Origin of the sequence: Paenibacillus sp. FSL R7-277 (assembly GCF_000517965.1) — a bacterium.
Lineage (GTDB): Bacteria > Bacillota > Bacilli > Paenibacillales > Paenibacillaceae > Paenibacillus_AQ > Paenibacillus_AQ silagei.
Map to the genome: position 1 here is coordinate 1 of NZ_ASPX01000091.1, position 57,671 is coordinate 57,671.

The following is a 57,671-nucleotide window of genomic DNA, read 5'->3' on the forward strand; positions in this document are numbered from 1 at the left end:
GCTGCTATCTATAGCCAGCTTGCCGTTAATGTCTGCCGTTACAGGCTGACTGTTCACTGTATATGCACCGCCTGGCGTCAGGCCAGTCAGTTGCTCGGCAGTATAGTCAATGACAGCTGCCGGGGTTGCTTCCGGCGTTGCCCCCACTCCACTGTCCAGTACAACTCTTGTATTGTCGTTACCTACAATATAGAATTTATCATTCTGGAACCTAACCTGGTTTAATCCGCTTCCGCTGACTCCCAGCGCCTGCTCGTCATATTGGGTCCAGGTAACCAGATCTTTAGAAGAATAAGCCACATGGGATTCCCGATCGTTGTACACTACACCTGCAGCAACATAATAACCGTTACCATAATCTATGGAACGCAGCTCCGTCCAGGCTGAGTTTGCATCAATCCCATGCTCCGTCCAGACAGAGCTGCTGCTTAACACACCGCTTGTCTCCAGCAGCTGCGGAGTTCCATCATTACCATTCGTAGCCATAACGGCATATTTTCCATTTGCATAAGTGATATCATAGAAAGCGAAGTAGCTGGAGGGCTCGTAATTCTTCAATGAGTCAAGTGAGCTCCAGCTTGTTCCATTCGTAGAGGCCCAGATTCCTCCATCACCAAAAGCCACATAAACCCCGTTCACAGCCTTCACATGATTGAATGAAGCTCCGCTTAAGGTTGCTACAACAGCCCATGAGACTCCATCAGCAGATTGTAGAACATTATTGGCAGTCACAGCAACAAAACCGTTAGTGCCATAAGCTAATCCTTTTACAAGACCGGCAGCTCCGGCTGGAAGATCTGTAACCGTCCAATTCTCTCCATCTCCAGAGACACCCAGCTTCTTCCCCGCTGCAACGAAAACATTGTTGCCATAGGCAATTTCAGCGAATCCCAGATTAGGCGGCAGGTGGTTAGATACACTCAACTGATTCCAGCCGCTTGAAGAGGACATGAATATATTATCCTGAACCTCCGTACCAAAGTCTGACAGAACGTTTCCAGCTACCACCCACTTGCTTCCATTAAACGTGCTTCCTTGCAGGTTCCCGCTGAACCTGACCCAGCGGGTCTGATCTGGCGTCACGACAAGACTATGTGCTGACTTCGTTAACAGAACTATTCCTGTGCCGTTTGAAGCGGCCGATATAATGGTATGATTCGTTACGGGCTCCGCCGCTGTCCACGCCCCTCCACTATTGGCCGAAGTATACATTTTACCTTCCCTGCCAAATCGATAGAGTAAGGATCCCGCCTGCACAATGCCAAGCATATTATCATAAGAAGAGTCTGCGGCAAAGGTCATTCCATTGCTGCTTACATAACCGTTCTCCCAGTTTTTCGATACATAGAGCTTACCGTTATACACAGCTAATGCATCCAGTCCAAACGTTCCGCCCAAGAATGCAGACGTCCAGCTTGACCCGTCATCCGAGTGGGCATAGGAGGCGAATACATTGCCCGTAATCACATATTTTCCATTGAAATTAATAATGTCTGTTAGAAAAAAAGGACTGCTGGTGGTCGATTGGGCTGGCCAGAGCGCAGGAACCGTACTCCACTGGCTCCAATTCTGTCCGTCTGCAGAAGAATAGATAACCCCCAGGTCTTGCGCCCGATTAGTGGCACTCCACCTTCCGCCGGCAGCATAAAATGTCCCGTTAATGTAACGCACCTTTTGCAGGATGTCAGCATTTACAGATGAGGATTTATCACTCCAGGTTCCGCCTCCGTCCGTAGAGACAATGACCTTAGCCTTTGCAGTGGAGTTTGAATAATCTACACCTACCGCTACATAAGTGCTTGAAGTAAATGCAATACTCCTCCAAGAAATCTTGGCATTAGATGACGGGGTGCTAATCTTGCTCCAGCTCATCCCATCTGCCGATTGTACAATTCTCCCGCCCTCTCCTACTGCGGTATAAGTTCCACCCGCATAGATTACACTGTTCAGATTCGTATCCAGGTTCTCTGCCACCGCCGATGCAACAGTCAAAGTATCCGCCGAAGCCTGTGCTCCGGCAATGCTCATATTCGGGAATATCAGCAATAATATAAGAATGAAAATCGAGCTTTTTTTCCATAACAACGGTCTTTTCATACACATGTCCCCTTATGTCCATTAAATGTGCCGTCCAATTTATCCGTTAGTCAGCCCTCAACCCGTTAGTAAAAGTGCCCTCCTATGAGCAGAATGTAATTCTCCACATTGGATTCGACAAAAATCGCCATAAACCTTCAAAAATACTATACTAAAATTTAAAATACATCATTATATTTTTTAGCTGGATTTGGAAGGCGCTCTTGCAAAAGAACTCCAGCTTCGCAACATGATGCGTTACCATAAGCGCAAAAAAAGCCCGCTCTGTCGACTGAACAGAACGGGCTGATAAATCTCCTCTACATTTCTTCCACATACCGCTTGGCTTCTCCAAGGGGAAGATCGGTATGCTGGCGGACCAGCTTGATGGCCAAAATGAGCTGTCCATCCTTTTTTAACTGCCGGACATGCTCCTGGACCTCTTCGGGAACGACCTTCAGTGTAGTGCCTGCTGCCTCCCGGCGCTTCAGTTCAGCCGCTACCCGCTGCTCCATCTCCGGCGTCAACACCTCGTCTACCTTCGCGGCAGGCACCGGCCAGCGTTCTGGCTTATTCCCCCGGATTGCTGCAAGCAAAGTACCTACAATCGTGTAGAGCACCAAATACTGGGCGCACCGGTACAGGTATAACCATACTGTACTTAGCGTAACCATCTCCCCGCCTGGCTTCAGAATGGAGAGGTTATCCGAAATGACGTACTGGCCTGGCGCATAATTATTGATATCCTGGTCCAGCTGCAACTGACCTATAGGTGAGACAATCCATTCCAGCGGCTTGTTGGTTACGGGGTTCCCTGCTGTATCGATCATCATGCCCAAGAACGAGAATATGGCGACAGCAAAAACTAGATAATTAGACCAATTCAACCTTTTGACTAACACCACCATACTGAACACAACCAGCAAAGTCAGACTTCTTATGTAATCGTTATGTAGGGATAATTGAAAAACTACCGGCAGCCCCCACCCGAACAGCAGCACCATAACAGCCGCAAACCCAAAGAAAAACAATAAAATCTTAACATTCTTCATCACTACCTTCATTCCTCCTCTCCTGCCTCCTATCCTATATTTACCCAGAATGAAGTCATTTGAGGCGATCCTGTTTATAGTACAATTATAGCTGTCAGCCGACACGTTATAATATGCAGCCTATAATTAACCCAGGTGAAGGAGGATTTACTTACTATGAATGAATTGTTAGATATGAAGGAATTGTTCAAGCAGATCATCAAGCAGGACGTCAAACCTTTGTTCTCCGCACAGGGCTATCGTACAAAAGATCTGAATTTCTACAAAACAGAAGGCCAACTCAGCTATAAAATCAATATCCAGAAATTCAAGTACAATACACACAAGCAACTCAGCTTCTATGTGAATTACAATCTTCATTCCGAAGAGCTTGCGCAATATAGGCCTGCTTCGTCTCTGGGCTTGCCTCACTTCTATGCCCGGATCAACCAAATCGTCCCCGCCGCCCCGGAACGCTACTTCCTGACGCCGGAGGTAGATGTGGACAGGTTCACGGCAGACCTGCTACTCCACTTGGATCAGGGTCTCCAATTCATGTACACCCTAACCGATGCCAGGGCCATTATTGAATACTATATGCCGCGGATAGCATTGCATTTAAGTGAGGAGACCTTCGGGTACCTGCTGGATACAGGGGATACAGAGACTGCGGAGCAATACCTGCAGCAGCTCCAAGCGAAATACGGCGCCGAGAAGCGCTGGGCGATTTGGGAGAAGAAGTTTGCGGCGGTCTGGGAGAAATACGGAAGCTCTTCCTAGCGCAGCCATCCTCCACAAATAAAAGGGCCTCCCGGTCTCGTTAGGAGAGATCGGGATAGCCCTTTTTCAATATATATCAGTCCAGATTAGGATAAGTTCTCCGTCAGCAGCGTGAAGCCTTCGATCACCGCATCCTCATCAATCTCAATCATGATGCAGCGTTTGCCCTGGTAATTCACCTGCCGTACATATCTCAGGTCTTGCGGGCTGATTGTGATGGAAGCGACCTTCGTATCTATCTTGATCGACTTGGAGGTGAACTTCGGGATGACGCTGCTGGCCTTCAGCTCATAATGCTTATTGTCCACGATGGTCTCGAACGCGCGCTCCACCTTCTCCGCCGTCACATCCTCCACACCGCTGGCCTTCAGCACACGCTCCACATCGCGGTAATCAAGTCTCGGCGGTTCTTCCTCCTCCGCGTTGTCCTCAATGACCTGGTGAATCTCCTCGTACACCTGAGCAATGGTCGCCACATCGATCTGCTCGCCCGCCACTTCCTTTACAATGTCCTCAAAAATAGACCGTTCCTCCAGCGCCGTCACCGACCGCTCCGCATTCAGCACCTGCTCGATGAACTGCGGGTTTGGATTATTCGCGCTTCCCGTGCAGTACAGCACCCGGTTGATATCCGAATAGTTGTCGGTCACACTCGGGTAGAAGAAGCCCTGCTCCGGCGTGCTGAGCTTGATGATGGGATCCACCATGATATTGTATTTGAACTCCCGCTCCACATAATCGAACAAAAGCGTCTTACGCTGCTGCTCCGTGGAATTCACGCTGCACAGAATGAACGGATGCGCGAATACCTCGTCCTTCCCGGTCTCCTCGGCCTCATCATTACGCGCCTTGGTCGGCCGGAAGTATTGTCCCCGCACGAAGGTGATGACCGCATCCTTCTCATACTTGGCATCCACCAGCATTTTGTCCACCAGCATAAGCATCAGGTCCTGCCACTCCTCCGGGTCACCGGTTATCAGCCCCTGGTGCAGCATCACCTGCGACGGCTCCTCTGCTTCCTCCAGGAACTTCAGCTCGAACAGCTTCTGGTCCAGCTCGCCCGTCAGCAGCTTCCGGAAGTTACTCATATACAGCTCCTGCTTCTCGCGTTCCAGCATGGCGAACGGCTGGCGTTCGAAGTGGTAGATTTCATTCGTTTCTTTCATAATATAGACATTCAGAATATCGTACAGATTCAGCTGATCATGGTCCATCTTGAACTGCTTGCGTATATGTGCGGCTTCTTTCTTGATCATGGCTTGGAACACAGCTCCTATGAAATGAATTGGTTGTATCAGTATAAACGATAGTACAACCCTTCGCTAGAAGGGTTGTCGTTGCTCGTGATATTCACTAGTGTTCACTCTCTAGCCCCACCGCTCAATCATCCCAAGATAGCGGTCCAACTGCTGCTCCTCCAGTAAGGCTATCATATCCGCAAAGGGCTTCAAATCCCGGCGTACAGCGTAGGCCTCGAGGGCATTGAAATATTCCAGCCGCGTTTCTTTGGCAATAGAGATAGGAAGATATCCATTTGCCAGCAACTGATAATTCATAATCAGACGCGAGGTTCTGCCGTTCCCATCGGCGAACGGATGGATGCGGACGAATTCGGCATGAGTCCAGGCCGCAAGCTCTATGATATCGGCGTTATCTTTCTGTGCTAAATCAGCATAAAAATTTTTCACTTGCAGATACATTTCATTGGGTACTGGCGGTGTATGCGCTGCTCCGGATATATACACCTCTACATTCCGGTATACCCCACCTATCATAATATTCTCAGTTAACAGAGCATGAATATCCTTAATGATCCCTTCATCCAATGGTTTTTCATCGTTAATGCAGGACTTAATATACTGGTATGCTTTATTATGATTAATAACCTCATATATTTCCCGAAGCATTTTCCCGCCTACGGATATCCCTTCCTCCAGTACCACTTTGGTTTCCAGAAGGGTTAACGTATTGCCCTCTATAGCCGTTGAGTTATGCGTATACTCAAGTTCAAAAGCCTTCACATAGCTTTGGACAGTAAGGTCCGGGATTTGATCTTTAGCCTGATCATATAAGGCCTTTTTGCGCAGAATTTCAGGGTAGCTCAAGCAGATCACTCCTTTCTTTTCCTATCACTAAGTATAGCCTAGGTATTCACTGAATCGACTTCTGAACTTGGAGAAATAATATTATTACACAACAACCATATCCAAATACCGCCGCAGCCCCGCCTCAGTACCAGGGTCCCTTAGCCAGGCCCCCAAGCTCCAAGTCATATAACGCAGGCCGAGATACCATGAAGCAGCTCTATAGCTCTGCCCGAACGTATCCGCAGGAAGCTCCCATCCCAGCGAAGCCAGCACTTCACGGTATTCTCCAGCTTGAGACCGGTCAAACCGCATAGGGATGTCGAGGAACAGGGAACCGTACCGCGCTTCTTCCCAGTCAATGAACATAACGTCATCATTATTGTGTACCAGTACATTTCCGGGATTCAGATCATTATGTATAAGCGTGTGAGTGGTCTCATCCTTCCAGACGGCTTCGAGCTCGTCCACGATTTTCCCCGATACGGCATCGATCTCAGAAATATACGTCCCGAAGGTCTCCACGAACCGTTCATTGTGCTTGGCCTCTTCCCATGCGGGTCGCCATACTCCATGAATTATAGTCTCTATGTATGTACGGCTAACCCTAGGGAGCCAGGATAACTCCTCCTGCAATCCGCGATTACGGTTATGAATATAAGCCAGCGCCTGCATTTCCTTGTGCTGAAGCATCCCAATATCCAGATTCTGATAATTCGTCTTATAATCTACGTCCTGAATACATAGGAGCACCCGATGGTCCGAATCCAGATTACCCGCTCTATTAAAAGGGACATTAGCCCCCTGATCCAATAACCGTTTCATTACCCGCCGTTCAATTCCATTCGCCATTTTGGTAATCACAGAGCTGTACTCTTGTCTGCCTTCACTCTCCAAGAGAATCCTGTGCCGGAATAAATCCACCGCCTGATAGCCCGAATGCAATCGGGTGCTCTCGACATCAAGGACCTTTGCCTTATCAGACAGGAATTGCCGCACAGTCTCCTCAATTAAATCCATCCCCCCGCCAATCTCAAATCTCATGATTTCCCTCCGCCTCTCCCCGCTTGATCGCATACATCCGCTTGTCGGCTTGGCGCAGTAGCGCATCCGGAGCCGTTCCGTCCTGCGGATACAAGCTGATGCCGATGCTCATATCGATCTTTAGCTCTTCGCCTTCATAATTCAGCGTGGCCTGTGCAGCCGCCGCCAGCAGCCGGTGCTCCAGCTCTGCGGCGCTCAGCCCGTCCCCGCCCACGGGGCAGAACAGCACGAATTCGTCTCCGCCGAAGCGGGCCGCCAGCCCGTCCGGCTGAACCAGCTGATGGATCATGCCCGCTACCTTGCATAACATCTGGTCCCCGGCCTCATGACCCCAGCGGTCGTTCACCTGCTTGAACCGGTCGAGATCAAGCAGCAGGATGGCTACTTCCCCGCCGCTGCGCTCTGCTTCTGCAAGAGTCTCCTCCAGCTTATCATAGAATTGCCTGCGGTTCGGCAGCCCTGTGAGCGGATCATGGTAGGCCATGAAGGCAATCTGCCGCACATGCTCATTGCGCAGCCGGATGTCCCGGATGAGCAGCACCGCATGGATCTCATGATCCACGGTCACGTAATCTCCGTTAATCATCACCTCGACCGGACTCTCCCCGTTATGCAGAACCATTTCCAGCTCACCGATATCGTCCTGTACCTTAAGCTTCGCCACGATCTCTGCACCGCCCAGATCGGTAAGATTAGCCTTCCCCAAGGTCAGACGGCCAAACATCTTACCGGCACTCGGATTCGCTTCCTTAATGCTGCCTGACAACGAGACGAGAAGCGCAGCCTGTGAATTAATCTGGAACATCTTCTTGTAGCGCTGTCCCGCATGATTAAGGAACTCATACCGCTGCATGGACAGCCGCAGCACGAAGCACCAGATCAGTCCTCCGTAGATATACGTATAAGGCGGCAGCACTTCATTGAAGCGGAAATAGCCGAACACCGCTACCCAGAGGAATGTCACCCAGGAGCCATACTCCAGCAGCTTGAAGATACCGCCATGCTCCTGATAATCAGGATCGGCGGCACTCCACTTGCGCCTACTTCGCAGCATGACGATGGGGATGAAGCTAAGCAGCAGACTTGCCGTTAAGGTCCCGTAGTAGGCTGCATTGGCTATCGGCCATTTCCAGACCCCGGATACCATGAACAGCTGAACGGAGGTATAGGAACGTTGACCAATGAGTCCCGCCGGGATCGCCAGCGTTAGGATATGGAACAGATAGGGGTACCACGGCCGGGACATCCGCTTATGTAAGCCGATTAACCGGGCAATCAGATGGAAGCCCAGCCCTGGAATAAGGATACCGACATTGGCGAACCAGACCGCAGCCAGCAGCGGACTATATTCCATGGGCAGCATATACCGGAAGTACTCCTCCAGGAACATCAGGAAATAGCACAGAATTGTAGCGCTTACCAGACGATGTTCGATCTGCCGCGGGTTGCGCAGCAGCACATCCATTCCCATGTAGAAAAAGAAGAGCATCGGCAGCCAATAAAATACGACAGGTATCCATACATGGGTCGGGCTCATTTCTCTTCTCCTCTACAGTCTGTCACGGACATAGTTAATCTTAATTTTAATATATTACCGGGCGGAGACGCCGTCAATGAACAAGTTCTGTGGTATGGCTTAAGGCGGCGTATTGGCTGTGGAACAGCAGATCATAGGCTTCATTCCGGCCACGCAGGTTAGCATGGGTATCGCAGGCTGCCACCTTCCCGGCTTGCAGAACCAGCACCTTGTCACAGTCTTGAATTGTAGAAAGACGGTGCGCAATCGAGATCATGGTAGTTCCGGCAGACAGACGCTTCAGCTCATTCCTAATGCCGCTCTCATTCTCAGGGTCCAGGGCGCTTGTACTTTCATCGAAAATAATAATGTCCCGCTTCTGCAGCAGCGCCCGCGCAATCGACAGCCGCTGCTTCTGGCCCCCGGAGAGCTTCCCCCCCTTCTCCCCGATAACCGTATCCAGCCCCTCCTCCAAGGATGCAATATAGTCATAGATATTGGCGCTGCGGCAGCAGGCAATCAGCTCTGCTTCCGTTGCCCCGTCCCCCGCCAGCAGCAGGTTCTCCCGGATCGTCATATTGAACAGAACAGGCTCCTGCACCACAATGCTTACCTTGGCCGCCACACTCCCGCTGTTCACCGCATGCAGATCCGTGCCGCCGATGCGGATGCTCCCGCCCTGAGGCTTCATCTGTCCGGTCAACAGTCTGGCAAGAGTAGACTTGCCGCTGCCGCTCTGCCCTACGATGGCTAGATGTTCCCCCTTCCCCACCGAGAACGAAATCCCGTCCAGTGCGAAGGCATCCTTCCCCTCATAGCGGAACCGCAAATTCTGAACCTCAATCTTTTGTCCGCTAATGCGTTTGTAAGGCCGCTGGTCCGCCTCTGCCTGTAACAGTCCGATCACTTTACTGATATTCACCGAATCATTCTTGTAATTCATCAGGCCATTGCTGATCGTCTCGATGAACCCGAAGAACTGCCCGTAGAAGCTGATGAACACCAGCAGGACTCCGACCTCCGAGTAGCCTTTAATCACGAAGAGTCCGCCAATGAAATAGATGAACAGCTGGGTAATGAAGTTCTTGGTGAAATACGAATACGTAACGCCCAGATGCTGATAGAGCTGGCTGCGGAACCACACCGGACGAATAGCCGCATAATGCCCGTTCAATTCCTCTAGCTGGGCCTCCTCCAGGTTATTGGTCTTCATATCTTTCCAGTTCTGCAGACTCGCATGTAAAAAGGATTCGTACCCGTTCTGCAGCCTCCATAGCTCCTCCCCCGCCTTCCTCGTCTTCTCGCCCAGGAGATTCACGGTCAGCAGGGAGACCGGAACGAAGACGAAGCTGAGGAGGGCGATCCGCCAGTCATAGCTTACAAGAATCGCAGCCAGCGCAGCAGCATACAGGACAGCGTATGTGAAATCTAACAGATGTACCGTGAAGAACCGCCCGGCTGCGGCTGAATCCTGCTCGATCCGGCTTTTCAGATCACCAATGCTGTACCCGCTATACTCCTCATAATCCAGGCTGTTCACTCTATTCAGCAGTTTGCGCTTAAGCCTGAGGTCATACTTCAGAAGCAGCTGGTTGGAGTAGCGCTTGCTGACCGCAATCCCGGCCGTCGTAAGCACGAATACTCCCAGATAACCCGCGATAACCGGCCATAGCCCACTTAGGTGCTTCTCCACCAGCACGCGGTTGACGAGCAGAGAGTACAGGAATAACGGAAGCAGTCCGCAGACCAGATTCCACAGCTTGAACAGCACGAGCGCCAGCAGCGGCTTACGGACACCTTCAATTCCCTGAGTCAGCGCTTTATAGGCGGCCCATCTTGTCATAGTCATACCGCTTCGCCTCCTGCACGCTGTTCGCTGAATAGATCTATGTACGTTTTGTTGCTTCTGATCAGCACGTCGTGAGTATCGTAGCCTGTGATCCGGCCATCCTCCAACACTGCAATCCGGTCACAGCCTCTAAGCGTGGACAGCCGATGGGCGATGATGATCAGCGTCCGGTCTTGCGCAAGCTCACCAGTCATCTGCCGGATCAGCGCCTCATTCTTGCTGTCGAGGGACGAAGTCGCTTCATCGAAGACCAGAATTTTCGGATTCTTGACCAGGATTCGTGCAATAGCCAGACGCTGCTTTTGGCCGCCCGATAATTCCTGCCCGGAAGTCCCCAGCACCGTGTCCAGCCCGTCCGGGAGATTCAGGACCAGCTCATGCAGCGCAGCTCTCTTAAGTGCTTCAAGAAACAGACTGTCCCGATCACGATTATTCGTAAAAGACAGATTATACCGCAGCGTGTTATCGTACAGAACCGTCTCTTGATGAACCACGCCCACCTGACTCCGCAAGCTGTGCAGGTTATATTCGTTCACGTTGCGGCCATCGATCAGAAGCTCGCCGCCGTCAACGGGATACAGATTGCAGAGCAGGCTTCCGAGCGTTGTTTTCCCGGCTCCGCTCCTTCCGGCAATACCCACAGTGCTTCCTCCCTCGACACGGAGATTGAACCCGTCCAGTACCCGCCTTTCCTCCGTATATCCGAAGCTGACATTACGAAATTCAATCGTCCCCTCTGTAATCAGTGTGGGCAGACGGGCTTCCCTGTAGTCCTCTTCCTCTTCATTCAGAAGCTCCGCAACACGCTGCAGGGATATATTCTGGCCCCAGGTATCGGTAATCTTGCTATTGATCGAGCTGAAGTAGGTCACCGCCATATTGAAATAGCTGGCGGCAGCCACAAAAACACCAAGCTGCATCTGCCCCTTCACAATCAGCCGGGAGCAGATGATGAACAGCAGCAGCTGTGCGGCAAGTGTGATGAATGCATTCACCCGCTCGGTGGATACCTCAATTCTTCCATTATCCACATTCTTGTGATGGATAGAGACTGTCCGCCTGAGATAGGTACGGGTTACCAGCCTCCCGGCATTCAGCAGCTTGATCTCCCGCATATTGGCCACAATTTCAAATAAGTACGAGGACAGCCTGCCCTGCTCTGCCGCCAGATCCCGGTTGACCCGAAGCGCTCTTCGCTTGAAATATCTGGAGGCTAAGAACACGACAGGCACCAGCACCACAGTGAACACTCCCAGCAGAACATGATAATAGAACATGAAGCCCACGGCGAACACAATATGCAGCAGATTGGAATACCCCCACAGTCCGCTCCAGAAGAGGAGATTCATAATGTCCTTAGCATCGCGGTTCATCCGGCTGATCAGATCGCCGCTGTACATCCCGGAGAGATCCTTCCCCTTCTGATGCAAAATCTTGCGGAATAGCGCCCGCCGGATATCGAACACGAACCCCGTCATCAGCTGGGAGGAGATCAGATTATTAAGCGTTGCCACAATGAACTGATTGAACAGGAGAATGCCGGCATAGATCAGGCACAGCTTCAGGAAGGCCTTCAGATCCTGGTCATAAAAAGCGATATTAATCAGCCGTCCGCCCAGGAACGGATATATCAGATTCACCAGGGTCATTACCGTAGTTACCAGGAAACCGCATACAAATACCAGCTTGTGCATCCGTATGAACGTCATCAACCACCGTCTTGCAGTCACTGACCCACCTCCTTCCATATATTCACAAGGAATATTGTAGCACGGATGTTCGTATATAGGGAGTGACCAACCTCTCCATTTATCCAACAATGGAAAGTTAACTTTACATCTAGATCATCATGCGATACACTCTCCATGTAAAGTTAACTTTCCATGAAGAGAGTGATTCCATGAACAACCGTTTGGAAGAATTACGCAAGCAGCGCGGAATCAGGCAGGAGGAATTAGCAGCGGCGCTTGAGGTGTCCAGGCAGACGATTGGTTCACTGGAGAACGGCCGCTATAATCCGTCCATTCTGCTGGCGTTCAAGATTGCCCGTTATTTCGGGCTGAGCATTGAGGAGATTTTTATTTATGAGGAGGAAGAGAATTGATGAAGAAATCCGTCTCGGCTTATCTTCTGGTTATTGCAGGTGTAGTCCTGCTGGCAGGCAGTCTGTACTTCATTAGAACAGTTCAAGAGCCGGAGGGGGTGCTGCGGACACTGCCCTTTATCTGTATCGGACTGGGTTCTGGCCTGTTCGGCAGCGGGATGGGGGAACTCATCGAACGGCGCGCATTGAAGAATAGCCCCGCCATCGCCAAGCAGATGGAGATCAACAAGAACGATGAACGCAATATCGCCATTGCAACCCGGGCGAAGGCGAAGGCCTATGATATGATGGTTTTTGTATTCGGGGCTTTAATGCTCGCCTTTGCCTTGATGGAGGCTGATCTCACCGTGGTGCTGTTACTGGTATTCGCCTACCTTTTCACGATTGGATACGGCGTCTATTACCGGTTCAAGTATGATCGGGAGATGTAATTGGCAGCGGTTCCGTCTGCCGCTAGTCCGCTCAAGCCAGTAACGCCTGGGCCACCTGATCCAGAATGCAGTTGATGCCTGTCGGTCCATAACAGCCGATCCAGGTAGCAGCATCTACCGGGTATATAAGCTGCCGCTTGTCTGCACCTAGCATGCCCCTCACACTGTGCTCTGTCATCGATATTCCCTCCTGCATCCTCTCATTACTAAGCAAAAAGTAGTAGTTGGCATGCACAGACGGCAGTCTGTCCACGGAAATATGGTAAGCCGTGTCGGAGGCGGGTTCCGCCACAAATCGCGGAGCAGGCAGACCAAGGTCCCGGTACAGCACAGCGCCGGTGCGGTGAGAAGCCGTATGTACCCGGACGATGGACTCCCGCGGACGGATCAGAGCCACACTCTTACCCGCGAGTACCGGAGCCAGCTCTGCGGACAGCAATGCCGTACGGCGCAGATAATCGGCAATAATCCGTTCCGCCTCCGCCTGCTTGCCTGTCAGTTCGCCGAACAGCCTCAGAATCATCTGCCAGCTCTCATTACGCTTGAACATGATCGTTGGCGCCACCTGGCTTAAGCGTTCATAGTGCGGAGCATGCACCTCGGTGCAGATAATTAGATCCGGGCGCAGCCGTTCAACAGCCAGCAGGTCCGGGTACTCGTAGGTTCCGAGCATTTCCGTTGTTATTAATCTCTCACGGAAATAAGCGGGGAAATTCAGCGACCCGCTTCCGAATCCTACGCTTCCTGCGGGGGACATCCCCAGGGCATGTAAATGGTCCGCATATTGGACATCGAGTACGGCGATCCGCTGCGGAGCAGCGGTGACAAGATATTCGCCGCGCAGATGGTGGATCAACGGACCCTGTGGTGACCCGTGCGGGAAGGCCACGCTCTCTAACCGTCCCGAAGGAGCGGAGAGTGCAGCGGGAGCTGAAGCGGCAGTGCGCCTGAAGAGCTGCGGGGGGACTCCATAATGCTTCTTGAACGCCCTGCTGAAATAATACATGTCGCGGTAGCCTGTCCGCTCAGCGATCTCGCCGATGGAAGCATCCGTATAACGCAGCATCCGCTCTGCGCTCTCCATCCGCAGCCGGATTACGTATTCCATGGGCCCGATCCGCTTCTCCTGTTTGAACCGCCGCTGGAGCTGCCGCACGCCGCATCCGGCCAGCGCGGCCAGCTCTTTAAGCCCCAGCTCCTGACGATAGTGCCCCTCGATATAGGCAGCAACAACCTCCACCATATCGGGCTCTACCCCGCCCTGACCGCGTTCATGCTCCATAATAAGCTCGTAGAGCATACCTTGCAGCAGCGCATTGGCATGGAAGCGTTCCAGTCCTTCTCCCCGGCTCCATTTGGCGGCAATTCTCTCTGCTGCCATATGCAGCTCCGCCGGGGACCCGGAATGGTGAATGAACGAAGTGCGCAGCGGGTGATTGCGCTGCGGGAAGAGGACATGTGCAGCTCCCGCCACAGGAATGGCCTTGTAGCTAATAGCTGTATAATGAATGTTGTCTGACTCCGCACTCAGAGTGTAGGCTGATCCCTTGACGGCATGACAAGCAAAAGAGGCCTGGACATGGCAGCCTTCACCATTCATCACAAGCCCTCCCTGCCCGCCGATAGCCAGCAGCAGCTGATTAGACGCCAGTTCCGTTTCAATCAGCATACCGCCGGGCGGCACAGTACCACTGCGCACATCAAGCGTCTTGACCGCTGTATCACTCCATAGACTTGCCTGTTCTTGTTGCGGCATTTCTCTCATCTCCTGACAACAGTATCCTTTGCTTAACGGATAGACCTGCTGTCATTTTAATTGAGATTCATTCTCATTGTCAATTTTCGGACACTTTCTGCAATATTCCCCGGACATCCGGTAGTAAAAGCAACAGGTAATGCGCTTGCTCTTCGCAACCGGAGCCTCGTCATTCCCCTCGGTGAACCGGGTGAATGGATTGCGTCTTGCGCCGAACAATGCGCCGGGAGCCGTCCGGGTCAGATACACAAAATCCTCTTGCATCCGCAGCCTTTCTTCGCCGGATGAGTCTGCTCCAAGGGCATAGAGCGGGGCAATACGCACCATAATATTCTCCCACAGCACGGCCATGGAGACGGGGCCCACGGCGGCAAGCGTCTGCAGCAGCGGCGCAAGCCGTACCGCAAAATTCTCCTCAATAACAGCTTCACGCCACACGGCTCTATCCTCCGGTGGGGAGGCTGACTGAAGCCCGTCCAGTGCCAGGAAAGGGAATGTCGTCTCTTCTGTAGAAGCCGGATGATAGAGGAAGCTTCTGTCCAGCGGGAAGAAGACTTCACGATTATGAACGGTCATGGCGGTCAGTATTGGCGCGATCCACAGATAGCCGATCCGCTTGGCCAGCATGGAAGCCGCAACCTGCATATCCGGCGCACCGATATAATCCTTAAGCCAGCTGACATACTCGCGGCACACCGCTTCATCCTGCAGCTCACGCAGCGCGATGGTGCGAACGCTGCCCGCAGGCGGCTCCCCCAGCCTCATCCGGTAATCCTCCGCCAGTTCCCTCCAGGGGGCCGACGACAGATAGTGGTCCATCTCAGTGAGCTCCAAGCAGCGCTTCCGAGGCCTGATCTACAATAATATTAATCGCAAGAGGACCATAGTACGCGATCCAGAGCGTTGAATTCACATCATAGGCACGGTTATTCTTGACTGCATCAAGGGATTTCCAGATCGGACTGCTGGCCAGAGCCTCTGCCTCTTTGGCGAACAGATCATCCGAGAGCAGGAAATAGTGATCTGCCCCGATATCAGAGACAGTCTCCATCGATATTTCAACTGAGGTATCATCCTTGATCGCCTGAACGAACGCAGGCGCCTTTAATCCCAGATCCTCATACAGAATGCTTCCTGTCCGGTGCTCCGGACCATGTACCCGAATTCCTTCCGGTCTTGGACGAATCAGCGCCACCGTCTCGTCGCCCAGCTTCGCCGACAGCTGCTCACGCAGTCCGGTGATTTTGTCCTCGTAGGCCTTCTTCACTGCTTCAGCCTCTGCCTGCTTCCCTGTTATTGTACCGATGGTAGCCAGCGTATCCCGCCAATCCTCATAGAAGTCCAGGACGATGGTAGGCGCGATTTTACTAACACTCTCATAGGCCTCCTCCTGAAAATCCGTCATCAAGATCAGATCCGGGTTCAGCGCCACAATTGCTTCCAGATTGGGCTCATCGCGTGTACCCAGGACCTTCACACCGTCCATTTGAGCACTCAAATATTCCGGGAACTCGTCCTTGGTTCCGGCAACTACGCTGCCTGTCGGCTTCTCTCCAAGCGCGATCAGCTGATCGGCGAATTTCACGTCAAGCACAGCGATCACCTTCGGCTTCTCCGTAAGCGTATATTCGCCCTTGATATGTTTGAAGGTAACCGGGTAGGCTGCTGTAGCCTGTGCCTCCGGTGTTGCCTGCGGCTGTGCTTCGGGCGATGGAGACGGCTCCGCTGATGCAGACGGCTGTGCGGCTGTACCTGCATTCGTGCCTCCCCCAGAACCGCAAGCTGTAAGTACCAGTATCAGCGCCAGCATCCATACCATGAATAATCCTGATTGCCCAGCGGCGAATTTCTTCCTGCCAGCCCCTTGTTTCTGTGTTGCTCTGTTCACGCTGACTCCCCCTGTTATGTATTATATGATAATGATTTTCATTATCATAATTGTTACAGCGAGTATAGCCGATCTGCTGCCTCTGTTTCCATGTACTTTTGCGACATTGCAGCCGGATAAATGCGACATGGTGTTTAGCTATATAAATTGAACTAATGATTTTTTTGTTTTGGGATGGCCGTGACTCCAGAGAAGTTTTGGACTTCCGGCCGCTGTTGTGTTTGAATTTCTTGATTAAAACTGCTACGCACGGTGGAAATCCAAACACAGCCTATGCTTACGATGCGAGCTTTCCTGCGGAAAGCTTTCAGGCGGACGCTACCGCTCCTACAGTTCCAAAATTCCCCTCCGCCACTTTTCCCTTAACTTAAATTTTCAAGTTTAATCTATATAGCAGGTGATATAGACTGAAACATTAGGAAATTACCCTACCGGGTGAAGGATGCTGATGCCTTCTCTCACCAGCCGCTTGTATAGAGAATTGCTGCACTTCTTGCAGGATTCCTCCTCACCTATTACTGGCTGAAGTACAATGTTGCATTATTTGCACTAATTTCGGTGTTTAGAGCAGATTAGCGCTGAATTTGTTGCATTTCTTGCAGGATTTCAGCATAGACCGCATCTATGGGGCAGTATTGTTGCACTTCCTGCAGGATTTCTCTATAAATGTTACTGGCTGTGGAGCATAGCGCAACGCTTCATCGCAGCAGCACCCAATGTATTCGGATTTCCGTATACATTGGGCAACTTACCTTCGTGGTAGCATATTGTGTTCGGTTTTTCATATACATTCCATCTGCTCCTCATTCAGATGTTTCAAAGACTACTTAGTTACATAAACAGCAGCAAGCCCGCATCCTGTTGCCAGATGCGGGCTTGCTTTTATGAACAGCTGCTACCTATTAATGAAGTTAAGTTAATGAAGTTAAGCCCAATATTGCTGGGCAATCTTTTGCCCCTGTCTGATCTTCGCCCATTGCTCCGCTTCCGTCAATTCGTTGCCGCCGTCGCAGGACGCGAAGCCGCATTGGTGGGAGAGCAGTAATCTCTCCTTCGGAATGATCGTGGACGCTTCATCCAGCATCCGGAGGACACGGGTCTCATCGTCAAGCGTACTGGTTTTGGAAGACAGCAAGCCAAGTACAATTTCCGTCTCCGGTCGATCCTTGAACACAGCAAGTGCCTCCAGCGAGCCAGCGCGTTCGTCGTCCCACTCCAGGAAGAAGCGGTCGTACTTCAGCTGCTTCAGGAACAGGTTGGCAATCTTCACATAAGAGCCGCCGCCCATATTCCGGGAATCATAATTACCGCGGCAGTTATGGGTCCACATGAGCAACCCCAGGCTATGTCCGTAATCAATGATGGTGTTGTTAATATCGATGAACTCTGTGGCGAGACTCTGTACTTCCTCGTGGTTGATTGCTTCACCGGTAAATGGCGAATTCGGATTATCGTCCGCGAACAGCTCCCAGAGGCAGTCGTCGAATTGCAGAATCTTACCGCCAGCGGCTGCGAATTCCCCTACAAAATCCTTATACGCCGTCACCAGACCCGCCTTCAGCTCATCACGGTTCTGGTACACTGCACCCTCGCCGCCAAGGTTATCCGACCAGGACAGCTCTCCGAAGATATGGGATGGCGAAGGCACGCACAGCTTCGTCTCCCGGTCTCCGGCATGAGCCTGAAGCTGGCGGTAGGCCTGAAGGAAGTGGTGATTCTTCCCGCCGAGTTCACCTGTGATGCGCAGACCGATGTCTTTTCGCGTCTCGTATTTGGAGGTGCCGTCAATGTCTCTGAAGAAATACCCGTGAGGCGCGATATAACGCTCAATGCCCTGGAAGCCCCAGACAAAGTCCAGATGCCACATCGACTTGGAGTACTCCCCATCCGTCAGAATCGTCAGCCCATTCTCGCTCGCCTGCTCGACTACCGACTGAATCGCCTTCGCCTCACACTGCTCATAGCCCTGGAAATCCTCGTAAAAAGGATACTGGATATCGTCCCGGTGTTCGATTTGCTGCTTATATTCTAATAGCTCCGCCGGACGCAGCAGGCTGCCTACGATCTGAAATCTATCACACATGATTAGCCCTCCTCTAGTTCCACTGTTCTGTCTTTGTGTATAAATTCTAGCATGGAGTGCGGCCTTAGACGTAACACTTATAACTGATATCTGGCTATAGGGAGAAGTTATACGCTCACTCCGCTGCCGTAATACAATCGTAAGGTTTCGCTTAGAGAATCGTAAGCTCTTCCGCTTATGCTGTTCCATGTAAACCACTAATAAGATATGGAGCGTGATAAGCATGGGTAACAGCAAAGCAGGCAAACGGTTCATGATGGCGGCAGTATTGGTTCTCTCTCTGGCGGTGTCCGGCATCTCCGGTGCGGCGGCAGGCATCAAGACGATGAAGAAAGACGGCATGGAGCTGATGAACTTAAGACAGGCGGCCATGATGTACGGCTACAGCATTGAATGGAACAGCAAGGACCGCTCCGTATCGTTGATGTACATGGACAAGATGATGGACGACGGCAAGATGATGGACGACAGCAAGATGATGGACGATGGCAAGATGATGGACGACGGCAAGATGATGGACGACGGCAAGATGATGGACGACGGCAAGATGATGGACGACGGCAAGATGATGGACGATGGCAAGATGATGGACAACAGCATGAAGCCGGCGGCCAAGATGATCAAGGTTATGATTGGGTCGAAAAAAATGATGGTCGACGGTAAAACGGTCAATCTGAGCATGGCTCCGGCCCTGTACGATGGCAGCACTTATGTGGCGGATACGGTAGTGACCATGTACATGAAGCCTGCCAAGGCCATGAAATAAGACAGGATGAGCGATGCCCTCACCCTGTGATATGATGGAATCAAATGGATTTTTCCGGATATGGGGTGGGTTAGGATGAATGAACGAGTGCTGGTCGCGGATGATGATCCGAATATTACCGATGTGTGCCGCAGATATCTGGAACGGGAAGGGTATCTGGTCACCACCGCCAAGGACGGCTTGGAAGCGCTGGAGCTATGGCGCAGCCAGTCTCCAAGCCTGATTGTGCTCGACCTCATGATGCCGCATAAGAATGGCTGGGAGGTGTGCAGTGAGATCCGGCAGACCGAAGATCTCCCGATCATCATGCTGACGGCGCGCGGCGAGGAGCAGGACCGGCTGATGGGGCTGACGATGGGAGCGGATGATTATCTGACCAAGCCCTTCAGTCCAAGGGAGCTCGTACTGCGGGTGCAGGCGATTCTGCGCAGAATGAGATATGTCCAGGTATCGCCGGCTACCGCCGCTGAGCACACGATCAAATACGAAGGACTGACTATCGATGTCGGGAAGCGTACCGTGGAGATCAGCGGGCAGGCGATTGAATTGACAGTGACCGAATTCGAAATGCTCTATCTGCTGGCGAGCCATCCGGGGCAGGTGTTCTCCCGGACGCAGATGCTGAGCAAGATCTGGGATTTCAGCTATGAAGGAGATACGACTACCGTTACGGTGCATATAAGGAGATTACGCGAAAAGATCGAACAGACCCCCTCCGACCCGAAATACATCAAGACGGTCTGGGGAATCGGCTATAAGTTTGCGGGTGATGGCATCTAATGAAACTGCGTACGTATTTATTGTTGTCCAGCCTCACAGGCATTGGCGTATTGCTCATCTGTTTATTTGTCAGCTATTCCAAAATGCTGCTGACCATCGATCAGCTATATTATCTGTCTGGCATCACCGCCGGGATCGGCGTGTTCTCCTTCATCCTCCAGCATCTGCTGACACGGCCGGTGGAGAAGTCCATTGCCCGGATTACGGAGCAGACGGTACGGATTGCCGAGGGGGATTTCCACACCGAAGTCCCCACGATCGGCCCGCACGAGTTCAAGCTGCTGGCCCGGCAATTCAATGAGATGAGCAGTAAGCTAAAAGAGAGCTTCGACCATCTCCATCAGTCCGAATCCGCCCGCCGGGAGCTGATCGCGAATGTCTCCCACGATCTGCGGACCCCTCTTGCCTCCATTCAGTCATTCGTGGAAGCGCTGGAGGATGATGTGATCAAGGACGAAGAGACCTTCCAGCGGTATCTGAATACGATCCGGCTGGAGACGAAGCGGCTGGCGGGGCTGATCCAGGACCTCTTTGAACTATCCAGCCTGGAGGCCAGCGGCGGAACGTTCGACCCGCAGCCGTGCCATGCAGATGAGCTGCTGATCAGCACGCTGGAGAGCTTCTCCTTCCATCTGGCGGAGAAGCGGCTGAAAGTCGAGATTGAGCTGCCGGATAAGCTGCCCGCGGCCCTGATGATGCCCACGCAGATTAAGCGGGTACTGTCCAATCTTGTGCAGAATGCGATTCAACATTCTCCTGAAGAAGGCCATATCGTGCTGTCCGCCGCTGAGGAAGGCCCGTTCCTGCGGATCGCTGTGAGCGATGAGGGTCAGGGAATCGATGCGGCAGAGACCTCACGGATCTTCGAGCGGTTCTACCGGATAGATAAATCACGCAGTAAGAATAGCGGAGGCGCCGGTCTGGGTCTTGCCATTGCACAATCCATTGTGGAGCTGCATGGCGGCAAGATTGGTGTAGAGAGCACTAAGGGTTCTGGAAGCTGCTTCTGGTTCACGGTCCCCATCTACACCAGCCGGTAAGCCTTAGCGTTAGAGAAGCAGTATTCATATAGGTGGTGACAGAGATGGCTGGTGATTTTGTATTCCTGTTCGGCGTCTTCGGCGCAGGGGTATTATCGTTTTTTGCACCCTGTATTCTGCCGCTGCTTCCGGTCTATGTCTCGTATCTGTCCGGAAGCCTGGCGGGCAATGTGAATCAGGGAGGGGTGGACACAGGCTCCATGCGGTTCCGTTCGGTATTCATGCTGCGGACGCTAATATTCGTGCTTGGACTGTCTGTGGTCTTCATTACCCTGGGCTTCGGCTCCGGTATCCTTGGCAGTGTCATTTCAAGCTCCAGGTTCATTGCCGTCTGCGGAGCGATTGTCATCTTATTCGGAATCTACCAGACCGGACTGATCAAGATCTCCTGGCTGGAACGGGAAAAAAAGCTGTCCAGTCCCCGCGCAGCACGCGGCGGCTATATCGGGGCCTTCCTGCTCGGCCTGACGTTCAGCTTCGGGTGGACGCCGTGCATCGGCCCGGTACTTGCGGGCATTCTCAGCATCGCCGCTGGGGAAGGCTCCCCTGCTTACGGCGGATTCCTCATGCTGCTGTATACGCTGGGTCTGGCGATTCCTTTTCTCGTACTATCCGTCTTCTCGGACTATCTGGTGCAGCGGATTCGCCGCTTGTACCGGTTCATGGGAGGGATCAAGATCGCCTCCGGCTGTATGCTGATCGCCATGGGGCTGCTGCTAATGACAGACCAGCTGAATACGATTGTGAGCTGGATTCAATAACGGGAGGAGGAATCAGGCATGAAAAAGATATGGAAGTGGATGGGATATATGCTGGTGATTGGCGGTCTGCTGTCGATCCTAGCCGCATGCGGTGCGAAGCCCGATACAGCATCCGGCAAGACGGACTCCCCGGCAGCGATGAACAAGGGGAAGCCTGCCCCCGCATTTGCGTTAAATGATCTGAAGGGCGATCCTATGAAGCTGGAGGATCTGAAAGGCAAGAACGTGTATGTGAAATACTGGGCCTCCTGGTGCTCCATCTGTCTTGCCGGCCTGGAGGAACTGAATACGCTGGCCGGACAGGAGAAGGATTTCCAGGTGGTATCGATAGTAACTCCCGGCTACAAAGGCGAGAAATCCGCCAAGGAGTTCACGGACTGGTTCAACAAGCAGTCGTATGACAATCTGACCGTGCTGCTCGATGAGGATGGGACATGGGCCAAGGAGTTTCAGGTACGGGCGTATCCCAGTTCTTTTTATATCGATGAAGAAGGGTTGCTGGTGAAGTCCCTCCCGGGTCATGCCTCCAACGAGCAGATTAAGGACACCTTCGCGGGAATGAACACAGCTTCAGCCGCCGCTCCGGTTCCAGCGGTCAAGACCGCAAGTATAGCTGACAAGGATCTGCGTGACCTGTATCTGGCGGGCGGCTGCTTCTGGGGCGTTGAGGCGTATATGGCCCGCATTCAGGGAGTTCAGGACGTCACCTCAGGCTATGCCAACGGGAAAGGTGAGAATCCGACCTACGAGGATGTCATTCGCGGGGACCGGGGGTTCGCGGAGACTGTGCATGTGAAGTATGATCCGAAGCAGGTCACCCTGAAGCAGCTCCTGGAAGCTTATTTCAAGGTCGTTGATCCGACCAGCCTGAACAAGCAAGGCAATGACCGGGGCATTCAATACCGGACAGGAATCTACTATTCCTCCCCGGAGGATGCAGCGGTTATCCAGCAGGCCGTAGCGCAAGAGCAGACCAAGTATGACAAGAAGATTGTAACGGAAGTCCTTCCTCTGGAGAACTACTATCTGGCGGAGGAATATCATCAGGACTACTTGGCGAAGAACCCGAACGGGTATTGCCACATTGACTTAAGCATCCTGGATGAGCAAGAGCCGGTTATCGATCCGGCCCAATACCCGCGCCCTTCCGACGCAGAACTGAAGGAGCGATTAACCGCCGACCAATACGCGGTAGCCGTCAATAATGACACCGAGCGTGCCTTCAGCAACGACTATTGGGATAACTATGAGCCTGGCCTGTATGTCGATATCGCCACGGGTCAGCCCCTCTTCTCCAGCAAGGATAAATACGATTCCGGCTGCGGCTGGCCCAGCTTCACGAGGCCCATTGCCCCGCAGGTCGTCACCTATGATACGGATACCAGCTTCGGCATGGAACGCACCGAGGTTCGCAGCCAATCCGGCGACATCCACCTGGGCCACGTCTTCGACGACGGTCCCGCTGACCGCGGCGGCAAGCGCTACTGCATCAACAGCGCCTCTATCCGCTTCATCCCTCTAGACCAGATGGAGGGGGAGCATTACGGGTATTTGCTCGGGTTGGTGGAGTAGATTAGGTGAAACGTACAGACGAAGAGTGTCTCATAAAAAGATCGCCCTCCATCCGCCCAACAGAGCGGTGTGGAGGGCGATTGTTGACTTTCTTACAACATTCCTCTGTTTATTATTGTTGCAATTTGTGGCAATAAGCCTCATAAACACATGGCATCTTGGGATTCAAGTTGCCTCTACCCCCTCAACCCCATCGAGACCGCACCGTTAATGCCCGGCTTGTACACATCCGGTTGAATGCCGACCAGAACGGACAATACCGTCTCATCGCCAAGCTCCACTTCGTCAAGCGCAACCTCCAGGGACGAAGGCCATGGAGAGGACTGCTTCGCCAGCAGCCTGCCATTGACGTAGATTTCAGTATCCCCGCTAAGCGCGTGGAAATATAGATATGGGCTGCTGCTCTTCTCCCGTTCCGTCAGGGCGATGGAGCTGCGGTAAATGACATAGCCGTCCGCTCCCTGGAGCAGCTGCTGCGGCCCGAAGCTGACGTCAACCTTCTCCCAGGAGTTCATATCCGTAGGATGAATCTCCACATTCGGGTACGGACGCTCCTGCGAGAGCTCCTGTGTCAGCAGCCAATTGTTGATATACCGCTCGTGAACGGATAACACATAGGGAAGCTCGTCCACCGCTTCTACCGGGATGACCTGCACCAGAGGCTGCAAGCCTTCCCCCTGAAGCGTCAGTTCAATAGCGGTATGCCCCGCATCGCTGCCAACGCTGCCAACAATCAGCTGGAGACAGCCATTGAACAAGCAGCGCTCCATGAGATGATCCAGCTCGTGGGAGTTGGGATTGCCGTTGCCCGCTCCCAGAATAATGCCGCTGCCGGTCAGCGAGAAGGATACCTGCTGCCCCGCCGTCTCCACAAACCGCCCTGCGGAGTCGATGGCGTAGACATTCACCACGACCGCGTCCCGCCCGTCGCCAAGCAGGGCCGGCTTGCTCGTCTCCACGCGCAGCGCGCAAGCTGCCCCGGGCGTTATTTTCTCATCCACAGCGACCCGCTTGCCCTGATGATACCCCTCCAGCCTTAGCGTTCCCGGCTCATAAGGAATTTCCCATTGGCATTGCTCATAGAGTTCGACAGCCTGTCTATACCGCAGCTCCCCGTTGACATACAGCGCCACTTCATCGCAGTTGGTATGCGTCATGACGGTCACCGGCTGCCCTTCCTTCCCCGGCCAGTTCCAGCCGCCCGCGATATGCGCAACCGGCTCGTCCAGCCAGAACGCCTGGTACAGATAATAGGAATCCTTCGGGAATCCGCAGGTATCCAGAATACCGAAATGGGTGCTGACGCTGGGCCATTCATAAGGCGTCGGCTCGCCGCGGTAATCGAAGCCCGTCCAGACAAAGGTGCCCATCATATAGTCGCGGGTATTAATGGCTTGCCACGACTCTCTTGCGGTGTTGCCCCAGTTCGCCCGTTCCCGGTCAAAGCTGTCAAAAAACTGCAGTGCGGTATCGCTGACGTAAGTCCCTCTTGTGGCAAAAGCACTGACCGTCTCGGACCCGATCATCGGCTGGCCGGGATGCTTCTCGTGGAAGCGGTCATAGCCGCCATGCATATAGTTGAATCCGGCGATATCCATCACGTCGACCGTTCCGCCGTCTTCCATGACGCCGCCGTTCATGGCTCCCAGAACCGGACGGGTATCGTCCAGACGCAGGATCGCCTGCTTCATCCGCTTGAACATTTTGCGCCCGACCGGTGTGCCTTGCAGCGGTTCTTCATTGAACAGGCTGTAGAACACAACAGACGGGTGATTGCGGTCGCGCGTCACCATATTCTCCACCTGGCGCAGCCCTTCCGGCGAGCTGTCGAAGTTGCGGTTCTCGTCCATCACCAGCATGCCGAGACGGTCGCAGGCCTCCAGCAGCTCCGGCGCAGGATTGTGATGGGCACAGCGGTAAGCGTTGCTTCCCATAGCCTTCAGCCGTGCAATCCGGTATTCATGCAGCGCGTCCGGCAACGCTACGCCAACCCCGGCGTGGTCCTGATGATTGCAGGTACCCTTGATCTTGAGCGGGCGTTCATTAAGATAGAATCCGGTATCGGGGCAGATCCGGATCCTGCGGTAACCATAAGAAGTCGTGACCGTGTCCCGCTCTTCACCGTCCACCAGCAGGGTGGAATGCAGCTTGTACAGGTGCGGAGCATCCACATCCCACAGCAGCGGCGAGCTAAGCGGCAGCTCCTGCTTCAGAACGGCGGCTTCCCCCGCTTCCGCGCGGCCAGTCGTCCGTTCCTCCGCCACCACTGCTCCGTCGGCACGCACTACCCGGGACAGTAGTTCAACCTCCGCAGCCGTCTCCCGCTCATTCGTAATCCTTGTCTCCACGTTCGTCAGCCACTTGTCCGCATCTTGCTTCACCGGATTGACCCAGATGCCGCGGTCGGCGATGGACAGCGGATCTTTCTTCGTAAGCCACACATGGCGGTAGATGCCCGCGCCTTCATACCACCAGCCCTCGGACACCGATGCATCCACCTTCACCACCAGCAGATTGGGGCGGTCGCCATAGAAGACGTTGTCCGTGATATCCACAACGAAGCTGGTATAGCCGCAGAAGTTCCGCCCCAGCACGCTGCCGTTCAAATAAACCGTCGCATAGGTGGCGATGCCGTCGAACTCCAGCAGCAGCTGCCTGCCGTTATCGGACGGCTCCAGCTTGAACTTCTTGCGGTACCAGCCGATGCCGCGCGGCTTGTAGCCGAAGTCCGGCACCCCGCCCTCGCGGTCGAACGGCTGGCGGTAAGACCAGTCATGCGGAAGCCCTACCGTCTCCCACTCATTATCGTTCCATTCGATGCTGGCCGCTCCCATGATGCCGCCTGCTTTGGCGTTGCCGTATACCGCTTTGTGGCTGTTTTCCACCGGGATAGCTATATCCCCATGATGGAACAGCCAGTCCTTGTCCATGCTTAACCGTTCTCTCATATAGGTCAATACCTCTCTATCATTGTAATACTTCTATTGTAGAAAAGCGGAACGAAAGACGTTAGTACAAAGGGAGGGAACCAATCGCACAAAATGAACATTAATGCATTTTCGATTGTTCTTTTGGATGGCAGCATTCATAGTAGATCATAAATAACCATACGGCTACCGGCTTCCCGGACCCGTAAAGACCCGCCGCAGAAGGTGACAACGCTATGATATCCAAACGAAGAAACAGCATTATGGTCAAAATGATAGTGTTCTATACCATTCCGTTTATCCTGCTCTCCGTCCTGCTCGTATGGAACAGCACCCATACCACGCGCAACATCCAGGACAGCTTCATCACCAATATGTCCCATGCCTTCGACCAATCCTATCGGGATATTGAAGGCCGCATCCAGGTGGCATCAGATCTGACCTCCATGGTCAGCCGGAACAACAAAATGCTCGAATTCATCAATGACCCCTATCTGGGGGATCAATCGGAATTTCTGAAGGAATATCTGGACACCGTCACGCCCATTATCAAATATGCGACCGCTTTCTCAGAGAGTGACGATTATTCCATCCGTGTCTATATGCGGAATGACGCCATCCCGGAGTCGTGGCCTTATTTCTTTCATCTGAGCAACTACTCTTCTCATCCCAAGCTACAGCAATTTGTGCAAAAGGATTCGAAGACCCGGCTGTGGCTGCTGCCGGATGACCGTGAGCTGGGCCCCGCCAGCTTACACGATGAGCGCAGGAAGTATACGCTGCTTACCAAGCTGTATTCGCCTGCCCGCGGCATGCTGGGACTGGCCGTGGTTACGCTGGCCGAGGACAGCCTGTTCAGCATCGAGGAGGAGCCCGCCAATCTGTCGAACGCCCAATTCCTCTATGCCGGCGGCCATATTGGTCTGTCTACCGCAGAGCTGGACGAAGCAGAGGAAGCAGCCATCCTGCAGCAGCATATCGGCGATAAGAGAGCTTATTTTATCCAGGGAGAATATTTATATTTGCATCGTAACCTCGATTCCATCGGCCAGAGCCTCGTGTATAAGGTATCACTGGAGCAGCTCAATGCCTCTGTCCGCAAAAATGTCTGGAATCAGATCCTGCTGATCGTGTTCAGTATTCTGCTGCTGATGATCACTTGTTATTTCATGTTCAAAATGATTTTTCTGCGGCTCAACAAAATTGTGTCGGTCATGCGCCAGGTCATTACCGGCAACAATTCGATCCGCATTCCCGATAACAGGCCGGATGAGCTGGGACAGCTCGCGCATGATTTCAACGATCTCATCGAGCGCAATAACGAGCTGATCCACCGGGTGGTCATGAAGGAGCGGCTGCGCAAGGAAGCCCAGATCAAGGCGCTGCAATATCAGATCAACCCGCATTTTATATACAACACTCTAGACATCTTCCGGATGCAGCTGATTAAGGCCAGGATCTTCGATACGGCGGACCGGCTGGCGGATTTCGGGCAGATCCTGCGCTACAACCTGAGCGACAATACCCTGCATACGACGCTGAACGAGGAGATCGGCTTAATCCGCAAGTACGTCAGTCTGCAATCGCTGAGCAGCAGCAAGGAGATCAGGCTGGACATCGAGGTCCAGGAATCGTTAAAAACCTTTCCGGTGATCAAGTTCCTGCTCCAGCCGATCGTGGAGAACAGCATTAAATATGGGCAAACCGCCCGGCGGGAGCTGCTGCATATCCAGGTGCGGGCCTACGCCATTCAGCAGCAGGTCATCATCGATATCACCGATAACGGCTGGGGGATGGAGGAAGAACAGATTGCCGGGCTGAACGAACAGTTCCGCGCCCCGCTCCATTACGAGGACCCTGCGGCCGAGCCGCCCCGCCGCTCCATCGGCCTGCACAATATCAACTCCAGACTGCGCCTGTATTACGGCGACGCCTACCCCATTACCATGGAGGGCAAGAGCAATGACTATACGAAGGTTCAGATTAGAATTCCTTATGAATGAGAGGGCTCAGGGATGTACAAGCTGTTGATCGTGGATGATGAGAAAATGGTACGCGAAGGCCTTCAGGATATTATCGAGTACCTGAAGGTGCCTCAGATCGGCCCGCTGCTGACCGCACGCGATGGCGCCGATGCGCTGGAGGTGATCGCGCGGGAAGAACCGCCGATCGTGCTGACAGATCTCAACATGCCCGGCATGGGCGGGCTGGAGATGCTCCGTACGCTCCGCGAACGGCACCAGCGTCATAAGATCATCGTCATCAGCGGATACGATGATTTCCATCTGGTGAAGGAGAGCTTCAAGCTGGGCGTGCGCGACTATCTGCTGAAGCCGGTCCATTCCGGCGACCTTGCCGAGGTGCTGAACAAGACGGTGCACGAGCTTCAGCAGGAGCAGCAGCAGGACCTTGAAGGCCACTCCGAGCAAAAACTGGCCCTGCTGGAGAAGGCCAGCCGGGGCATGAATCAGGTTCTGCATACTGCCCCGGATGACCATGATGCCATCCAGGCCGTACTGGGTGAGCTGGGCTGCCGCTTCCCTCATCCTGTCACTGCGGCGGCCATCGTCTCCGTGAGCCAACCGGCTCCGCACGAGCCTTCCACCGGCGGCAACTGGGAGCAGCTTCTGCTGGCTGCCGATTGGGAGCAGCCCCATCTCAGTCTGCTCCCCTTTTATAACCGCCATAATGACCTGGTCCTCTGGCTCAACTATAATGATCAGCTGTATGATACTGGCGGCATACACAAGCTGCTGCAGCCGTTCCTGGCGGACGGCTCCGCCGCGGTTGCCGTCGGTGCTGCGGTCCACTGCGCACCCGGCGCGGTTCAGCCCGCAGCAGCCGGTGCTACGGAGTCCGGTAGCCGCACGAGCGGCTTGGCCTTTGCCTACCAGAGCGCACTGGACACGCTTCAGTACAAGCTGATCTCCTCCCGGCAGAGCCTTATATTGTACGAGGACACACTGAACAAGGAAGACAATCGGATCAAACCGGAGCATCTGAGAACGCTGGTGGAGCTGATCGATATGGGGCGCCGGGAGCAGGTGCTCCCGCTGATCCAGCATTATTTTAACGAAGAGGCCCTGAAGAGCAGCAGCATGAACAGCATTCGCCATAATTACGATATCATCCTGCACACGATCGGCTGGCTGCCCGGCCAGAAGCGCGACCTCTCTACCTTCGAACGAAGCGAGGCCCTGCGGCTGTACCTCAAGTCCTGCATCCTGCACATGATCGAAGCCCGCGAGAGTCTGGTGCACAGCGGTGATGTAGTGGAGATTGCCAAGACCTATGTGCAGGAGCAGCTGCTGAACGGCATCAACATGGCTTTTATCGCCAATTATTGTAATATGAGCTATAACTATTTCAGTAAAATGTTCAAGGACAGCACCGGGGTCAACTTCCAGGATTATGTCACGATGAAGCGGATGGAATACGCCAGGCAGGCCCTCAGCGGACTCAATGTGAAGATCCATACAGTATCCGAGCAGCTCGGCTACAGCAACCCTAAGAACTTCTCCCGTGTCTTCAAAAGCTATTTCGGGGTCAGTCCGAAGGAATATCAGAAGCATTCCCGTTGAATTCAACTTAAATGGGGGTTCCTCCCACCACTCTGCCTCATGATCGCAAGCTCCCCGCTTCGCTTACGCGAAAGGAGGGGCTTTTTGTCTGTTCAGGATGAATAATGATACCTTTTCATAACCTCCAATCCTGTTATCGCTTTCTTAATCCGCTTACAATTGATGAAGCACAAGAGAAAAGAGGTTGCCAGATGACAGATTCAGAGGCTACGCTCGCGGCGCGCAAATCCCCGGGCACAGGCAGGAACTTCCGGAACAAGGATCAGCTGTCGCTTCAGACCATGATTCTTCCCGGTATTATATTCATTCTCGTCTTTACATTTATTCCGCTCTACGGTGTACTGATTGCCTTCAAGGAATATAACATCGTCACCGGAATTCGGGGCATCTTTACGGCAGAATGGGTCGGATTGGACAATTTCAAGGAGTTTGTGAACGATATCAACTTCTGGAATATGCTGCGCAATACGCTTGGCATCAATATCCTGGGGCTGCTCATCAACTTCCCCCTGACCATCCTGTTCGCGCTGATGCTCAACGAGCTGACCTCCCAGCATTTCAAAAAGCTGACGCAGACGGTCACTTATCTGCCTCACTTCATCTCCTGGAGCATCTTCGGCGGATTGATTATCAACATCCTGTCGCCGAGCAGCGGTGTCGTTAACTATGTGCTGCTGCAGCTTGGGATCATTTCCGAGCCGATCCATTTCCTTGGGGAACAGGACTACTTCTGGCTGCTTGCGGTGCTGACGAATCTCGTGAAGGAGCTGGGCTGGGGGGCCATACTCTATCTCGCCGCCATTGCGGGCATCGATCAGGAAATGTATGAAGCGGCCTATATGGACGGAGCCACGCGCTTCCAACGCATCTGGCACATTACACTGCCGTCCATTACCGGCACGATTGTCATTTTGCTCGTATTCTCCATTAGTAATATCCTGAACAGCGGCTTCGACCAGTTCTTCGTGCTTCAGAATCCTCTGAATATTGATAGCAGCGAGGTCATTGACACTTATGTCTACAAGGTGGGGCTCAGGGAGTTCCGTATGGAATACGCTACGGCTGTGGGTCTGATGAAGACGGTCATTGCGCTCATCCTGCTCTATCTTGCCAACCTCACGGCCAAAAAAATAACAAAAAGAGGAATCTTCTAGGGGGGGTACGCTCGTGGTTAAGGATCGCTCATGGCGGGAACATCTGTTCAATGCATGCAATGTTCTGATTATGCTCATTCTGATTGTATTTACGCTCTATCCGTTCTGGTATTCCGTGATCGGCTCCTTCAACGAAGGCGCGGACTACGCCAGAGGCGGCGTGTACCTGTTCACCCGGCAGTTCACCTGGGACAACTACAGCGCTTTGTTCAGCGACAGCGCTCTGATCCGGGCCTTCGGGATTACGGTGGCCCGGACGGTGATCGGTACGTTCACCCATATTGTGTTTACAGCTATGTTCGCTTACGCCTTCTCCCGCCGGAACCTTAAATACCGGAAATTCTACTCCATGCTGGGACTCAGCAGTATGTACCTCAGCGGCGGAATGATTCCGTTCTTCATTCTGATCAACTCGCTGGGGCTGTACAATCACTTCCTGGTGTTCATTATTCCGGCCCTGTTCAGCTTCTGGAACGTGATTCTGTTCCGTTCCTATTTCGCCGAGCTGCCGGAAGCACTGATCGAATCGGCCAAAATCGACGGCGCCGGGGAATACACCATCTTCTTCAAGTTTATTCTGCCTTTGTCCAAGCCCGTGATCGCCGCGGTCTCGCTCTTCACAGCTGTCGGCCACTGGAACGCTTATTATGACGCCATGATCTATACGTTCGGCGATCATCTGCAGACGGTCCAACTCTATATCCTGAAACTGGTTCAAAGCACGGAAGCCGCTCTACTGCTGGCTAATATGTCGGGCACCGTCGGCACGGCGCACAGTACCGTCACGACAACGACCCTGCAATTGGCCGCCATGGTCGCCGCATCGCTCCCGATTGTGCTGATCTATCCTTTTGTACAGAAATATTTCATCAAGGGCATGCTAATAGGCTCTGTCAAAGGATAAATCCACTTAAGGTTGGATGAACATATAGCTTACGATGATAACTTGGGGGTAAAAAAATGAAGAAAACAGCAACGGCCTTATTATCCATCTGTCTCAGTCTGACACTCGTATTAACCGGCTGCTCCAAAGCGGGCAACGCCAATAACGAAACCACCCCGTCGCCTACAGCGACTGCCGGCAGCGGGGACACAGGCGCAAATACAGCAACAGCCTCAGAACCCGGCTGGACATCCAACACAGCGCCTGCCACCTTGTCCTGGTATGTAGGCGTACCGGGGTACTCCAAGAAATGGGATGCGCAGAACAACTATGTAGACAAGCTTATTACCGGGGAGACCGGCGTCAGCGTAGATTATGTACTCGCAGGGAATGATGTGAACTCCGAATTCAACGTGATGATGGCAACCGGCAATCTGCCAGACATTATCACACTGGACCGCTGGAACAGCAACTCGCTGATCCAGACGCTGATGAGCAGCGGCACAGTGGCTCCCCTTAACAAGCTGATGGAGGAGTACGATCCGTACCTGACCACCATTCTGCCGCCATCCATGGTAGACTGGTACACCCAGCCGGACGGCAATCTCTACTCCATTCCGAACTACTATGTATCTCCGGAGATGCTGGATCAGTATCCCGGGGTCAAGAAATTCTACAATGAACGCTCCAACGGCCAGATTCTGGTCCGCCAGGACATCATGAATGATCTTGGCATTACCATGGAAGACCTGCAGCAGGAGGATTCCCTGATTGCAGCGCTGAAGAAGGTGAAGGCCGCCGGGGTGAAATATAACGGCATGGATGTCATTCCGGTCTATCTGGACGATAAAGATAAGTATATCAACGACTCCCTGGGCGTGCTGAGCGGCTCCTTCGGCGCCGTTAGCGAGACAGAGGACGGCTCTTATTCGGATGTCCGCCGCACCAGCGAATTCAAGAATGTGCTGAAATTCGTCAACAGACTATATTCGGAAGATCTGCTATCGCTGGAGAACTTCACAAGCGACCACAACCAGATTGCGGAGAAAATGACGCAGGGCTCGATCTTCATGAAGATCGGCAGCTACGCCGACTACAAAGACCCGGTCAACAATCTCTACCAAGCCGATAAAGAAGCGAAATATGTAACCGTTGACGCTATTCAGTCCAAGGAAGGCACGCTGCCGCAATACGGCAGATCGCTCAACAAGGGCTGGACCCTGACCTTCATTAACAAAAAGTCCAAGCAGCAGGACCGCGCAATTCAGTTCCTGGAATATCTGTACAGCGAGCATGGCCAGACCGTCAACAGCTTCGGCAAGGAAGGCGAGACCTTCACGGTAACAGCAGACGGTAAATACAAGCTGAACTCCGACATTGAGGAAGCGATCAACAAGGACTGGAACGCCGCCTCCAAGAAATGGGGCTTCGACTCCATCTGGTGGATGGTTAATGAGGTATGGCTGAAGGATGTCAAAGAAGCCGAAAAGACCGAGCAGACGGAATATATGGACAAGCTGTTCTCCGGCACAGCCAAATATATGTTCAGCAATGATGTTATGGACTCCGGCAACCTGTTCGATGCGTATGAGCCCGGCTCCAAGGAAGCCAATGCCGAAGCGAAAATCAATGTCTACTGGGCACAGATCGTTCCCAAAATCATTTTCGCCAAAAGCGATGCCGAATTCGAATCCGTCTACACAGAAGCCCTCGCCACACTGGACAAGCTGGGCCTGAAGGATATCGAAGCCGCGAAGAACGCCCGCGTCCAGGAACTCAAAGAAGCTACCGGCACTAAGCTGGTATCGCCTAAGTATACTGGAACTTATCAATAAGTTAACAAATAAAGACGCTGCGGGGAGACATTCCCGGGCGTCTTTTACTTATATCTTAAGTCGTCTACTTATTGCTGCCGATGAGTGAGCTTAACCGCTCCAGCAGATCGCCGCCGCCCGTAACCGAGATGGAACCGATCCGGTCGCATATCTTCTCGAGGAATTCCAGCTCCTTGAGCCGGAACAGCGTCTGATTCTCGTCCATCAGCTTCGCCGTATTCAGCAGACTGCGCGTCGAAGCCGTCTCTTCCCGGCGGGTAAGCAGGTTCGCCTGCGCCTTCTTCTCGGCGAGCAGGACGGTATTCAGGATGTCTTTCATTTCCCCCGGCAGAATCACATCCTTCACCCCCGCCCCGACAAAACGTACCCCGAACTCTTCTCCCTTCTCCTGGATACGGGACAGAATGAAGGTGGCCACATCCTCTTTTCGTTTCAGGAGATCGTCCAATTTCAGCGTCCCGACATACTCCCGGAGCAGGAGCTGAAGCTGGATGTGGATCTGCTCGTCAAACCCCTTCATCTCCAGAACGCGGTGCGGACTTACGATGGTGTACTGGCATACGAAGTTCAGACGCAGCGAGACCTTATCTTCTGTCATCATTTCCTGGCCCACCAGATCCATCTGCTGCTGTCTTAGATCGACCGTTTTCGTCAGCACCGAGACCGGTCCTTTCCAGAAATAATACTTACCCGGTGTAAGCTCCCGCTGGAGCGTATGATCATAGAACAGGAAGCCCTGCTCGTAGCTCGCAATCTCGTAGCACTGCAAGTACGGAGTAAGCTTCGGGATAATCGAGCGGTCGATCCCGGCAGGCAACTCCGGCTGCCTGATATCCATATGCAAGAAGGTGTGCTTCCTCAAGAGGTTCCAGTAAGCATACACCCCCGGCTTCAGCAGCTGCTTGAATTGACCATCCTCATAGTGCAGGACGATCTCATGATCCTGTACACGAACGACATCAAGCTCCCGCAGGAGTTCATCCTCCTGTAAGAACAGCTCCAGGTCTTTGCCCTCGACATTAAACGGCCTGCCAATGTTCAATACTACTACCGTATACTGCGACCATGAGAAGTACCGGTAGGTTCCCGGCAGCAGCCGCTTCACATAACTTCCCTTATGAAAGAGCAGACCGCGCTGGTCCGCTTGAATCGTGATTGGCTTCAACATCATATGTATTCCCCCCTTCATGATTGGCCAATGGATGACAGAATCCCGCTGTAGACCAGGCGGAATCACGTTTGAGACAGGCGGTCTGCCGGGAGGTCCGGGAGGACTCTTGAGACCTGAGGCTAACCCAACCTTCAGCCAGCCTTCGTTCCCTTCTGTCCTTACCTCACTCCCCTGCTGTCCTACTATCGGTATCCACGGATTGCAAAGCCCTTCCGCAGTGCGCTAGACTAGCCGCCAGAGATTCTGTCCATTGGTTGTTTTACTCAGATTGTGCTTCAATAGTCGCTCGATGGAAATCGAGTACTGTAACCAACGTCGCTGTGAAGGCGATCGGGGAATCGAACCCCTTATCTGCTCTTACCGCAACGGACCGTACAGGATACCGTAACATACATGCCGGCACTGCGGGATCACCAGAGATCCCCGCCTCGTTACGCCCGCCCGGATAAGAACCGGATGTAGGATGAACGCGCTTGGCGTTACCTTACAGGCTCTATCATCGCTGATATCCAGCGTGGCGAACATGGCGGAAGTATTACGATGGGAGAATAAATTTCCAGGGAGGGGATTTTAAGAGGCACAGAAAAAAGCCTGCGGCATCGCCAATGCGAATGTGGTCGGTTTTTCGACCATATCCCGACATCGTACCTCCGCTGTACCGAATGTGGTCGGTTTTTCGACCATATCCCGCAATCGCACCTCCGCTGCACCGAATGTGGTCGGTTTTTCGACTATATCCCGACATCGCGCCTCCGCTACACCGAATGTGGTCGGTTTTTCGACCATATCCCGACATCGCGCCTCCGCTGCACCGAATGTGGTCGGTTTTTCGACCATATTCGCCTCCAGCCCAGAGGTCCACGGGCAGCCCATTGTGTTCGGTGAACAGCGAAGTCATTCCAGAGTGTAGTCTCCTGCGGATGCTCCAAGACACTTATCCACATTGCACGGAAATGATAATTTCCCAATCAATGAAAAAAAGCCCAAAGGCAGGTGGGGGAGCCTGCTTTTGGGCTTGAGTAGGAGATTTGGTTTGTGTATTCAAAATTAGCCCAAAAGAAATAGACCGCCCTCACCAAAGGAATCGGTCTATTCTTTAACTGATATTCCCAAAGCCACCGCCCTTAAAAATGGCTATTGCTCCGAGAGTCGTGTTAGCGCACGACTCTCTTTTTTTATTATACTTTCTCCTGCCTGTTGCACCACTCTCTTAAAATTTCTCATTAGCCCAAGCCCACTCTTCCGGCGGGCTCCATTGGTTGAGTCTGCGCTGTTCGTATATTCAAAATTTTCCATCCGTGGTATAATCGCAAGAGCAATAGAAAGGCTTATATGGGCGGTCGGCTAATCTCCCGGAAGGGAGGTGACGCCAATGGAGGTTTATCAAGCATTGTCCCTAATGTTCATGTTTGGCATGTTCATTATTGCGCTGCTAAATTACCTCAAAAAGAAATAGACCGCCCTGCCCAAGGGATACGGTCTATTCTTTGACGGTCTACCTTTTGAAGCCACCGCCCTTAAAAGCGGCTATTGCTCCGAGAGTCGTGTTAGAGCACGGCTCTCTTTGTATTCTACGTTTTTTCTGCCTTTACTATACCACAAATCAGTTCATAAAGTAAGAAAATCTCAGTTCTGTTACAGAAAAAATGCCCAAGCAATCGAAAAGAAGCAACTTACTCCAGTCCCGCAAAATTGTACTGCCTCCATAGGGCATTCTGCCGGTCGGACTCTTCCTTATATGCAGTATGTAAACATTCATGAAAGTATACTAAAATAGTATTATCAATGCAGAATCCATATCTTTCTCATTAAGCTGCATAACCGGAGGGAACTAACTAATGAAAAAACATATCCATGTTGTTGGTGCTGTGATCATTGAAAATGAAAAAATACTTTGTGCACAGCGGGGAGCCAGCAAAGCATTGGCCTACATGTGGGAATTCCCAGGCGGGAAAATTGAGGACGGAGAATCACCACAGTCTGCACTAAAACGAGAGATCGATGAAGAAATGAACTGCACAATTGAAATAGGTGAAGCGATCGAGACCACTGTGTACGAATATGACTTTGGTTTTGTTCATCTCACTACTTTTTATTGCAATCTATTAAAAGGCACACCAACCTTAACTGAACATGTTGCCATACAATGGTTACCTGCTAATGAATTAATGTCTTTAGAATGGGCGCCTGCCGATATTCCTGCTGTTCAAAAAATTCAAGAAACACTGGGGAAATGAAATGGACAATCCCCTTCTACATTTAAACAATTCTTTAAGCTGGGCGTTTATTGACCATCAACAGGATTCGCCAGATAAATATAAGCCAAAACTGTTAGTCAATAATAAGGACACTAATGATTATGTACTTACGCCTTTGTTAGAGGAGCTGGACCGTTGTTCCTCTTTCATTATTTCTGTTGCCTTTATTACTGAGAGTGGCTTAGCCACCCTTAAGTCACATTTAGCTGATCTGAAATTAAGAGGGATTAGTGGTAAAATCCTAACCTCAAATTATCTAAACTTTAACAAGCCAAAGATATATAGAGAGTTGCTAAAAATAACGAATGTTGAGGTGCGTTTAACAGATCTAAGTGGTTTTCATGCTAAAGGTTACGTTTTTCAACATGAAGATCATTCAACAATCATTATGGGAAGCTCTAATCTGACTGCGGCAGCATTAAAAGCCAACTACGAATGGAACGTGAAATTAACCTCATTTAAACATGGGGGCCTTCTTGGGCAGTTCCATAGTGAGTTTGAAAAGGTATGGCTTAATGCTGTTCCACTTACCGATAGATGGATCGAATTATATCAAATCCTTTATGAAGAGGTTCAGAAGGTAACCCGAAATGATCGACTAGCAATGCCCTTAACTCCTGACAAATTTCCTCAAATTGAATCTGGTTTAGTCTCACCTAATAAAATGCAGGAGAGAGCACTACAAAATATAAAGGAGTTGCGCACAACAGGGGCAGTTAAAGGACTTGTTATTTCAGCGACAGGAACAGGAAAAACCTATCTGTCTGCTTTTGACGTGAAGAACTTTGCTCCCAGGAGAATGCTCTTTGTAGTACACAGAGAACAAATATTGCACAAAGCTTTATCTGATTATCAACGAATACTAGGCGGTACGGACAGTGATTTCGGTATTTTATCTGGAAATAGTAAAGAAACAGAAGCCAAGTATCTCTTTGCTACCATTCAAACCATTTCTCAGGACTCTACATTAAGCAACCTTAACTCTGAAGCGTTTGATTATATTCTAATTGACGAGGTTCACAAAGCCGGAGCACGTTCCTACCTTAAAGTTATCGAACATTTCACACCTAAGTTTCTACTGGGCATGACAGCAACTCCAGAACGCACTGATGAATTTAATATATATGAACTCTTCGACTACAACATTGCTTATGAAATTCGCCTTCAAGAAGCTTTGGAAGAAGATATGTTGTGTCCATTTCACTATTTTGGCGTTACTGACTTTGAATACAATGGCCAAATCGTTAATGATACCACTCTATTCTCCCAGTTAGTCACAGATGAAAGAGTATCTTATTTAATTGAAAAGATTGAATATTACGGTTACTCAGGAGAAGCCATAAAGGGCTTAATCTTTTGTAGTCGCAGAGAAGAAGCTATCGAACTATCTAACATTCTAAATAAGAAAGGTTATCATACAGTAGCTTTGACTGGAAGTGATAGTCAAGAAACACGGGAGCGCTGTGTAACTGATCTTGAATCAGGTAACCTAGACTATATTCTAACAGTAGATATTTTCAATGAAGGAATCGATATCCCTTGTATTAACCAAGTTGTGATGCTTCGTCAAACTCAGTCCAGTATAGTGTTTGTTCAGCAGCTAGGACGTGGCTTACGTAAGCATCCTAATAAAGAGTTCGTCACGATTATCGACTTTATTGGTAACTATAAAAATAATTATCTGATTCCTGTAGCCCTGTCTGGAGACAAGACTCAAAACAAGGATAATATTCGTCGTCACATGAAGGACACCAGTTATATTAAGGGCATCTCAACCATTAACTTCGAAGAAGTTGCCCTTCAACAAATTTATCGCTCGATTAGTAATAGTAATCTAACAGCACTCAAGATTCTTAAAGAATCTTACTCTCAACTTAAAAATCGCCTTAATCGAATACCCAAACTGATGGATTTCATTGAAGCAAACTCAATTGATCCGCTTATATTCACTGATGAGCATTCAAGCTATTATCACTTTCTACAAAAAATTAAAGAAAATATTCCCATCTTATCAGAGCACGAGAAAAGTTATATAGCGATGGTATCGGAAGAGATTCTAAATGGAAAACGCAGGCATGAAATTATATTAATAAACTTACTTCTCTCTGGAGATAGTGTTACTCCGACCGAGTATATGAATGCACTTATGGAGGATGGCTGCCTAACCGATTCCGCAACGTTGGATTCTGTCTTACGTGTTCTAAATTTATCTTTTTTCACTGAAGCCACAAGAAAAAAGTATGGAGAAATAGCTGTAGTGCAATTCGATCCGTCTCAAAATTATGTGTTCCATCCAACGTTGGCTTATTCGCTAAAGAATAACACGTACTTTAGAGAAATGGTGATTGATATTATTCAGACTGCTTTTCATAAAAATGAACAGTACAGTCCTGGCGAATCTTTAACTTTATACAAGAAGTATTCCAGAAAAGATGCTTGTAAACTTTTGAATTGGAATAATGACGAGGGTTCAACGATATATGGCTATAAAACAAAGCATCAAACTTGCCCTATCTTTGTAACCTATCACAAAAATGAAAAAATAGAAGCAAGTACGAAATATAAAGAAAACTTTATTAATACAGAGGTTTTAATGTGGTCAACAAAAAATAAACGAAAACTTGAATCTAAGGAGGTTAAAACAATTCTTGAGGCAGATCGTCTAGAAATCGACCTTCATGTTTTCGTGAAAAAGGATGATGCAGATGGAACAGAATTCTACTACTTAGGTAAAGCACATCCCGATCAAAAAACTGCTGTACAGGCATCTATGCTGGACAAAAATAATAAGTCTATATCCGTTGTGCATATGAATCTGCTATTAGAGAATGCTGTTGAGAGTAAGTTGTATGGGTATTTGACTAAATCTTAGAATGTATCAATAACTAAGGATGTGGATACACCACATCCTTAGTTATCTAAAAACCCCAAACTTATAACGGCCAATATATCTTCCTTAATGGTATTAACGTCCGTGTCTCTGAATCAAATTGATCATAGTATTGCGTTACTAACTCCGCTAGCAGATCCAAGTCTATTAAAGATAAAGGGATATTAGATCGTTCCGCTTCATATTTGGCATCTTTGGTAAATCCACCAGTAGATACATAAATACCCCGATCCCCTACTCTTAATCCTCCGGTAAAACTACGTATGTGACTAGATCCCATACTGCCTGAACGGTGCTTTACTTCCACTATAATTCTGGGTTCTTCAAGCCCTAGACCATCTGGAGATGCAAAAATATCTCTTCCTCGATCCGGCCCTTTAGGTGAGATTCGCGTCTTGTAGCCCATTCCCCTTAGGATGCCAGCTACAAGCTCCTGCATCTGCTCCCAGTCTAACTTAGCAATCTTGTCCTTTATAAATTCATTAGACTTCTCAATGACGTCATCTTTGATGATTTCTAATTCCTCAGCCTCTTCCTCCGTCTCAGCTTTTACAGACTCTAAAGGTTGATTCGGCGGATTACTTCCTGCCTGTCCAGTTGCCATTTGCTTGAGCAATTCCTTCTGAACATCATTGGGAATAGATATTATAGTCATAATAGAACCAAGTGTATTTCGGGCACTCGCTGACAAAACATCTCGAGATACAGTTCCCTCCCAATCGATTCTGCGAATATGGGGCATATCAGTAATATGATTTGGCTTAAACTCATAATTAGACTTGATTCTTCCTATGTAGTAGAGGCGCTCTTCAGGATTATATGTGAGTACTTGGTCATCTAATTTAAATTCACTTACAAAACGAAAAATCTGGCCAGCCGTAATATTGATCTTACCATCCTTATATTCAGGATACTTCATCTTCAAAAGCTTCTTCATCTCTTGCAGTGAATTTACTGCACCAATATCTCCCAATTGGTCCCAGCCAATCGCCACAGCTTGCTTTTCTTTAAATTCATTAATAAGATATGCCCTTTCTCCTGCTCGTACAAGCCACATATTCCCCATAGTTAACACCCCTCTATAAAAGCAATGATTTTAATAGTTCTTACTCCCTTTTATTCTCTGTACATGCAGCTTATGAATCTCGGCATCGGTTATATTAGCCTGAACAAGATGATCGTATATGGTTTGGCCTTGTGCCGCAGAAATAGGAGGCTCAAAGATTCCCGTCTTCAAGCTGATCAGCTTCCTAGAGATAAACTCACTTAATTCCACATCATAGACAATCAGTTCGTCAGAGTGGATCTTCCGCAACTCCGGGTCAATACTGAACCTACATCTCATTGTGAATGAGACCATAGAGATGAATTTCACTGTAGCTACACCTTTTATCAGACTCTCGATGGCCTTGATATGTCCGTAGTTTTGCTTCAGCGGATTATACATCTTATAACGATTGCTCACTGACCATTGCTGATCCGTCCGCCTACCCTTAATTTCCCCATTGTAGTTTTTCGTCTCGATCACAAATAAACAATACGGAGAAATAACAACATGATCAATCTGAGCGTAGCCTGTTCGAGACTTGGGATTAGGGAACATCAGATCGCTTAATGTTCTACACTCTTTAGGTAGTTGATCAAGCTGGATGTTGATTTTATGCTCACCTAACTCTCCAATTCGTGCGGAGGCCACTTTTGGCTTTGGCTTTGGAGTTTGTGCCTTAGTCACACCTTGTGGCGGCTTAGGGTCTGATTTTTTGAAGAGCGACAACAGTGCTTTAAACATAGCAAAACCTCGTATCCTCTAGATTTACAATATGTATGGTAATTCGACAATATGGGAAGGATTCCCTCCCAAAAAAGCATAAGAAAAGGACTGTCGCATGGACAGCCCAAACGTGAATATGCTTATATTGTTTATTCCACTTACTCTGAAAGAGCAGATGGATCAGTAAAGGCATGTGCAAGCTGCATTCCATCCTTGAGTCCTTGTAGATATAAGCGTTCATAAATAACGGATTGCTTTACCTGGAGTTTATTCTCCCAATCCTCAAATTTCGGCATACGTGCGATATCTAAGGAGTCGAACAACGCCTGAAACGCCTCACTCTCTTCTTCAAAAGCTTTTCTGGGCTCCGACTCATATTCTATTTGTGCAGTCACCTCATTTAATCGCCCCTGAATTGTTTGTATAAACCACGCCGGAAAATTCACCATATCTCCCCCTGGACAGAAGTTTAAACGCAAAGCCTCTGAACATCCGTTCCTTTCTTGATACATCTGATTAATAAGTTCATCCACCCTGCGACTCTGAGCCTGAAGCGCCTCATTAGTGCTTAACGGAACCCCTTCTTCCAGTAACCTCTGCCCGAGTTCATTCATCCTGCGCTTCTCCTCCTCATACTTGTGAATTAGATTCTGCATTGCACCCTCACCTTTCTGGCAAAGCTATGGTTGTAGACGATATATGGAGATTTTAATGCGTTTATCGGTTTATTTTATTTTAATTCGATATCCGCATTAAAACAACTACTACCTCGCATACAATTTGGTTAATATTGTGAGGTGACACGGAAATGAGACATCGCAAAGAGCCCCCAGGTGACAAAAACATCATCGGGACCCGAGTCGTAGCTATTCGCAAAGCTAAGAAAATGAAGCAGAAGGATTTTCTTGCCCGGTTACAGACCTTTGGATTGGACATTAGCCCGACCAGTTTATCGCGATTGGAAGGTCAATATAGACTTGTGCAGGATTATGAGGTGGTCGCCATTGCGAAAGCGCTGGAGGTTTCGGTTGGGGAAGTGTTGGGGGAGGGTAAAGAATAAAGCCCTATTAATAAGCCTATGCTAATTTAACAAACACAGGGTTTTATTGAGGAGAAAAGGCAAAATACTTCTGAAATCCTCTCTTAACGACAAGTACTTATATAATACAAAGATTATACTTCTTAATTAATGGAGTAAAATAAACCCTACATGTCATTCTTGGGAATTGATTTAGCTTTTCAGGCAAAAATAAAGACGCTATGATTGTATGTACTTAGCGTCTTTTCTTTTAAAGTTTTATTTATGTATCCAATCTTAGGGTCAATTCTTCGGGGTCATATGTGATTATTTAATTTTCTAATTCAAATAATCTGCCCCCTTGCCAATTAAACTTCCTATTTTTTTATCCAGGGTAATTGACCTTCAAAAGCCTCTTCATCATTTATAATGTGTTTACTGTACCAATATACCTAATTTGATCCAGCCACTCCTTATTGCATAAAACTTCTCTAATATTGCTTATGCACTATGATTTTTTTCATCTTTAAACGAAGAATATACGTCCAACATAAGTAATTCCATAAAGTTGTGTCTGAACTTATCATCTTTTAGAATCCTGCCGTAGAATTCCTGATTTTTGTCATATTCTTGAATCACACCATCTAGGAATCTGGGCTCGAACGCATGCTTGAAGACATCATAAGAGTTGACTTGGGCTTTTAATTCCAAATCCTTATCCTCACGCAGATTGGATCTAATCTGTGCAACAGCCAGTTTTTCAGATTCAGAAAAGTCTGTTCCATATTTTTTATTCAGATTGTCAATAATGACGCTTAAGTAGTCCGTAGCTTCTTCAGCAATTTGACTGTTACCGCCAAATCTAATATCTACACCTTCATTGTCTCCATCAAGTTGAATGGCACCTTCTGTTTTCTTCTCCAACTTATAATATTGGAGCAGCACTTTATCCGTAAGATCCACCCCCCCTGTATCCTCAACTTCAATTTTCTTAATGAGGTAACGTAGGTAAATACTTAATCTATGAAGATCCGAATCTACAATAGGTGCCACTTGGATGATTAGCATATAGAGATTAATGAATTTACCAACAAGACTCTTAAATTCGATTGTCTCTTCCTTTGTAAACCCAACCATTCGATTAACGGACTGATTAATACTATTGTTCATCACGCTTATGTCCACTTTGGATTGCTGTTCTTTATAAAATAGATCCGTAAACACAATTACATCTTCTCTGTTAATGACTTGTTTATCATAGATCGATCTTTCTACCCTGTAGATTTCATTGGGCTCAATGTCATTATTAAGGACGGTTACCTTATAGAAAGGTACGAATGCCTCCCTTATATCTTCTGGTTCATTGACAAAATCCAAGACGAAGGTACTCTCTTTACCAGCACAATATCTGTTTAATCTAGATAGCGTTTGAACCGCCTTCACCCCTGAGAGTTTTTTATCTACATACATCGTATGAAGCTTGGGTTGATCGAAGCCCGTCTGATACTTATTCGCTACGATTAGAATCCTTGATTCCTCTTTATCAAATTCCTTTGGCAGTCCGGCTTCACTAACGCCGCCATTCATCTTAGTTTCTCTGTATTCGTCCCCGTCCTCTTTCACAGATCCTGAGAAAGCAACCAGTGTTTTCAAATCACTATATCCATGAATTCTGATGTACTCATCAAAAGCAAGCTTATATCTAACCGCATGTAATCTTGAAGAGGTTACCAGCATGGCTTTAGCTTGCCCACCAATTTTTTTCATAGTCGAGCTTCGGAAATGTTCAATAATGATTTCTGTCTTCTGCGAAATATTGTGTGGATGTAAGCTAACATACCTGGCTATTGATTTAGTTGCCTTACTTTTACTGAAGGATGGATCATCCTCTATCTTCTTATTAACATTGTAGAACATCTTATAGGTCATATAGTTCTGTAATACATCAAATATGAACTTCTCTTCAATCGCTTGCCGCATACTATACACATGGAACGGATAATACTTGCCCTCTTCACCTTCACTTCCAAACAATTTCAAAGTGGTCGGCTTCGGAGTGGCTGTGAAAGCAAAGAAACTAATATGATCCCGATCTGCAAACTTCTCCAATTCTCGATTGATCTTGTCTTCTACATCCAATTCCTCTGCTTCATCCTTACCCGCTAGGGCTGCAGCTTCTTCTAATGACAACGACTCTTGCAAAGCCATAATGCTCTTACCGGAAGTCGATGAATGAGCCTCATCTATGAGGATAGCGTATTTCTTACCTTTAGTACCTTCTAGCTTCTTTAGAACATATGGGAAGGTCTGAATAGTGGTAATAATGATCTTTGTACCTTTTTCGAGTTCATCTGCAAGTTGATTGGAGCCATCCTTTATTTTAGCGACAAGGCCTACCTTATGCTCCAATTGATAGATGGAATCCTGTAACTGCTGATTTAGAATAACCCTATCCGTTACTACGATAACTCCATTGAAAATAATATGATTGTCTGCATCATGCAGCGAAGCTAATCTGTGAGTGATCCAGGTAATGGAGTTGGTTTTCCCCGATCCGGCCGAATGCTGGATCAAATATTTCTCACCTGAGCCCTTGTATTTGGCATGATTCAAAACCTTCCGTACAACATCCAGTTGATGATACCTGGGGAAGATCACTGTTTCCTTAATACTCGTATATCCCCTATCAAGCGTGACCTCTTGTCTATCTATAAAGGTGAATTTATGAATGATCTCCAGTATGGAATCCTTCTCAAGGATTTCTTCCCAAATATAATAGGTACTGAGCTTCCCTTCAATGATTGGATTTCCGCCACTATCCCCAACACCCTTATTAAATGGAAGAAAGTAGGTACTATCTCCATTTATTCGAGTGGTCATATAAGTAACATCCGTATCCATAGCGAAATTGACAATACTTCTTTCCTTAAATCGAAACAATGGCTCCAAATGACTACGATCTTCTTTATACTGCTTAATAGCATTCTTATAGGTCTGACCTGTAAATGCATTCTTCAATTCCATCGTTATGACGGGAATACCATTCAGAAAGATCACTAGATCAATCCTTTTATTTCCTGTATAGTTCAACTCTTCGGTAACGGATAGAATGTTCTGTTGATATAAAATAACCTGATCAGGATTCAGGTCAGTAGGTGGTTTGAAATAAGCAAGATCGAGCTTGACTCCATAGTCCTTAATACCATGTTTCAAAACATCAATAGAACCTCTTGCTCTTAGTTCTTTATCAAGGTTGTCCAAAACTTTATTCCTGTAATTCAATTTATAGATATCTTTCAACTTAGTTGTCTGTTTTTCTTGTGTGGTCTCTAAGAAGGAGAATAGGCATTCTACATCAATAGCTAAGTTCTGATCATAGCCACTATTGAAGGACTCAGTGTAATTATTATCATGAATGAGATAATCTTTGATTACACTTTGAAAAGAACGCTCTTTCAATGAATCTGGCGTGATGGATGTAATCATGACTATTCTCCTTCCTCGATGATTCCCCAATCCTTCAAGTCGATTTTTCCAGTTACCGCTTCAGAAATCAGGGATTGTTTGGCTTGTCTTAGTCTTTGAATCTGTAATTGAGATTTTTTAATAATATTTATTAGCTCTCTTTCTTTATCAATCAAATAATTCGTTATCAGTTCTTGTTCACTTTTTTCCGGAAAAGTTAAATAAACATTCTTTAAATTGCCTTGACCAATATTCTTTCTAATACTACCGCTAGCATAAGAAATTAATTGTTTCCTAACCTCTATCGAGTTAAAACAATATCTCTTAAAGTTTAATATTAAATCATTTTTGATCTCTCTTCCTCTAATAACGAAACCTCCAAAAACAACCCTTTCACAATCTTTATAAACTGTTGTCATTCCGATTTCTTCAGCTGTTTCCGAAGTTCTATTGAATAGCACATCTCCGTTAACAACGATATTCTCCGCTATTTTCTGCTTTGATATTTTAACCTTATTAGGTATCTGTTGATACGTTAAAATATCATTATCTATTACTTCCTTAACATTAATAAATTTTATTCCGTTTCCATATTGACCTGCATCAGCATTTACTCCATTTTTAAAATTCAACAGATACCCTAATTTCTTTACTGCCCACCCCCTTGGAATTAACCCTATCCACTCAATACCACTTTCCTTCATCTCCCCTGGCTGTCTTTTTACTGTATCACCATCAACTATTTTCAATTTACCAGTAACCACTTCAGAAATCAGGCTTTTTTTTGCTTCTTCTAATTTCTGAATGAGTTGCTCTTTTTTTGAGATAATAAAGTCGAATTGTGCTATTTTAATGTCGAGAAAATTGCACAAAATATTTTGTTCTGAAATTTTCGGCATTGGAAACTTTATATCCGAAATAAATGCAGTTTGGAGTACTTCTTGACCAGTAGAACCTATAATCCCAAAATTAATAATTTCCTTTCCATAATTACTCCTAAATACATAATTCAGAAAATATGGATTAATTGAATTTCTATTAACCCTTATTAAACCTAATGCTCTAGTAAATATAAACTGTAATCCACCTTTATATTTGAAGACATTAACCTTACCAATCGAACCCTTTCCAACGATCCCTATTAATATGTCATCATTTTTCAGTTTCGCTTTTATACATCCCTTATAAGTGTAGAAGGTTATTGAATCAGCACTATTATAATAGATAACATCATCATATACGTCCTTTGTTTTTAAGACTTTATATTTTGAATTTTCATCAGATATCCCAAGATCATAATTCGGATTAGGTCCTTGAGTTATCTTAATCGAATTGTATTTTATTTTCGGAATACCCCATTTCTTAGGTATTTCTCCCAGCCATTCAACCCCACTATACTTCAACTCATCCGTTGCTCTATATTTAATTTTCCCCATTACCCAATCACCTTCTTGATCTCCACTTGAATCTCTTTCTCAAGCTCTTCAATCTCAGCCATAATATCAACAAAGGGCCTTAATTCTTCATATTTATAGAAGTATCTTGTAAAGGGGATCTCATATCCGATCTTCGTCTTAGTATGGTCAATCCAAAACTCCTTCACATGAGGTTTCACTTCTTTTTCTACATAATCAAGTATGTTTTGATTTTCCTTCTTGATATGCTTCTCATTATCGAATTCGTAATCATCAACATCAATAGAGAGCGGAATGCTTTCTGTGTCTCGTAGGCTGGGATCTGCTTCTTTCTTCTTGCCAATATAACAATAATCAGCCGTTTCATCTCGTTCCGATAACCCCATCAATACTGCTTTAAATAACGTGTTGTTTAGCTTTAAGTCGTTCAGAATACTTTGGAGAACTTTTATAAACTCATCCCTGTTTTTATAGATTTGATTACTGAAATGTGATTTCAATGTATTCAAAATACTATCTTGTAGCTCTTTGCCCTTATATTGCTTCTCAAGCTCAATCAGTTCTGTTTTCTTGATCTTATGAGTTGCCCGTTTCAACTCTAAATCATCTACCTTGTCCTCATCATATAAGTTAGCGAAGGCTGATTCTGAATAGAGGTTGTCAATTCTCTCTTCTGATATCTGAAAGTTAAGTTGAAGCGGTCTGTCAATAGTTACTTTTAAATATCCAAATTCTTTATTATCGAAGATTTTACAATATTCATTTTCCTTAAAGTCACCATAAATCCTAACGATCTCTGCAATATCAGATTTACTGATTTCATTCCTTTTGGAACCTAACGATTTTCTCATCTTGTGTGAAAAGCTGCTTGCATCCACTAGTTGTATTTTCCCAGTTCTGATCGGACCGTTTAAGATGTTGTCATTCTTTCGATTCGTTACGACCCAAATATATGTGGCGATCCCTGTGTTATAGAATAAATCATTAGGCAGGGCGATAATTCCCTCCAATAGATCATTCTCAATTAACCACCTTCTGATTTCGGATTCACCTGATCCTGCATCACCTGTGAATAGAGGAGATCCGTTGAAGATAATTGCCATACGCGATCCTTTTTGGTCCTCTTGCATTTTTGAAACCATATGCTGAAGAAATAATAATGATCCATCTGACGTTCTAGGGGTTCCAGCACCGAATCGTCCCTTAAAGCTTTGTTCCTTAACTTCTTTATCAATTATGTCTTTATCCTTCTTCCAATCCACACCAAAGGGAGGATTCATTAGAGCAAATCTAACCTTTTCACTACGGTGTCCATCTGCTGTGAATGAATTGCCAAGAACAATGTTTTTTTCCTTTTGCCCTTTTATAAGAATATCCGACTTGCAAATAGCATAAGATTGCGGATTAATTTCTTGACCGAAAACTTCGATTTGAGCATTCGGATTCATTTCATGAATATAATCGGTTGCTACCGACAACATTCCTCCTGTTCCGCATGCGAAATCTCCTACCGTGAAAATGGCTCCTTCTTGAGTTAACTCCTGCTCAAGTCCATTAAAGAGTATATTGGTCATCAATACGATAACCTCTCGCGGTGTATAGTGATCCCCTGCTTCTGCATTTTCTGAGAATCGTCTAATCAATTCTTCAAAGATGTAGCCCATCTCTTGATTCGTTACTGAATTAGGATGAAGATCAATTTGAGCAAATTCTTTGATTACCAAGAACAGCATGTTGTTATCATCTAATTTCTTGATTTCCTTATCGAAATCGAAGTTCTCCATGATCTCTCTAATATTCATTGAGAAGTCCCGAATGTAGCTCTCGAAATTTGCTCTAATATTGTCTGGATCATTCAATAGATTATTAAAGTCGAATTTAGATCTATTAGAGAAACCATGACCTGTCATTCTATTAAGTATCATTTCAATATCTGTAGTTTTCGCCTTCTCAATCACTTCAGATTTGGTATCTTCAAGCAAGCTATCAAACCTTCTGAGTACTGCTAAAGGCAAGATTACATCCCCGTACTTCTCAGGTTTATACGGCCCCCTTAGAAGCTCAGCTATTTTCCATATAAAACTTACTTTATCATTAAAATTATTCATGTATATTTTTGTCTCCTCTGTCATTTAGCTCACCGTCTTGGATTTACCTGTATCACCAATAAAAATTATTTTCAGTATTTTTCGCATTTTTAACTCTCGGACTTCCTCTCAAAATAACTAGTCAGCCGATACTCACAAATCTCCCGCGTCCACTCATACAGAATTTCTCGATCATTCTCCCGCACGTTGAGCAACAGTTTAAACTGCCCCTTATTATAGGAGACAACCCTGTTAGAGCTACTGCCCCAGGTACTCATAGGCATCCTTGTAATTAGCCGGGCAGTTTTTTCTAGAGGCTCGTCCCACAGTTTACGAGTCTCATCATCTGAGAAGTCAATACTTTTCCTATTCTGGTCATCCATATAGTAAGCATAGAAAAAGGGTGCGGATTCGTCGGCCGTGATCGGTTGTAACCAATCATCCATACCCCGCTCTAGCATACTAAGCAGAACAACCATTTTATAGCTTTTTCGCATGATAGTCGATTCTGCTTCCAGCAGCCACTGCTCATAGCGTTGAGCCACTGCGGTTTCCTGCTTGTCCAATTCTTTAGATTTCAACAGAAACAAGTAATAGGAGCCAAATAGAAGACGAAACTCCTTACTATCACAAGTACCCTGCTGATGCACCTCCAGGTATGTTGGACGTCTACCTAGTTTCTTTTTTAGAGCCCTATAAGCAATAACTAAATTGACTTTGCGATTACCGGAACCGATCAGTTTCTTCTCATCTTGAATGGATTGTTCCAACTGTTTAATGAACTTGGCAACTGTCTTTGCACCAGCACCGCTAACGTTCTCTGTAATCTCAAAAAGATCATGCGGTAGATTAGAAATTGATGTCCAGCCTTGTTCATCGCGCATACTTCGAAGCAGTGCGTCACAACCGATAATTTGTAGTCCATCCAGCGAAAAATCGGACATAGATGCTGGAAAGCAAATTTCCCGTTGTTGAAATGTCAGAACGATATCTTCAAGGTCCACAGACGCTACATCTAGCCGTTCCCCTAAAACTGCTTCTGTTGTTTCCTGTACGTTAGGATTAGCCTCATTCCTTGGCTGATCCAACTCAATTATTACTTGGGCAGACGAATCGGGAATTCCCTCCGTTAGATCATTTATCGATAGATCACCGATAACCGATTCAAGCACTATTTCAAGATCATCGAGAATTCGTACCTTATCTTGCTCCTGATTTTCCTGTACGTTTAAATAGCGCTCAGCGGAGGGATCTTTCCCGGTCAAGAACCAAGCTGGTTGGCGTTTGGTTGATTGGCTTCCTTTTCTGGCGAATTTGAAATAAAGACCCTGATCTTTCAACGAAAAAAGTTCATCTTTGAGTTCCCATCCGCCGATTACCCACAAAGCTCCATTGTTTGGTCGTTTGTCAATAGTTAAAAGCCCACGACCAACCAGATAGTTGCCGATTTCCAACTTCTTGCTTGAATGGGAAGATTCAATTAACTCTATTGCATTCTTTGATGTGGCTATACCTGTCGTGCTGGCACCTAAATTCCCCTCCTCCAATGACACCGGCTGCTGCCGCGTCCACTCATCCAAACTGCCTGCCACCTTGGAGATACTTTCATGCAGAAACTTGAACTGCTCCGTCAATGTGGGCAGTAGCTTCGTCTCAATCTGCTCATTCAATAGCTGCCCCAAATGTTCACTTACAAGTTCATTTGTAACAAGATCGGGACTACTTTTTGAAGGCTGAAAGGGCATCTGATAGGCTGGCGTCTCAATCTCCAAGGATCCATAGGACTCTACATACCACGAAGCCAACGCGAAGATATGTCTGTGAGCTGTAATTGCGAGCTCAATGGGAATTAATTTGACATCGTGGGAGGCCTGATTTCCACTCAATCGTAGCCATTCAAAACTGGTTTTGATCTCTTCAGGCAAAATCCCTTCCCGAGACAATTTGTGTATTCGTTCATGATATTTTAAGGCGAACACATTTTCCAGATTCTCTTGCTTGGATACGATAGAGGCCAGTTCTTCACTGAATAGCCTGCCTTGCGTTAGCGTAGCACGTGGATTACTCCAAACCGCTTCTTCCGCATCAACAGCTAAGACAGAGAGCCCACTATGGGCCTCTTCCAAAAAAGAAAATAATGACACCATAACTTGGTTGATCGCCTCCTGTACAAAATAGAAAAACGTGTAACAGTGGTCACCATCTCACGCAGCTCCAAAGATACACGCAATATAATCAGCGCACACTAAGCATTACTCTTCTTCTGCGGAATTAGTCATTTTCTATACTTCTATAGTACTATTATACGGAAGATATTTATATCCATTTATTCGAATTATATCGAATCGTTGGCTTGTTATATTATCCACTCATTCCAGTTCAACCTAAAAACTAGCGGTTGATATTTTTACCAGTAAGCCGTAACGATTAATCTGGATTAAAACAACAACCTTCTGAAGGTTAAGTTTGAAATAGTGTCAGTGTTAATATGATTTAATTCGATTGCGCTGTCCTTAGACTGTAACATTGAAGGCCTTCCAGTTAATGAATATCATGTAGCCCCAAATTCTTCTTATCTTCAAATCCGAGAAAACCCTAAACTCGGCCTTAACAGAACAACAACGATAACCCCCAATCCCCCTAGCAACATGAAACTCCAACGATCAACAACCCGATAAAACAAATCCGGCGAGAGGTACGCTCCATTCTTATTCAGTACGTCATCAATATATCGTGCAAATATATGCGTCCCCCGTTCCAGGGTCCAATGTTGCTGACGTACAGCAGCACGAAATGGCTTGTTTGCTCTAATCGCTGAATCCAATACAGCCTCTAAGCTGTCCATTTGCACATAGTAATACTTCTCGCTCAATGCAGGATTTGCATCCTCTGCCGTCTTGAACGGCCGGACATACCGCCACCCCTTCTCATAGGTAGGATAGCTGGTATACCCATACCCTAACTCATAGAATGAAGATCCCTGGGATTTTGGCGGAATGGCCTCAATCATCGTTCCCTTGGGAATTTCTAAGGCAACCGCCGTTGCGCCGCCTGGAATCTCAGTATAATACTGCAAGGTTACAGGCGCTTCTATGCGATGTGTTAATGAATATTCAGGCTCTCCAGATATGCCGGGAAAATAGGAGCTATACGCACTCAGATCCATTTGCTCCAGCGGAATGCCTTGTACATAGGGGCTGTCCGTTGCCGCAGCTGAGAAGTCTTTGCGTAACTGGTGATTGTGAACCCACGCAGACCCTGTCCGGTAGACAACAACGCAAATGAGGATAATGACCGTCAACACGGCGCACCACCACAGGAATGGTCTAGAGACTGAGGGAACAGACATGTCATTATCCTCCTTATGGGTACAGTTTAACTAATTCACCTTGACGGTGAAGCCGGCATGCTCTGCGTAGTAATTAGGTGTCGAATACATATCCTTCACTCAAACCCATCCTCAGGCTCCCCCACCTCGAACCCTAATCCCTTTGTCGCTTCTGATTTAAACCTCTCGATCCAAGAATCCCAATCACTCTGATTCATTCGCGCAAAAAATGATAATCCGCTTGGCTCAACGGATGCCTGAATGTATACATCATCCTCTTCCTGCCCATGCCAGTGTGGAATACCTTCGATGTACCCGATCCAACCAGGCATACGCTCATATAACTTAGCAACTCTATTCCATACTTCATCGGGTAGATAATACCCTATGTTCAGATTGCAATTATGAGAGTGTATTGCCTCCATTTGCCTTCCCCCCTAGCCTCTAACCTTCAATTAAGCTTCCCTCACATCGTACCATATCTTGGAATTCGTATACTACCACGCCTAGCCATACCAACACAAATACCCTCTCCGTATAGAGAGGGCGGTCTTTCTTAACTGCTCTTATCCCATCAACGCATAGAAATACTTCGCTTCCTGTGTCTTATACAGACCATACCAAGCCTCTAATTTTTGTGGAGTCATTACATCCAGGGCTTTCAATACATGCATGGTGAATTCCAGCGGGGCGATGCCGGTTGCTGTGATCAGCTTGCTGTCCGTTACAGCAGGCTGGTTCTGGTAGAACTCTTCGCCGCTGTACGTGGGACAGATCATTTTGAGGTACTCCAGGTCATTGCTTGTATGCGGGCGTGCATTCAGCAGCCCGGCCTGGGCCAGTCCCATGGTGGCTCCGCAGATGGCTGCCACTAATATATCCTCCTGTATACATCTCTCAGCGAGCCCAAGGATCGGCTTGTGGATGGCTTCGGTCCATGTCTCACCGCCGGGTAGGATCAAGGCATCTCCGCTTACCAAGCTGCACTCATCTACCGTGATGTCAGGCATGATTTTCAGTCCGCCCATGGTAGTGATCAGTGTCTTCTCATTGGCTACGGTAACTATTGTAGATGGAGCTTGTCCCTCCTTGTAACACCTTCCCGAGTTCAGTTCAGCCGTTAGATACCCTATCTCCCAGTCTGCCATGGTGTCTAACACATATAGATATACTGTATGCTTCATGTGTAGCTCCTCTCTCTATGACTATCTCTATAATAAAACAGCTTCACTGACAACTGCTGTCAGTGAAGCTATGTAAGCTGAACATATTTCCTCTCCCTCCTATCAATAAAAAACGGATATAATCAACAGTTCCATTCCCCCCTATGAACAGCTATGCTATCTTACCTTTATGTATTTATATTGTATTGCCAAGGAGGAGTTAGCATTGACTGCGCATAACAATCTGGAAGAGTACCGTGACCCGATTAACTATGATCTGGAGTTCGGAGGGGAGACACGAAAATATCAGTTCTATTTGGAATGGGCTCAAGCGGCTGCCGGCGAGGTCTTGGAGCTGGCTTGCGGAACCGGATTGACGACTCTGCCGCTGGCTCAGGCGGGAATCGCAATGACTGGCGTTGATATTGCTTCCTCTATGCTGGCTTATGCGCGGGTGAAGGCCGGGAACTTGCCTGTAGAGTTTATCGAAGCCGATGCGCGAACCTTCCGCTCCGATAAGAAGTTTGCCATGATCTATTTAACGGGGAATGCGTTTCAGGCTTTTTTGAGCGATGAGGATCAGGCCGCCTTACTCAGTACAGTTTACCATCATCTGGAGCCCGGAGGACGTCTGATCTTCGAGACGCGTAATCCCGCAGGAACTGACCTGTCCGATGAAGGGGAGACGGGTTGGGGGCAATTCATCGATTCAGACGGCAACGTAGTCAAGGTATCGGGCACACAGACCTACGATGCGGAACGTTCCATCATGCACTGGGTAACCTATCGCGATTGGGGCTATAAGCGGACAGAGTCCCGAATCGACTGCCGTTTTACAGCATACGCTGCGCTGACGGAGTTATTGACCCGTTACGGATTTCGTATCGAGCATCAGTATGCGGACTGGGATCGTACACCGTTCACCCCCTCCTCCCCTCTCCTTATCAGCGTATGTAAGAAATCGTAAGCTTCAATCTGTTCTTTTTGCCATAATTAAGCTGACGATCTGCTTCATCTCCTCTTGGTTCAGGACGGAATACCAGCGGGTGGTTGTGTTATCCTTGCTAATCTTCGCCAGAAGCAGTTCCGTCCTATCTTCGGAGACATTCAGAATCACTCTGCGTCATTTCCAGGAATGAAGTTCAATGTAGTGATTGTTCCTCATTCCTCTTGATATCATCCTAACATTCATCCCCAAGTATATCATATGCTGGTTATCCCCTCCCCTTCGCACACCAAAGACTCCTCAGGCGAACCTGGGCATCTCGTGTTCCCTCTATTTAGTTCTGTCCTCTTTTCTAGGGAACTTCCATGTTCCTATAGCACCAGCATCATCCTATAGGACTTAAAAGTGCGTACTTCTACATTTCTTATTTACTGTTTACACTAACATCAGCCATTGATTAACGAGGGGGAATGATTAATTTGGGACAAAACTGGAAAATCTTCATACTTGCTGTGGTCTGCTTTATTGTCGGGACATCCGAATACATGATCACAGGCATTTTAGATAAAGTCGCCGCAGATACCGGAGTGACATTATCTCAGGCTGGACAGTTAATGACGGTCTACGCACTAGCCTACGCCATAGGTACCCCGGTCCTAATGGGGGTCACGGCCCGGTTTGACCGTCGAAAGTTGTTGTTGTACTCGCTTGGCTTAATTATCGTGAGTAATGCGCTAATCATGATTTTTCCGGGTTATGGATTTATGCTGCTTGCACGGATCATCATGGCGCTCGGAACTGGCGTATTTGTCGTGACATCGCTTGCCTTAGCCGCTAAGTTAGCGCCTTCGAACAAGAAGGGGAGTGCGATTGCAACGGTGCTAATGGGTGTCACCGCTTCACTTATTTTGGGCGTGCCCATTGGCCGGGTGATTGCCGCCGCGTACGATTGGAGGCTGATTTTCGGCGGTATTAGCCTTCTTGCTATGGTCAGTCTACCCGTCCTGGCAAGCTCAATACCACGGATGGAAGGTGATGAGCCGATCTCCTTTGCCAAACAACTGACTATGGTGAAGAGACCGCGAATCGCACTCTCTCTCGCTATTAACTTTTTTATGACGATGGGTTATGGCATTGCCTTCACGTATTTGTCGCCTTATCTGCTGGAAGTTGCCGGAATGAGCGATCGATGGGTAAGCGGAGCCCTGTTCGCATACGGCATCGCCAGTCTGATCGGGTCAAAGGCAGGGGGAAGCGGCACCGATCGATGGGGAGTAGCCAGAACTTTAACTGGAGCAACGTTGTTAAATATGGTGATGCTGATATTGTTATCGGTAGTCTCTGGCACTTCCATATTCCTTGTTTTCTCGGTGCTGGTGCTTTGGTCGCTCTTCTCCTGGGCAGCTTCTCCAAGCCAGCAATATGATCTTCTTACCTTGTCTCCCAAGACATCTGGTGTCATGCTTGCCCTCAACACATCTGTGCTGCAGTTGGCGATAGCGGCGGGGGCTGGACTTGGAGGCATTGTCATTAACTTTTTATCGCTGCAAGCCATTACGTGGGTCGCTGCTGCCTCCGTTGCTGTAGCGGCTATGATTTCTGCTGCGTTGTTCGGCAGGATAAGCTATCGGTCGCGCCAAGAGAGTCAAAGTGCAGAAATACTAACATCTACAGCTCCGGAATAAGCTCCGGCTCCCCTTATCAATAAAAAACGAATATAATCAACGGTTCCATTCCCGTCTATGAACAGCTATGCTATCGTACCTATTATACTTTGATAAATAAGGGAGCGAGCTGCGATTGGATGCACACTTGAATACCGCAATGGAAGCACTGGAGCAGTACTCTATAGGCTGCAAATCGGTTGATTTCATTGCACAGAGCGGCAATACGATCTACAAAGTCACTGATCTGGACAACAATAGTTACAGCCTCCGGCTGCATATCTCCAAAGGTGATGCCCTTGAGCAAATCTGGAGTAAGCGGGAGGTCCTTCAATCCGAGATGGTCTGGCTGGAAGCGTTAACCTTGGATACCGATGTGACCCTGCCTTCACCTTGTAAGAATATTCGCGGAGAATTCATTACGGACGTGAACCATACCCACTGCACTTTATTACGATGGGTGGAGGGTGAACAGAAGCCTTTCATTCCTTCTATAGAAGATGCCAGGGCCATAGGTGAATTGATCGGCAAGTTACATAAGCAAGCCTCGAACT

45 protein-coding genes (1 of these 45 running past the window's edge) are annotated in these 57,671 nt (G+C 48.5%); 20 read left to right on the plus strand and 25 right to left on the minus strand.

Going from position 1 to position 57,671, the window contains the following annotated elements:
• Positions 1 to 2,097, minus strand: a 2,097-nt coding sequence (locus tag C173_RS26395) for a sialidase family protein (RefSeq protein WP_036730771.1), incomplete at its 3' end; no start/stop codon positions are given.
• 299 nt (positions 2,098 to 2,396) lie between these two features.
• Complete coding sequence (locus tag C173_RS26400) at positions 2,397 to 3,131, minus strand: hypothetical protein (RefSeq protein WP_155991653.1); 735 nt, start codon at positions 3,129 to 3,131, stop codon at positions 2,397 to 2,399.
• Positions 3,132 to 3,284: 153 nt separating this feature from the next.
• On the opposite strand from C173_RS26400, the gene C173_RS26405 reads away from it, so the two are divergent.
• On the plus strand, positions 3,285 to 3,887 hold the full coding sequence (locus C173_RS26405) for a DUF4304 domain-containing protein (RefSeq protein WP_051478449.1): 603 nt from the start codon (positions 3,285 to 3,287) through the stop codon (positions 3,885 to 3,887).
• Positions 3,888 to 3,973: 86 nt separating this feature from the next.
• Here C173_RS26405 and C173_RS26410 read toward each other — a convergent pair whose 3' ends face one another.
• From C173_RS26410 to C173_RS33085, 6 genes are all read right to left on the minus strand, one after another.
• Positions 3,974 to 5,143 (minus strand): DUF4317 domain-containing protein, encoded by a 1,170-nt coding sequence (locus tag C173_RS26410; protein ID WP_036730773.1) that lies wholly within the window; start codon positions 5,141 to 5,143, stop codon positions 3,974 to 3,976.
• A 111-nt stretch (positions 5,144 to 5,254) separates the two neighbouring features.
• Positions 5,255 to 5,992 carry a Fic family protein gene (locus C173_RS26415; RefSeq protein WP_036730774.1) on the minus strand — a complete coding sequence of 246 codons (738 nt, stop codon included), beginning with the start codon at positions 5,990 to 5,992 and terminating at the stop codon, positions 5,255 to 5,257.
• A gap of 84 nt (positions 5,993 to 6,076) precedes the next feature.
• Positions 6,077 to 7,015 (minus strand): phosphotransferase family protein, encoded by a 939-nt coding sequence (locus C173_RS26420; RefSeq protein WP_036730775.1) that lies wholly within the window; start codon positions 7,013 to 7,015, stop codon positions 6,077 to 6,079.
• A complete protein-coding gene (locus C173_RS26425; protein WP_036730776.1) occupies positions 7,005 to 8,552 on the minus strand; it encodes a GGDEF domain-containing protein in 1,548 nt (515 codons plus the stop codon). The genes C173_RS26420 and C173_RS26425 overlap by 11 nt, the downstream gene beginning before the upstream one ends.
• 73 nt (positions 8,553 to 8,625) lie before the next feature.
• Positions 8,626 to 10,380 (minus strand): ABC transporter ATP-binding protein, encoded by a 1,755-nt coding sequence (locus C173_RS26430; protein WP_036730778.1) that lies wholly within the window; start codon positions 10,378 to 10,380, stop codon positions 8,626 to 8,628.
• The gene (locus C173_RS33085) at positions 10,377 to 12,110 is read right to left on the minus strand and encodes an ABC transporter ATP-binding protein (RefSeq protein WP_162174718.1); all 1,734 of its coding nucleotides are present in this window, start codon (positions 12,108 to 12,110) and stop codon (positions 10,377 to 10,379) included. Before C173_RS33085 ends, C173_RS26430 begins: the two co-directional genes overlap by 4 nt.
• A 170-nt stretch (positions 12,111 to 12,280) precedes the next feature.
• Between C173_RS33085 and C173_RS26440 the strand changes: the two genes are divergently transcribed.
• Together C173_RS26440 and C173_RS26445 are read left to right on the plus strand one after the other, a co-directional pair.
• Positions 12,281 to 12,484: a helix-turn-helix transcriptional regulator gene (locus tag C173_RS26440; RefSeq protein WP_036730779.1), complete on the plus strand. Its 204-nt coding sequence runs from the start codon at positions 12,281 to 12,283 to the stop codon at positions 12,482 to 12,484.
• The gene (locus C173_RS26445; RefSeq protein WP_036730780.1) at positions 12,484 to 12,915 is read left to right on the plus strand and encodes a DUF6442 family protein; all 432 of its coding nucleotides are present in this window, start codon (positions 12,484 to 12,486) and stop codon (positions 12,913 to 12,915) included. The genes C173_RS26440 and C173_RS26445 overlap by 1 nt, the downstream gene beginning before the upstream one ends.
• Before the next feature lie 31 nt (positions 12,916 to 12,946).
• Here C173_RS26445 and C173_RS26450 read toward each other — a convergent pair whose 3' ends face one another.
• The 4 genes from C173_RS26450 to C173_RS26465 all read right to left on the minus strand — a co-directional run bounded on the left by C173_RS26450 (position 12,947) and on the right by C173_RS26465 (position 18,642).
• A complete protein-coding gene (locus C173_RS26450) occupies positions 12,947 to 14,671 on the minus strand; it encodes a helix-turn-helix domain-containing protein (protein WP_036730781.1) in 1,725 nt (574 codons plus the stop codon).
• 51 nt (positions 14,672 to 14,722) lie between these two features.
• The gene (locus C173_RS26455) at positions 14,723 to 15,490 is read right to left on the minus strand and encodes a (2Fe-2S)-binding protein (protein ID WP_036730782.1); all 768 of its coding nucleotides are present in this window, start codon (positions 15,488 to 15,490) and stop codon (positions 14,723 to 14,725) included.
• Position 15,491: 1 nt separating this feature from the next.
• Positions 15,492 to 16,559: an ABC transporter substrate-binding protein gene (locus C173_RS26460; RefSeq protein WP_036730783.1), complete on the minus strand. Its 1,068-nt coding sequence runs from the start codon at positions 16,557 to 16,559 to the stop codon at positions 15,492 to 15,494.
• Positions 16,560 to 17,484: 925 nt separating this feature from the next.
• Positions 17,485 to 18,642, minus strand: coding sequence for a 5-methyltetrahydropteroyltriglutamate--homocysteine methyltransferase (locus C173_RS26465; RefSeq protein WP_036730785.1), 1,158 nt, complete (start codon positions 18,640 to 18,642; stop codon positions 17,485 to 17,487).
• Between the two features lie 223 nt (positions 18,643 to 18,865).
• Between C173_RS26465 and C173_RS26470 the strand changes: the two genes are divergently transcribed.
• From C173_RS26470 to msrAB, 5 genes are all read left to right on the plus strand, one after another.
• Positions 18,866 to 19,408, plus strand: a complete 543-nt coding sequence (locus tag C173_RS26470) for a hypothetical protein (protein ID WP_036730787.1) — start codon at positions 18,866 to 18,868, stop codon at positions 19,406 to 19,408.
• Between the two features lie 75 nt (positions 19,409 to 19,483).
• Complete coding sequence (locus tag C173_RS26475) at positions 19,484 to 20,188, plus strand: response regulator transcription factor (RefSeq protein ID WP_036730789.1); 705 nt, start codon at positions 19,484 to 19,486, stop codon at positions 20,186 to 20,188.
• Between the two features lie 83 nt (positions 20,189 to 20,271).
• On the plus strand, positions 20,272 to 21,228 hold the full coding sequence (locus tag C173_RS26480) for a HAMP domain-containing sensor histidine kinase (protein ID WP_442792677.1): 957 nt from the start codon (positions 20,272 to 20,274) through the stop codon (positions 21,226 to 21,228).
• Between the two features lie 44 nt (positions 21,229 to 21,272).
• Complete coding sequence (locus tag C173_RS26485) at positions 21,273 to 21,989, plus strand: cytochrome c biogenesis CcdA family protein (protein ID WP_036730795.1); 717 nt, start codon at positions 21,273 to 21,275, stop codon at positions 21,987 to 21,989.
• An 18-nt stretch (positions 21,990 to 22,007) separates the two neighbouring features.
• A complete protein-coding gene (gene msrAB / locus C173_RS26490; RefSeq protein WP_200869593.1) occupies positions 22,008 to 23,561 on the plus strand; it encodes a bifunctional peptide-methionine (S)-S-oxide reductase MsrA/peptide-methionine (R)-S-oxide reductase MsrB in 1,554 nt (517 codons plus the stop codon).
• Between the two features lie 176 nt (positions 23,562 to 23,737).
• Here the strand turns inward: msrAB and galA are convergent, their stop codons facing one another.
• Positions 23,738 to 26,509, minus strand: coding sequence for a beta-galactosidase GalA (galA, locus tag C173_RS26495; protein ID WP_051478453.1), 2,772 nt, complete (start codon positions 26,507 to 26,509; stop codon positions 23,738 to 23,740).
• Positions 26,510 to 26,724: 215 nt separating this feature from the next.
• Here galA and C173_RS26500 point away from each other — a divergent pair, with 215 nt between their 5' ends.
• The 5 genes from C173_RS26500 to C173_RS26520 all read left to right on the plus strand — a co-directional run bounded on the left by C173_RS26500 (position 26,725) and on the right by C173_RS26520 (position 33,941).
• Positions 26,725 to 28,491 (plus strand): sensor histidine kinase, encoded by a 1,767-nt coding sequence (locus tag C173_RS26500; RefSeq protein ID WP_036730796.1) that lies wholly within the window; start codon positions 26,725 to 26,727, stop codon positions 28,489 to 28,491.
• Positions 28,492 to 28,503: 12 nt separating this feature from the next.
• Positions 28,504 to 30,069 carry a response regulator gene (locus C173_RS26505; protein ID WP_036730797.1) on the plus strand — a complete coding sequence of 522 codons (1,566 nt, stop codon included), beginning with the start codon at positions 28,504 to 28,506 and terminating at the stop codon, positions 30,067 to 30,069.
• A gap of 191 nt (positions 30,070 to 30,260) precedes the next feature.
• Positions 30,261 to 31,223, plus strand: coding sequence for an ABC transporter permease (locus C173_RS26510; protein WP_051478454.1), 963 nt, complete (start codon positions 30,261 to 30,263; stop codon positions 31,221 to 31,223).
• 13 nt (positions 31,224 to 31,236) lie between these two features.
• Entirely contained in the window at positions 31,237 to 32,127 is an 891-nt protein-coding gene (locus tag C173_RS26515; protein WP_036730798.1) for a carbohydrate ABC transporter permease, read from the plus strand.
• Between the two features lie 56 nt (positions 32,128 to 32,183).
• Positions 32,184 to 33,941: a hypothetical protein gene (locus C173_RS26520; protein WP_036730799.1), complete on the plus strand. Its 1,758-nt coding sequence runs from the start codon at positions 32,184 to 32,186 to the stop codon at positions 33,939 to 33,941.
• 64 nt (positions 33,942 to 34,005) lie between these two features.
• On the opposite strand, the gene C173_RS26525 is transcribed toward C173_RS26520, so the two are convergent.
• Both C173_RS26525 and C173_RS26530 read right to left on the minus strand, forming a co-directional pair.
• Entirely contained in the window at positions 34,006 to 35,109 is a 1,104-nt protein-coding gene (locus C173_RS26525) for a slipin family protein (RefSeq protein WP_036730973.1), read from the minus strand.
• Positions 35,110 to 35,682: 573 nt separating this feature from the next.
• Positions 35,683 to 35,949: a hypothetical protein gene (locus C173_RS26530; protein ID WP_036730800.1), complete on the minus strand. Its 267-nt coding sequence runs from the start codon at positions 35,947 to 35,949 to the stop codon at positions 35,683 to 35,685.
• Between the two features lie 568 nt (positions 35,950 to 36,517).
• Here C173_RS26530 and C173_RS35120 point away from each other — a divergent pair.
• The 3 genes from C173_RS35120 (at position 36,518) to C173_RS26540 (ending at position 40,242) form a co-directional block, all read left to right on the plus strand.
• A complete protein-coding gene (locus tag C173_RS35120) occupies positions 36,518 to 36,568 on the plus strand; it encodes a hypothetical protein (protein WP_229521449.1) in 51 nt (16 codons plus the stop codon).
• 382 nt (positions 36,569 to 36,950) lie between these two features.
• On the plus strand, positions 36,951 to 37,349 hold the full coding sequence (locus C173_RS26535; RefSeq protein ID WP_036730802.1) for a (deoxy)nucleoside triphosphate pyrophosphohydrolase: 399 nt from the start codon (positions 36,951 to 36,953) through the stop codon (positions 37,347 to 37,349).
• 1 nt (position 37,350) lies between these two features.
• Complete coding sequence (locus C173_RS26540) at positions 37,351 to 40,242, plus strand: DUF3427 domain-containing protein (protein ID WP_036730804.1); 2,892 nt, start codon at positions 37,351 to 37,353, stop codon at positions 40,240 to 40,242.
• Positions 40,243 to 40,303: 61 nt separating this feature from the next.
• Here C173_RS26540 and C173_RS26545 read toward each other — a convergent pair whose 3' ends face one another.
• The 3 genes from C173_RS26545 to C173_RS26555 all read right to left on the minus strand — a co-directional run bounded on the left by C173_RS26545 (position 40,304) and on the right by C173_RS26555 (position 42,645).
• Positions 40,304 to 41,326, minus strand: a complete 1,023-nt coding sequence (locus C173_RS26545; protein ID WP_051478455.1) for a restriction endonuclease — start codon at positions 41,324 to 41,326, stop codon at positions 40,304 to 40,306.
• Between the two features lie 30 nt (positions 41,327 to 41,356).
• Complete coding sequence (locus C173_RS26550) at positions 41,357 to 42,049, minus strand: nuclease-related domain-containing protein (protein WP_036730806.1); 693 nt, start codon at positions 42,047 to 42,049, stop codon at positions 41,357 to 41,359.
• A 140-nt stretch (positions 42,050 to 42,189) separates the two neighbouring features.
• Entirely contained in the window at positions 42,190 to 42,645 is a 456-nt protein-coding gene (locus tag C173_RS26555; RefSeq protein ID WP_235192032.1) for a hypothetical protein, read from the minus strand.
• 194 nt (positions 42,646 to 42,839) lie between these two features.
• Between C173_RS26555 and C173_RS26560 the strand changes: the two genes are divergently transcribed.
• On the plus strand, positions 42,840 to 43,091 hold the full coding sequence (locus C173_RS26560; protein WP_036730810.1) for a helix-turn-helix domain-containing protein: 252 nt from the start codon (positions 42,840 to 42,842) through the stop codon (positions 43,089 to 43,091).
• Positions 43,092 to 43,550: 459 nt separating this feature from the next.
• On the opposite strand, the gene C173_RS26565 is transcribed toward C173_RS26560, so the two are convergent.
• The 7 genes from C173_RS26565 to C173_RS26595 all read right to left on the minus strand — a co-directional run bounded on the left by C173_RS26565 (position 43,551) and on the right by C173_RS26595 (position 54,528).
• Complete coding sequence (locus C173_RS26565) at positions 43,551 to 46,535, minus strand: type I restriction endonuclease subunit R (RefSeq protein WP_036730812.1); 2,985 nt, start codon at positions 46,533 to 46,535, stop codon at positions 43,551 to 43,553.
• A gap of 2 nt (positions 46,536 to 46,537) precedes the next feature.
• Positions 46,538 to 47,950 carry a restriction endonuclease subunit S gene (locus C173_RS26570; protein ID WP_036730814.1) on the minus strand — a complete coding sequence of 471 codons (1,413 nt, stop codon included), beginning with the start codon at positions 47,948 to 47,950 and terminating at the stop codon, positions 46,538 to 46,540.
• Positions 47,950 to 50,037: a type I restriction-modification system subunit M gene (locus tag C173_RS26575; protein ID WP_036730816.1), complete on the minus strand. Its 2,088-nt coding sequence runs from the start codon at positions 50,035 to 50,037 to the stop codon at positions 47,950 to 47,952. Before C173_RS26575 ends, C173_RS26570 begins: the two co-directional genes overlap by 1 nt.
• Positions 50,038 to 50,126: 89 nt before the next feature.
• Positions 50,127 to 52,163: a DUF4145 domain-containing protein gene (locus tag C173_RS33090; RefSeq protein WP_051478457.1), complete on the minus strand. Its 2,037-nt coding sequence runs from the start codon at positions 52,161 to 52,163 to the stop codon at positions 50,127 to 50,129.
• Positions 52,164 to 52,594: 431 nt separating this feature from the next.
• Positions 52,595 to 53,365, minus strand: a complete 771-nt coding sequence (locus C173_RS26585) for a hypothetical protein (RefSeq protein ID WP_036730818.1) — start codon at positions 53,363 to 53,365, stop codon at positions 52,595 to 52,597.
• A gap of 95 nt (positions 53,366 to 53,460) precedes the next feature.
• Complete coding sequence (locus C173_RS26590; RefSeq protein WP_036730820.1) at positions 53,461 to 53,769, minus strand: hypothetical protein; 309 nt, start codon at positions 53,767 to 53,769, stop codon at positions 53,461 to 53,463.
• Positions 53,770 to 53,910: 141 nt separating this feature from the next.
• On the minus strand, positions 53,911 to 54,528 hold the full coding sequence (locus C173_RS26595; protein WP_036730822.1) for a type 1 glutamine amidotransferase family protein: 618 nt from the start codon (positions 54,526 to 54,528) through the stop codon (positions 53,911 to 53,913).
• 205 nt (positions 54,529 to 54,733) lie between these two features.
• Between C173_RS26595 and C173_RS26600 the strand changes: the two genes are divergently transcribed.
• The 3 genes from C173_RS26600 to C173_RS26610 all read left to right on the plus strand — a co-directional run.
• Positions 54,734 to 55,474: a class I SAM-dependent methyltransferase gene (locus tag C173_RS26600; protein WP_235192033.1), complete on the plus strand. Its 741-nt coding sequence runs from the start codon at positions 54,734 to 54,736 to the stop codon at positions 55,472 to 55,474.
• A gap of 458 nt (positions 55,475 to 55,932) precedes the next feature.
• On the plus strand, positions 55,933 to 57,138 hold the full coding sequence (locus tag C173_RS26605; protein WP_036730986.1) for an MFS transporter: 1,206 nt from the start codon (positions 55,933 to 55,935) through the stop codon (positions 57,136 to 57,138).
• A gap of 127 nt (positions 57,139 to 57,265) precedes the next feature.
• A protein-coding gene (locus C173_RS26610; protein WP_235192034.1) for a phosphotransferase enzyme family protein crosses the window boundary here: on the plus strand, positions 57,266 to 57,671 show its 5' portion. It continues 560 nt past the right edge of the window; the window shows 406 of its 966 coding nt (coding positions 1–406); it begins with the start codon at positions 57,266 to 57,268; the stop codon falls past the right edge of the window.

Bases quoted from the DNA above. Each gene is read 5' to 3' on its own strand.
- C173_RS26410 (WP_036730773.1), bottom strand. From the start codon at position 5,143: ATGATCAAGAAAGAAGCCGCACATATACGCAAGCAGTTCAAGATGGAC.
- C173_RS26565 (WP_036730812.1), bottom strand. From the start codon at position 46,535: ATGATTACATCCATCACGCCAGATTCATTGAAAGAGCGTTCTTTTCAA.
- C173_RS26555 (WP_235192032.1), bottom strand. From the start codon at position 42,645: ATGAATGAACTCGGGCAGAGGTTACTGGAAGAAGGGGTTCCGTTAAGC.
- C173_RS26595 (WP_036730822.1), bottom strand. From the start codon at position 54,528: ATGAAGCATACAGTATATCTATATGTGTTAGACACCATGGCAGACTGG.
- C173_RS26480 (WP_442792677.1), top strand. From the start codon at position 20,272: ATGCTGCTGACCATCGATCAGCTATATTATCTGTCTGGCATCACCGCC.
- C173_RS26560 (WP_036730810.1), top strand. From the start codon at position 42,840: ATGAGACATCGCAAAGAGCCCCCAGGTGACAAAAACATCATCGGGACC.
- C173_RS26440 (WP_036730779.1), top strand. From the start codon at position 12,281: ATGAACAACCGTTTGGAAGAATTACGCAAGCAGCGCGGAATCAGGCAG.
- galA (WP_051478453.1), bottom strand. From the start codon at position 26,509: ATGAGAGAACGGTTAAGCATGGACAAGGACTGGCTGTTCCATCATGGG.
- C173_RS26485 (WP_036730795.1), top strand. From the start codon at position 21,273: ATGGCTGGTGATTTTGTATTCCTGTTCGGCGTCTTCGGCGCAGGGGTA.
- C173_RS26505 (WP_036730797.1), top strand. From the start codon at position 28,504: ATGTACAAGCTGTTGATCGTGGATGATGAGAAAATGGTACGCGAAGGC.
- C173_RS26455 (WP_036730782.1), bottom strand. From the start codon at position 15,490: ATGGACCACTATCTGTCGTCGGCCCCCTGGAGGGAACTGGCGGAGGAT.
- C173_RS26540 (WP_036730804.1), top strand. From the start codon at position 37,351: ATGGACAATCCCCTTCTACATTTAAACAATTCTTTAAGCTGGGCGTTT.
- C173_RS26520 (WP_036730799.1), top strand. From the start codon at position 32,184: ATGAAGAAAACAGCAACGGCCTTATTATCCATCTGTCTCAGTCTGACA.
- C173_RS26585 (WP_036730818.1), bottom strand. From the start codon at position 53,365: ATGTCTGTTCCCTCAGTCTCTAGACCATTCCTGTGGTGGTGCGCCGTG.
- C173_RS26475 (WP_036730789.1), top strand. From the start codon at position 19,484: ATGAATGAACGAGTGCTGGTCGCGGATGATGATCCGAATATTACCGAT.
- C173_RS26450 (WP_036730781.1), bottom strand. From the start codon at position 14,671: ATGCCGCAACAAGAACAGGCAAGTCTATGGAGTGATACAGCGGTCAAG.
- C173_RS26575 (WP_036730816.1), bottom strand. From the start codon at position 50,037: ATGAATAATTTTAATGATAAAGTAAGTTTTATATGGAAAATAGCTGAG.
- C173_RS33090 (WP_051478457.1), bottom strand. From the start codon at position 52,163: ATGGTGTCATTATTTTCTTTTTTGGAAGAGGCCCATAGTGGGCTCTCT.
- C173_RS26525 (WP_036730973.1), bottom strand. From the start codon at position 35,109: ATGTTGAAGCCAATCACGATTCAAGCGGACCAGCGCGGTCTGCTCTTT.
- C173_RS26420 (WP_036730775.1), bottom strand. From the start codon at position 7,015: ATGAGATTTGAGATTGGCGGGGGGATGGATTTAATTGAGGAGACTGTG.
- C173_RS26535 (WP_036730802.1), top strand. From the start codon at position 36,951: ATGAAAAAACATATCCATGTTGTTGGTGCTGTGATCATTGAAAATGAA.
- C173_RS26510 (WP_051478454.1), top strand. From the start codon at position 30,261: ATGACAGATTCAGAGGCTACGCTCGCGGCGCGCAAATCCCCGGGCACA.
- msrAB (WP_200869593.1), top strand. From the start codon at position 22,008: ATGAAAAAGATATGGAAGTGGATGGGATATATGCTGGTGATTGGCGGT.
- C173_RS26445 (WP_036730780.1), top strand. From the start codon at position 12,484: ATGAAGAAATCCGTCTCGGCTTATCTTCTGGTTATTGCAGGTGTAGTC.
- C173_RS26530 (WP_036730800.1), bottom strand. From the start codon at position 35,949: ATGGTCGAAAAACCGACCACATTCGGTGCAGCGGAGGCGCGATGTCGG.
- C173_RS26570 (WP_036730814.1), bottom strand. From the start codon at position 47,950: ATGGGGAAAATTAAATATAGAGCAACGGATGAGTTGAAGTATAGTGGG.
- C173_RS26545 (WP_051478455.1), bottom strand. From the start codon at position 41,326: ATGGGGAATATGTGGCTTGTACGAGCAGGAGAAAGGGCATATCTTATT.
- C173_RS26550 (WP_036730806.1), bottom strand. From the start codon at position 42,049: ATGTTTAAAGCACTGTTGTCGCTCTTCAAAAAATCAGACCCTAAGCCG.
- C173_RS26590 (WP_036730820.1), bottom strand. From the start codon at position 53,769: ATGGAGGCAATACACTCTCATAATTGCAATCTGAACATAGGGTATTAT.
- C173_RS26470 (WP_036730787.1), top strand. From the start codon at position 18,866: ATGGGTAACAGCAAAGCAGGCAAACGGTTCATGATGGCGGCAGTATTG.
- C173_RS26500 (WP_036730796.1), top strand. From the start codon at position 26,725: ATGATATCCAAACGAAGAAACAGCATTATGGTCAAAATGATAGTGTTC.
- C173_RS26405 (WP_051478449.1), top strand. From the start codon at position 3,285: ATGAATGAATTGTTAGATATGAAGGAATTGTTCAAGCAGATCATCAAG.
- C173_RS26430 (WP_036730778.1), bottom strand. From the start codon at position 10,380: ATGACTATGACAAGATGGGCCGCCTATAAAGCGCTGACTCAGGGAATT.
- C173_RS26465 (WP_036730785.1), bottom strand. From the start codon at position 18,642: ATGTGTGATAGATTTCAGATCGTAGGCAGCCTGCTGCGTCCGGCGGAG.
- C173_RS26425 (WP_036730776.1), bottom strand. From the start codon at position 8,552: ATGAGCCCGACCCATGTATGGATACCTGTCGTATTTTATTGGCTGCCG.